Below are 44,432 nucleotides of genomic sequence, written 5' to 3' on the forward strand. Positions count from 1 at the left end.
ACAAATTGTTCAAAGCCTTTATCATAAAAAACTACGGTAAATGTCGAACCTTTGCCAGGCTCTGATTCAACAGTTACTTTACCACCATGTTGCTTAATTAAAGATGATACTATCGCTAAACCTAGACCGGATTCTCCCGTGCCCATTCGTGCTCTAGACGGATCAGCCTTGAAGAAACGTTCAAAGATATACTTAATTTGATCTTTGCTCATTCCAATACCATTATCTTTAACTGACAGCACAGTCGCATGTACCATGCGTTCTCCTTTAATTTCGATCTTGCCATCATGGGTAAACTGAATGGCATTTTGAACCAAGTTGACCATTACTTGAGTGAAACGATCACGATCAGCATAGATTGGCAAATCATCAGGAGCTATTACTTCCAGCTCATCATTGGCCTTTTCAGCATTTTGACTAAGCTGAGATTTCAGATCTTGCAAAATTGGTGTGGCATTGAAGTTGGTCTTAATCAAATTGATTTGATTATTGCGAATCTTTTCGTAATCCAGATTTTCATTAACCAGACGAATTAAACGCTTAGTTTCTCTCTGCATCAAAGCAATCGATTTTGGTTTAGATTCTTCTGGAATCGCATCATATTGCAAGCCTTCTAAAATGCCGTTAATCGTAGTTAGCGGCGTTCTCATTTCATGAGCCGCATCTGCCATAAATTGATCTCGCCGTTTTTCTTGCGCCTTAACTTCCTCATTGGACCGTTTTAAAGCTTGAACCATCTTATTGAAGTTCTCTGCTAACTGGTCAATTTCATCGCTATCTTTATGTTGAATCTGCACATTAAAGTTACCAGAAGCAACCTTTTGTGTTGCCCGAGAGAGCCGCTTGATTCGTTTGGTTGAATAATATGAAATAATAAAACTTAAGATCAAACCAACTGCCACGGTCATTAATAATGCTCTCAGCAAATTACGTTTAGCCATGTAAATTGGTCGTTCAACATGAGTAACTCGTGAACTAATCCAAGCTACACCTACTAAGTTTTTACCATTCATCCAAGGAACAAGCACACCAGTATATGCATCCTTAGTGGACCTAATAGGTGATTGTTCATTATGATTATTTTGAATACGAATTTCTTGGCCTGTCTTTAACGTAGCAAAAACGTTCTTGGACAGTTGAACTTTGGCATTAACCTTAGGATAGATTTGCTCGTTTTTATCATTAAAAATACGCAAATGAACATCTTCACCATGCAACACAAACTCTAATTGATTTAAGAAATTATTATTAAGCAGTGCCGTGCCATTTTTTCCATCAGCTTCAGCCAAATCACCTAGCGATTCTGCATAGCCTTCCATTCGCTGATAATTTTGCATATACGCTTGATTACGCGCATAACCAATTTCGGAATAACCAATAATCGAAATAGTCGTTATGATTATCAGTAAGAAACCTAGCATGTTTTGATAAATTAATTTCATTATTTTGCCTGTGAATCATCAAATTTATAACCGACGCCCCAAACAGTTCGGATCACTTTAGCTCCAACCTTTTCGAGCTTTTGACGCAACTTCTTAATGTGGGCATCTACGGTTCTTTCCTCACCGTAATATTCATAGCCCCACACCAATTCCAAAAGCTGATCACGCGAAAAGACTTGCTTAGGCTTTTGTGCCATCGTATAAAGCAAGTCAAATTCTTTAGGTGTTAAATCGGTCACAGGCTGAGCGTCAAATAAGACTTCACGTCTACTCTTTGAAATCTTTAAGTGCTCAGTTTCAATATCATAGTCTTGCTTCTTTTCTTGCGGAAGTGCAGGCTTTTCCTCCATCATTACTCGACGATGAAGAGCCTTAATTCTAGCAATTAAAGCAATTGGACTAAAAGGCTTAGTGACATACTCGTCGGCTCCGATACCTAAACCGAGTACTTGATCTGATTCACTGCCTCTTGCAGTAAGCATGATAATTGGAACAGTAGGAGAAATTGCTCTTACTTCCTTGGCCACTTGAATTCCGTCTTTTTTAGGCAAATTCAAGTCTAGCGTAATCAAATCATACTTATCCGCATTTTCTTTAAACATATCGACGGCTTCGACACCGTCGACAGCAATATCTTGTTCCCAGCCTTCTTTTTTGAAAAACATTCCCATCATTTCAGCGACGGAATTGTCATCTTCAACCATTAATATTTTCAAACTCATTATCGATCCCTAAATCCCTTTGTTCTTTGACGTTTCACTTTATCGGGATCGACATAGTCAGGTGGCAATTCGTGTCGTTTAAGCAGAAACTTTTTCAAGCTTTTTTCTGTATAAACAATTGGCAACAAGATAAACAAATAAAAAGTTAATAACCAAATGAGAAAATAGCGATCCCAATTCAAAAAGTGAATAATTAAACCAATCACAACTTGAATCAAGCCAAAGAGAATACAATATAAACTCGCCCTTCTTTGGGCAAATTTAAAGCTCTCTTTATTGACTTGCGCCAGATAAGATAAATAACCATAAATTCGATTAGGTCTTTTAGCTGGCGAAATCAGCCAAAGTATCCCAATCACCATCATAATTAAGCCACAAGCGACATAGATCACAAATTCTCACTCCTAATTCTGATAAATTAAAACGGTTATTCCTCACCAGGTGCAGACATAACTATTCTCATTTTACCAGTGAATGTGAATTTCTTCATCTCATTTGGAATAATTAAATTAGTTCCCATCTTTAAATCATATGATTTACCGTCAGCTTCAAGTTTACCTTCACCCTTGATTACTGAAACTAACAAGTATGGGTGATCGTTTAAACCGGTCTTCCAAGTACCGTCAAGATCAATTTGCCATAAGTAGAAGTGTGGTGAAACTGGTGGTTCTACCAAAGTCTTGATTTCTGCGTCTTGATCCTTGTTAGTTTTTACATCAAGTTTTGGATCAACATGTGGTACAGTCGTGACATCAATTGACTTTTGGGTATGAAGTTCACGCTTCTTGCCAGTCTTCTTATCAACACGATCATAGTCATACAAACGGTAAGTTACATCACTTGATTGTTGGGTTTCAATTACCAAGCATCCCTTAGTCAAAGCGTGAATAGTACCTGCTGGAACGTAGAAGAAGTCGCCAGCTTTTACTGGAACCTTTCTAAGCAACTTGTCCCATTCACCTTTGTGAATCATGTCTGCTAATTCTTCACGCGTCTTTGCATGGTGACCGTAAATAATGTAGGCACCTGGATCAGCTTGCATGACATACCAACTTTCAGTTTTACCTGAGTCGTTTTCTACCTTGCGAGCATAATCATCATCTGGGTGTACTTGAACTGATAAGTTATCGTTGGCATCCAAGAATTTTACCAAAAGTGGAAATTCCTTAGCTTTAGGATTGCCAAAAAGTTCTGGGTGCTTCAAGTAAACATCTCTAAGTGACATACCCTTAAGTGGGCCTTCAGTTACAGTAGAAGCATCGTCCTTGTAGCCAGAAATAATCCAAGCTTCACCGACTTTTCCATCTGGAATATCATAGTTGAAAATATCTTTTAATTTACGTCCGCCCCAAATCTTAGGTCTAAAGTACGGGTTTAAAAATAATGGTTCCATCTAAATCACCTCATATAAAGTATATACTTTAAGGCAAAAGAAATGAAACCCTTTTCTCAATTATATATCTACTTTTTTCTTTACATGTAAAGCCATTTGCTATACTTACTAATTCCTGTGGCTAAACGGTCCATCCCATCTTTAACCATTTCTAGTGGACAAGCCAAATTAATCCGGATAAAGTCATGACCATCACCGCGATAAATACTACCGGCAGAAACAATCAAACCAGTTTCTTCTCTAATAAAGTTAACTAGTTTTTCTGAGTTATCAGTTATTTCATGTACATCAATCCACATTAAGTAAGTAGCGGTACCTGAAATCACCTTTGCAGTTGGGATTTTAGCCTGAATAAATTCAGCTGCATAATCAAAATTATCATTTAATTGTGCTTTCAATCCCTTCAGCCAGTCATGGCCTTGTTCATAAGCAGCAATGGTTGCGGGAATAGCTAACAGATTAGGTTCAGCTACTTCATCGCTATTTAAGCCGCGGCTCACCATTTCACGCAAATTTTCGTCTGGAACAATTGCAGTAGCGGCATGAAGAGCAGCCACATTAAAGGTCTTACTTGGTGAAACAAGTGAGATCACGCTCTGCTTAGCTGGAACCTCAACTGAAAATGCTGGTGTATAATCAGGGCCCTTTCTAACTAAATCGCCGTGAATTTCATCTGAGAGCAAAGTTACGTGATGCTTGTGACACAAATCTGCGATTCTTTGTACTTCTTCTGCCGTCCAAACCTTGCCCACTGGATTATGAGGATTGCAGAAAATCATTAAGGTAGTCAAAGGCTCAGCTAACTTTTGTTCTAAGTCTTGCCAATCGACTGCATATTTTTCACCGTCGAATTGCAAATCACCTGATAAAACGTGACGTCCATTATTCAAAATGGAATTATAAAAAATATTGTAAACAGGTTCTTGTACTAAGACATTGTCACCGATGTGTGAAATACGACGAACAATTGAAGAAATTGCTGGTACAACACCTGTAGTAAAAATCATCCATTCATTTTTTGGACGATGGTTGTGTTCAGTTTCATACCAATCAGCTACTGCATTAAAGTAATCATCTTTAGGAAATTCATAGCCAAATGCACCCAAAGCAATTTTTTCTTTCATCGCAGCAGTTATTTCCGGTGCAGTCTTAAAGTCCATGTCTGCGATCCACATTGGTAATTCGCCTGGCTTAACATCCCACTTTACAGAATCAGTATGCGTTCTGTCTGGAGCATTTACAAAATCATATTGCATATTATCACCAGTCCTTTGGTTCTTGATTCATATCTGATTGATCAACCTTTTTACCAATTTTTGGACAATCAATAATCGTCTTTGCAGGATCAATCTTGTTAGGATCCATGATTAAAGTACCGATTTCAGGAGCGACAAGCTTACCTGAAATTGGATTCTTTACACTATCAATTTTGGCATCCAGTTCCACATCCATGTTAGAAACTTTTTCGAAAGCCAAATCTGTATGGATGAGTGAACTATTTTTGATTTCAAGTTGATCAATATAATTTAATCCTTGATCACTTTCAATTTTACAATTAATGAACTTAATATTGTTAGTATTCCAAGCTAAATATTCACCATCAATAATTGAATCATAAATTGTAACGTTCTTACAGTTCCAAAACGCATCTTTAGATACAAAAGTTGAATTATGAACTTCAATATTTTCGGCACCGTCAAAGACGTAGTTGCCAATTACACTTACATTGTCAAGGTAAATATTTTTACTATCTTTACCAAAATAATCACCGTTGATTTGAGAATTAGTAATTCTAATATCGTCACAAATCCACATTGTTTCTTCAGCATCAGCAAAATGAACATTATCTAAAGTGATATGGCTAGCTCTTCTGAACAACTTTGGTGCTTGCAACGCACTGTTTTTAATTGAAATATTTTTAGTGTACCAAATACCACTTCTAGACATTGTTTCGAAAGTTGTATTTTCTACATTGACATTTTCATCGTACCAAAGAGGATATTTCCACTTAAAAATTGAATTTTTTAAAGTAATATTTGTTGCTTCTTTTAATGGTGATTCACCTTCACCAAAAGTTATACCTTCTAAGTTGGCGTCATTTAAGCCGTAAAGGATTCTTTCCCCTTCAAAATATCTATTCTTAATTCCTCTCATTATTTTTCTCCGTGTATTTAATATGCTTAATTTCGCTTTTAACTATGATAATTGTACAAGCCCTTGCCAATAATGTTTAATACTTATTTTTAGCATTAGTAAATAACTAAAAGTTATAGTAAAAAAATAATAAAAAAGCTTTGCTAGGATACTTTCCTAACAAAGCTTTCTTCTTATCTATGGAGATGAGGGGGATTGAACCCCTGTCCAAACGCATCTCGTCACTGACCTCTACGATCATAGTTATATTACTTGAACTTCACTAGTCCAAAACGCCATATAACAGGGCTAGTATGGACTAGCTAACCTGCTAAGACTCTTTTCAACTATTCAGGTGAGGTAGTTAAACGTAACTCGCTAAGTTGATACTCAGTGTCAGCCACGAGTAAACCGACAAAGAGCAACGCATGCGCTAAATTAAGCAGCTAATGCGTAAGAATTTTTGTTATTTGCAGTTATATTTAACTGTAACGTTTTTACGTAGACGTAACCTACGAACCGCAGTCAATGCGGGTCTACGCCTGTCGAATCCCAAAACATCCCCTTGAGACTCTACTATTGTAGCATAGACCTACACAATGTGCGAACAAAAAGGCTTAATTAATGTGAGTTAAACGAACAACGTCACGTTCAATCATTAATTCTTCATTGGTTGGAATAACCATTACTTTAACCTTAGAATCGGGCTTAGTAATAAAGCCTTCACTGATTTTATTGTTAGCTTCGTAATCTGGATCTACACCCATGTACTTAAATGCATCCATTACAGCCTCGCGTACGCCCATGTCGTGTTCACCAATACCGGCGGTAAAGATAATTCCATCTACACCACCCATTTCAGCAATGTATGAACCAACATAGCGAACAATACGGTTAATAAAGATGTTTCTAGCTAACTTAGCACGGTCGCTATCGCTTTCTCTAACGTCACGCATGTCTGGTGAAATACCAGAAAGACCTAACAAACCAGATTTATGGTTCAACATATAGATCATTTCATCCATTGATTTATGTTCAACATGCATTAAGTGTTGGATAAGAGATGGATCAATATCACCTGAACGCGTAGCCATAGTAATACCAGCAAGTGGACTAAAGCCCATTGAAGTATCATATGATTTTGCATCCTTAACAGCAGTGATTGAAGCACCTGAACCCAAGTGACATACAATTAATTTTAAATCTTTAAGATCTTTGCCCATCATATCTGCGGCACGTGGGGCAACATAGCGAACTGAAGTACCATGTGCACCATACTTACGTACGCCGTATTTTTCATAATATTCGTATGGAAGAGAATATAAGTAATGTACTGGATCAAGAGCACGGTGATAAGTTGTATCAAAGACAGCAACTTGAGGAACGTTTGGCAATACATTCATAAATGCTTCAATGCCGCGACCTTCTGCTGGGTTATGAAGTGGAGCATAATCTTCCAATTCATAAATTTCGTGAAGGTTTTCCTTAGTAATGATAGTTGAATCTTTAAAGAATTCACCACCATTAACTACACGGTGACCAACACCAACAATTTCATTTAAATCTTCAACAACATTAAATTGCTTCAAGAATTTAAGCAATAAACTAACTGCAGCTTCTTGATCTGGAATTTCTGTTTTTTCAACATGCTTTGTTCCATCAGCCAATTTAATTTCAAATGAAGCATAATCAAGGCCTACACGATCGGCCATTCCTTTTGCAATCACTTTTTCATCTGGCAAAGAAAATAGCTTGTACTTGAAAGATGAACTACCAGAGTTGATTGCCAAAACTTTTTCCATAAAAATAAATTCCTCTACTTTCAATAAAGTTACGTGCTTTACGAATTAATGATTGATTTTAGTATACCACTCGTCCAATTTCACATTAAATTGAATCAAAGATTGTTCTTTCTTCAATGAATCCAACTTGGTCAACAAAACTTCACTAGGTTTAGCTTCTGAACCATGATTTTGGAAGACAAGAATAGACTTTTGATTAAATTTATTTCTGAACATATCATCAGGCAATTCTACGATCGCCTTCAAATATACCTTTTTGGTGAGCCATGGCATAAAGTCCGCACCAATCTTACCGGACAAAATTGACTTAGGAACAACTAAGAAAGCATAACCATCTGACTTAAGATTCTTGATAATTTGTTCAATCAATAATAAATGAGCAAATGAGTGACCCTTTTTAGCATGATTTTCAAAGTTCTTAGCGTTCTCATCAATTGGGTAATAGCCAATTGGCAAATCGCTGACAATCGCATCAGCATTAGGACACATCCAAGGCATTAAAGCATCTTGACAGTAGAGCTCAATATCAATGTCATTTAAGTGAGCAGCAACGTCCGTTAAGTTCAACATTTCTTCGTCGTTATCAATTCCAACTAATTGATAGTTGTCTTTGGAATGATTTAAAGCCTTCAATTGAGAAATTATTGAGAAGAGCATGTTCCCTGTACCAACTGCTGGATCTACGATTTCCATCTCTTCATCTTTAAGCAACTTATGCATCAGCATTGCTACAACAGTAGAAATAGCTGGTGGCGTTGGCATTTGGTTAGCATCTAAGCCATCGTCATTAACTGCCTTTAAGGTCAAAAAAGTAAATACTTGTGCCTTATCTTTTTGACTGATGTGATCATAATCAATTGCTTGATACTTCTTGCTTAATTCTTCGACGGTCTTTTCATCGGGTGCACCGTTTTCGACTTTTATCTTGCCTTGTTCTAAATTGTCAAATGTTTCAACCAATGCTTCTGTAAATGAAACATTCAATGCATTTTGCAAAGTTTGTACGCAATCTAAAAATTGATTAAAAAGTTTTTCAAAATTTTCCATCTAGTAGCCCTCCATTACCTTTAATATTTTAAAGAAAGGCAAGTTGAGGTGCAAGAAAAGTCATTTAATTAGATAGATATTTAATAAGTAAGATATTGTTTTCCATGCTGGTTTGATAGATATCCTGATACATTTTAATAAACAATAATGTCGTGATTAATACTAAGATGCTGCTAAATAGCGCGCTTCCTTTTACCTTGGTCTTCTTTTTTATTCTTTCTAACATTCCTATCCTCATCTGGTTCTTCATCAAGTTGAAAGACTAAATCAGATTCTCCCTTGTTGTACTCATTAATGCGAATGATAATCTTATCTTTTCTAGTAATAAATTTGGCACTCTGGACATTAAAAATTAACGGCATGTAACCACCACCGTTAGATTTGGAAACTTTTAAAACGCGTTTTGACAAATAATATTCAATCTTGTATTCTACTTCACTTTTATCTTTATTTACTTTGACGAATGTTGCACTTTTAGCTTTTCCTTCATTTACTAACGGATAAACCATCTTAGTATCTTCATCGTGCATGTAGCGATCTAATTGTACATACGCATAAGCAACTTCATTCATATGTTGATTTTCACTCAGGTTAGCCTTTTTAACGCTTAATAATAAATTCTGCAAAATGAATAAGACTAGCATGGTCACAAATAAGGAAAAGATTGCTTCAGCAAGCACAAAGCCTTTAGTCTTCAACTGCGAATTCTTGTTTTGCATCCCGATCATAAACATAGTTATGCCCTGCCTTTTCATAAATTCGATCGTGAACCGTAACTTGATTTAGATTGCTTTCTTGTAAAACATGGTAGGCATAAGCGCGATCTGTTTTTAGCTCAATCTCTCTTCCGTTCTCTTGACTTTCGGCAACCATCAAATACATACAGCTTACGGCAACAGTAGCAATAATCAGTGCAACAATACTTTCCGCCATTAAGAATCCTTTTACTTTCCTCATTTTGGCACCCGTCCCCATAGCATTTGGTACTTTATTTTCTTTTCCATCCCATATCCCGTGAAGGTCACAGTACCAGGTGATGAATAGCCGTGTTTATCAAAATGAAAATTTCTAAGTCCTGATATTTCCATGTTTTCATCGATATCAACTTTTTTGTTACTTGTTCTCCCGCTGAGCCTCAAGTAATGTTCACTTTGTGAAAAAATAATTACTACGCCCTCTCCCGTGATTGTGCTAACTCTTGAAGCTTGATCGATTGCAGTAGTAACTTCTTTAACGGTATTATCGAAAATCAGACGTTCTTGGTACTTTTTCAGTTGCAAAGTTCCGATTAGTAATATGCCACAGCAGATACCTAAGGTGATTATTGTTTCGATTAAGGAAAAAGCGGGTAAATTATTGCGGTTTATTAACATTTTCTACGGTTATATTATTTTTCTTTGCTTTTTTTACCTGATCTGAAGTTAAATAGTGATCACCTTCTAAGTCTTCTAAACTTATGTTTTTCTTTTCTGGATGATCATCCTTATACAACTCTACTTGCGTCAAAATCGTATTTCTAAACGCATCCATAGACTTGTCTTCCGCCTTCTGCTTTTGTCCAATCAAATTTGGTACAATGAGCAAAATCAAAATTACGATAATGGCAATCACCACAACCATTTCAATCAAAGTAAAGCCTTCTTGTCGGCGGCTCTTTGCTAAAATATTCAACAAATATTGTTTCAATCTTTTCTTCATTTCTATCCTCCTAAATCCCCTGCATCATCGAATACATCGGTAACAACAATTTCAAATACATCCCAATAATGCAGACGCCAATCAAAATAAAACAAATTGGTTGTACATTCACGACCAGCTTCTCTACTTTTCCTGTTAAATCAATAAACAGACTGCGTCCCAAAACCAAGCATCTCTGACTCAAGCTCTTTCTTTCCGATCCCGTCTGCAACATGATCAACAAACTATTAGGCAAGAATTCTTCCTGCTTAATGATCTCTTCCAAGTTCTTCCCTTCAGCTAGTTGACTGCCAATCTTCTGACCCAAAGCCTGCTGCAATGATCCCTCTTCTTGTTCTGAAGCATATTCACACATTCGCTGCAATGAAAATCCACTAGCCAAAAGCATCCCGATATCATAGACCAACAAATAATTCACATATAGCTTAATAACTGGTCCAATAATCGGATACTTCACCAGCTTCTTCATCGAGTCATAATCTTGCTTATTCAGCAAAGTTACGATCTTGGCTAAAAAATAAATTCCTACTAAAACTAGACCTATCAATACCAGCATTACTAGATCCCCAGAATGTTCACTAGTATCGCTAAACTGCGTAGAAATAAACGATTGCATGAACACCAGCAAAACCACCATCATAATTGCTAAAACAAACGGATATGACAGTTCCGATCGCAATTTCTTAACTTGTTCTTGTTTTAAGCGATTTAAAGTTGCCAGCTGATTCAGGCATTCCGTTAGATTTCCCTGCTGCAAGGCCAAATTAACCTGGGTCACCGTTGTCTTAGAAAAGCCCAGTTTCACTAATTCGCTACTAAAATTAGCCCCCTCTTTCATCCGCATTGCTAATTTTCCCATTAGTTCTTTTCTCTTAGGCCACAGAGCCGGCATTAATTCAATTGAGCTAATCAGTGAAAAACCATTATCCAAACTGTGCTTTAAATAATCTAAAAAAGCCAACTGTTCCTCGCCATTCAACTTATCCTTGTTGGAATTGCCAATATACCTCATCACTAATTTCTCCTCCCTTCTGCAATAGGTGCATATTCTTTTGCCAATCAATGAATTCTCCGCGGATTTCCTGCTCCATCGCTTCTTTCAAAACCTCACCACTTGCAATATCAATCAAACATTTTGTCTGCTCATGGCTAGGCATTAAACGTTGATATGAAACTGCGGTTAAACAGTTTGCCAGTTCATCTTTTCTAATGCCCAGTCCTTCTAATCTGGATACCGTTTGCAGCGTACTTTTAGCGTGAACAGTTGCAAACACTAAGTGCCCACTTAAGGCCGCATCCACTGCTAGACGCGCCGTCCCAGCATCCCGGATTTCACCAATAATCAAGATATCCGGACGGTGCCGCAACGCTGCCTTAAGCAGGCTCTGATAGTCAATCCCGGCTTCATTATTGACCTGTGATTGCAAAAAAGTGGCTTCATGAACTTCAACTGGATCTTCAATCGTCATCACGACCTTATTCTCGCTCATTTCTTTAGCAACTTCGTACATCGTAGTAGTCTTTCCAGAACCTGTCGGGCCACTCGTAATGATCAATCCCCTGCGCAAAGCTAAACTCTTTATTTTTTCCAATTGTTCGTCCATAAAATACTGACTATGATCAATACCATAAATAATTCTGACTACTAATGATTCTTGATCGGAAAAATCACCCAAACTAGACAGTCTCAAATAGTACTCTTGCTCATCTGCAGTAAAAGTCATCGCGCCAACTTGCGGACGACGATGTTCTGCAATATCCATTTGAGCACTGTATTTAAAGAAGTTGATAATCTCTTGTCCCTCATTTATTGGAAAAGATTTTTGTCTTTCAACGCCCCTAATTGTTCTGAATTCGACCACTGTCTCTTCTCTTTTCGGAAAAAAGAAAATATCACTGACTTTATTTGCCACAGCAGAAACAAGCAATTCATTGATAATCTTTTTAGTTTTCATAAAAAACCTCCTTTTTCACCTCACACTATTTATTACGCAAAAAAAGGCGATTTTTTTCTGAGAAAAATAAAAAAATTTACAAATAGCTAAAAACATTGATTTAAAGCCATTTGTAAATTAAGCTAATATTAAATTAGGGCACAAAAAATAGCTTAGTCATCATGACCAAGCTATTTTTATTTTAATTAGTCTTCATCAGCTGCAGCAGTGTAGACATTTTGAACATCGTCGTTGTCTTCCAAAGCATCAACTAAGTGTTCAAATTGTTCCTTCTTATCTGCTGGAACAGGAGTGGTATTTTGTGGAATCATAGTTAATTCGGCATCAGCAAGCTTGTAACCGTCCTTAATAAGAGCGTCACGAACTGCTGCAAATTCCTTAGGATCAGTGTAGATTTCGTATGCGTCATCGCTAGTTTGCAAATCATCGCCACCAGCATCCATAACATCAAGCAACATTTGATCTTCGTCAGCATCAGTAGTTGAACGATCAATTACGATGTAGCCCTTACGGTCAAACATGTATGCAACTGAACCAGTAGCACCAAGTGAACCACCATTACGAGTGAATGCAACCCGAACATCTGAAGCAGTACGGTTCTTGTTATCAGTCAATGCTTCTACAAAGACAGCAACACCACCTGGAGCGTAGCCTTCGTAAGTGATTTCGTCGTAATGTTCTTCTGATCCACCTTCGGCCTTCTTGATCGCACGTTTGATGTTATCCTTAGGCATGTTGTTTGAACGTGCCTTATCAATTACCATACGTAATGTAGGATTCCCATCAGGATCAGGACCACCACTCTTTGCAGCCATGTAAATTTCACGAGATAACTTTTGGAAAACTTTACCTCTCTTTGCGTCTTGCGCATTCTTGCGGCCTTGAATATTGTGCCATTTTGAATGTCCTGACATAAGGATCCTTCTTTCTTTTTTCTAATATTAATTAACGTTATTATCTTAACTCACAGTACTCAAAAATTCAATGGTGTCAAATATTTAAACTGTTTTTTCTTGGCCAGATATTTATTCCTAATAAAGAGGACAAGCATTACCAATAAAATTGCACAAAGAGCACCTAATCCATCAAGCATAACGTCATGGACACTAGGAGTTCGATCGCCCGTTAAAAACTGGTGGTACTCATCAAAAGCAGCTAATGCAATCGTGATAAACCACGTTAAAATCGGTGCCACCCATTTAATCTTAAAAATGCGGCGCATCCCTAAATAACCAAACCCACCTAGCAAGAAATATGATCCAAAGTGCGCAATTTTACGCAAAACAAATTGCGCAAGACCTGCTCGACCATCGACTTGAACATTATGCACGCGTCCGCCATAAGTAAAATTCCAACCGGCTACTATATTCTCTAGCCAACCGAATCGCTTATTCATGACTCCTTCATGAAGTTCCTGCTGCTGGTAAGTCATGGAACTAGAAACAAACAGCATCAAGATGACTAAAAAAGCCAACACTAAAAATATTTTTTCCCATTTGGTAAAGTGAAATTTATCCATTACAACTCTTTCCTATCAATCTTATTTCAATACTGTTTTTACTGTACCAAAAATAATGCTGTTAATTTTATAAGAAAAAATAAATCTTAACAAAAAAGACCTGAATTCATCAGGCTTGCTGTAATTTTTACCAACTAGCTTTCTTAATACCAGGGAGTTGACCTTTATGAGCCAAATCTCTCATGCATTCTCTGCAAAGACCAAACTTGCGATAAACGGAATATGGTCGACCGCAACGTTCACAGCGAGTGTATTCTCTGGTTGAAAATTTTGCTACTTTTCGATTACGAATAATTCGTGATGTTTTTGCCATAAAAAACCTCTATCTATGTTTTCTAACTCTTTCTACAGCAGGCTTCTTCTCTCTAGTTAAGAAGTATAAGCCTACAAAATAATACCGATTGCAATAATTTGTGCGTTCATTAGCATCCTCCCCTTTCACTTTCATTTTTGTGCCTCTTACTTTTTGTTAGTTTTATTATGCGTACTTATATTAAATAAGTAAAGTGTTAAATGCAAAATAGAAAGCGTTTTACACTGGTCCTAATAGTAATTAGTAGGTAAAATTTATAGTTGTAATAGGAGAGGAGTTCGAATGCGCGAAAAATTCAAAAATAAATCGCCAGTAATTTCTTCTGTTATTTAGCGGGAGTAAATAAGTTTTAGATTTAGATATAGAGAAGGATGAAAAATACTTGGACGATTTAACTTCAACAAATAAAATGAAAGCCATCACTTGGCCTGTTTTGACCTTGATGGCACTTTGTACTGTTATCGGCTTGGACGATATCATGTACAACTTCCAAAACCAAGGGATGCCAGTTATCACCTCTTGGATTATCATGTGTTTGCTTTATGTAACACCTTACTCATTAATGGTAGGACAATTAGGTTCTACGTTTAGTGAAGAAGGTGGTGGACTTTCATCATGGGTCCGCGGTACTGACGGAGAATTTTTAGGCTACTTTACTGCTTGGACATACTGGGCAGCCTCAATTCCTTATGCTGTAGACTCCGCTAACGAAATCATTGTTGACCTAGGTTGGGCATTGACCGGTTCAAAGGGATTCCAAGATAAAATTCCTACTACCATGTTTGCTGCTTTGACTTTCGTTGTGTTCATTGTTTTCATTATCGTTGAACACCACTTTGCCAACTCAATGGAATTCCTTTCCAGTATTGGTGGTGGTTTGATGGTCATTATGACTGTCTTGTTTGTTTTCCTTGCCTTTGTTGGTTTGGCAAAATCAGGCGGTCACATGGCTACCCAACCATTTACTTGGCACACAATCATTCCTAAATTCGACTTGCACTACTGGTCAACCGTCGGAATGTTAATCTATGCCATGAACGGGTGTGAACTGGTTGCACCATATGTAACTAAGATGAAGAAACCTAAGTCAGACTTCCCTAAGGCAATGATTACTTTAGCTATCATGACTGCTTTCTTAACTATCCTTGGTTCATTTGCACTTGGTATCTACTTTGACGCATACCACATTCCAAACGACTTGAAGATGAACGGTGCTTACTACGTATTCGACATGGTTGGTAAACAATTCGGTATGGGTAAATTCTTGCTTTACCTCTGGGCTTGGACATCATTATTGTTCAACTGTGCCTTGGTTGCCGTATTGCTTGATGCCATGACTAGAATGCTTATCTCAGACACCGGTGACAAGTACATGCCTAAGTTCTTACGTAAAAAGGATAAGAACGGCTTACCAATTAATGGTTACATCTTAACTGTTGCCCTTTCATCATTCATCATGATTTTAGGTATTTTCTTACCTGACATGAACGATATCTTCAACTGGTTGCTTAATTTGAACTCAATCGTTTCACCAGGTGTAACCTGCTGGATCTTCTACTCATTCATGAGAGTGAGAAAGAACTCTAAGAAATACCCATCAAAATATGTTTACATTAAAAATGATAAACTTGCTTGGCTTGTCGGTCTTGCCTTGTTAGTCGTTACCGCTGTAGCAACTATCCTTGGTTTTGCCCCACAAGACGTTAAGCATGGTAGCGGTCTTTGGTGGTACGAATTGATTATCAACATTGTCGCCGTAATTGTCTTAATCGGTTTGGGTGCCATTTTACCGGGCATCAGACGTCGTGAAGAGGAATACGGTATTGCCTTTGACAGATCGCAATGGATTTGGATGGGAATTATCATTATCGGTTCTATTATTCTTGACGTATGGCTTGGTAGTACCAAGATTCCTATGAGAATCGCAATGATTATTATTGAAGCTATTGTTGCCCTGATTGCTACTTGGCTCGTTGGTCGCAGAAAACCACAAAACGCTACTAAATAATAAATAGAATAGATAAAAAAATCATTAGATCATCTTGATCTAATGATTTTTTATTTTCTAAATATATTTATTCAAAAACTTAGCTACATGAGCTTTATATTCTTGCGGATAAGTTTCAAATGAACGCGCATGTGCTGCTTTTTTAGCAATCCATAATTCCTTAGGACCATTTTTTGCCTGATAATTTTGATAGACCATCTTAGTTGGTACAAAGTTATCCTTACCGCCATGAATAAACAGCATTGGTTGTTTATTCTTCTTGAGTTGGTTAACTGCAGATGCATCCCCTAAATAAAAGCCAAGGTTAGCTTTACTTATCCCGCTTAAGAGATCAACCGCACCACTAGCAACTGCGCTAGGCATATTGTATAAATCTTTCGCTTCATACAAGAATTCAGATTTAACACTCGAATAACCACAGTCTTCAACATAAGCTTTAACTTGTTTAGGCATCTTGATACCACTTGTCATCATAGCAGTCGCGCCACCCATACTTACACCGAAGATCACGATTTTCTGTTTTTTACCCTTTTTAGCTAAGTCCTTTTTAACCCATTTTCGAACGTCGTACTTTTCAGGCCAACCATAACCAATATATTTACCTTGACTTTGACCATGAGCACGAGCATCTGGAATTAAAACATTGTAGCCTAGTTGATGAAACATTGCTGCATATGGTGCCATTATGTCTTTATTGTTGCCAAATCCATGCAATAAGACTGCAGTCTTATTTGAATTCTTTTCTGGAATATAATTGGCATCAAGACGATAATTTGAAGAAGCAGATTTCATATACCAGTGTTCTTTTTTAGCTTTAGCATACCATTTCTTATTTTGTGCTAACGGATCCTTCTTTTGCTTGCTGGAATATTTATTTAACACGCTTTTTTCACCTGGTACAAAAGCAACATTGAAAAAGTATGCTTCTCCTACTCCAATTAAGACGACCAGGACTGCAACAACTATCCCTACTATCCACCAAACTTTTTTATGTTTTCTATTCAAAATGTCAACTCCTATATAAAATAATATAGAATTAATTATACACTTTTGAATTTCATATGGTATATTGGCATTTTTCACAATTATTGCCTATACAAAAAAGAGATAATCAAGTCATCTCTTTTTATTTTAGTTATCTTATTAGTCTAAATCTTCACCGTGAGACTCGATAACCTTCTTGTACCAATAGAATGAATCCTTAGGAATTCTCTTAAGTGAACCATTTCCGTTATCGTCACGGTCTACATAGATAAAGCCATAACGCTTAGACATTTGACCAGTACCTGCAGAAACCAAATCGATACAGCCCCAAGTGGTGTAGCCGATCAAATCAACGCCATCATCAATGGCCTTTTGCATTGCTTCAATGTGTTGGCGCAAGTAATCAATCCGGTAATCATCACGGATCTTGCCATCAGCAGTCACTTTATCAACAGCACCCAAACCATTTTCAACTACCATTACTGGAATTTCGTAACGATCGTAAATAACTTCAAGGTAGTATTGTAAACCAGTTGGGTCAGTTGCCCAGCCCCATTCTGAATATTTCAAGTATGGGTTCTTGGCGCCAGCTGCGAAGTTGCCGCCTACCTTGTCCTTTACTTCATGAGTAGTTACAACGTTGGACATGTAGTAAGAGAAAGTGTACATATCAACTTTACCTTCCGCCAAGTCCTTACGGTCTTGATCAGTAATATCAAGGTGAACATTATGTTCATCCCAAAGACGTTTAGCAAAAGTTGGATATTTACCTTTACATTGAACATCACCACAGTAGAAGATGTTCTTTTCCCAATCATGACGGCACTTCAAGACATCTTGAGGATCTGGAGTCAATGGGTAATCAACGATACCACAGATCATATTACCTACTACATAGTTTGGATCGATTTCATGGGCTGCCTTAACTGCACGAGCACTCGCAACAAATTGGTAGTGCAATTTTTGATATGCATGTTGGTAGGCTTCATCAGAATCGTTCTTGTTGCCAAACATGTCTAGCATCATTACTGCAGTATTAATTTCATTGAATGTTAGCCAGTATTTGACTAAGCCCTTGTATTCTTTAAACAAAGCCTTAGCGTACTTGACATACATGTCGATCATCTTACGATCTTGCCAGTCATGATACTTTTCACTCAAATAAAGCGGATCTTCATAGTGAGAAATAGTAACTAAAGGTTCAATATCGTATTTCTTGCATTCTTCAAAGACGCGGCGGTAAAAGTCTAACCCTGCTTGATTTGGCTTTTCTTCATCACCCTTTGGAAAGATTCTTGTCCAGGCAATCGAAAGACGGAATGTCTTAAAGCCCATTTCAGCGAACATCTTAATGTCTTCTTTGTAGTGGTGGTAAAAATCAATCGCTACGTGGTTAGGGTAATATTCGTTAGGATCAATGGCACCAACAGCACCTTCTGGTAGACCAGCACCAGGAAGGCCTGGGATCTTGCCAAGTTTACCATTTAACTTATAAGTCAACATTCTAGGATGATCTAAACTACCGGCAGTCGTAATGTCTGTTACAGATAAGCCCTTACCGTCTTCATCGTAGGCACCTTCGATTTGGTTAGCAGCAGTTGCACCGCCCCATAAAAAGTTCTTTGGAAATGACATACTTACACTCTTTTCTATCTTTTTATCTATTTATTACTCAACACTTATCTTATCTGAAAGCGATTACTTTTGCAAAAAGTTGTTAATTCAATTGAACTTGACCATTTACAGAGACAGCTGCATCTGCTACTTCAGGAGCTTTAAGTTCAAGGATAGCTTGACCAACCTTTACATCGCCTTGAGCAATTTGCTTAATAGCGTCAAAGTCCTTTGAGTTAGTAACTACCATAGGAGTTGTTACAGGATAGCCAGCTTTTTTTAATCAAATCAATATCAAACTTAACTAATGGTTCGCCGTCTTTAACTTCTTGATCTTTCTTAACTAAAGTATCAAAACCTTTACCTTGAAGGTTAACTGTATCCATCCCAATATGCATTAGGATTTCTACACCGGTCTTAGTCTTCATACCGATTGCATGACCAGTTTCAAAGGTCATAATAATCTTACCGTCTGCAGGTGCATGAAGTACACCATCAGTTGGTTCAATAGCAACACCTTTGTCCATTGCGCCACTTGAAAATACATCATCTTTAACTTCTGAAAGTGGCATAATTTTACCATTTTCTGGACTAACTAAAGTTGAGGTAGCAACTTCTGGAGTTGCCTTTAAAGTTTCATTTACTTTTTCTTTTTCGCTTTGCTTTTTATCATATTCTGCGTCAACTGATTTCTTACCAAAGATCATTTGTAATGTGAAACCAACGATAAATGCAACTACACCGGCAATAATTACACCGATAATTTGAGTCATTGAACCACCCTTAGGGTTAATGTAGGCAGGAATTGCGAAGAATCCCATTGAAGGTAAAATATATAAAACTGAGTGGAAAGCACCAATGATTGCACCAGAAACCGCACCACCAATACAACTTAAAACAAATGGACGTTTTCTTGGTAAGGTAATACCATAAATAGCTGGTTCAGTTACACCAAAGAGGCCTGAGAAGAATGCACCAGTAGCAGTTTCCTTAAGTTTCTTGTCTTTGGTTTGTTTAATGATTGCTAAAACAACACCAATTTGTGCGTAGCAGACCATGCAGGTCATCTACCTGAAAAGCCACCTTCTTTTAATACAGCATCATAAACATCGCAACTTCATTTCCGATAACCACTTGATATTGCCCACCAGCTTTAACAACTGTTACAACACCATCAGTGTTCTTTAAGGCATCATCGTCAGCTTTTTTTCATCTTTTAATTTAAAACGTAAACGTGTAGCACAGTGCACTACGCCATTAACATTATCTTTACCACCAACATCTTTAATGATGGTTTTAGCTAATTGATCATAGTTCTTAGCCATGACTCTTTCTCCTCAAAATAAAAACCCAAGCTACTTAAAAACTAGAGAACACAAATAGTGTTCAACGTCTTTCAGTAACTTGGGTTCATGCCTAATTCTCTTAGTAACATAGCCCATCTTCGAATGTAAGTAAGTCACAATTCGTTCTGCCGTATCGTAGGCTTTATTATATTTGATCTTCATAAACGATAATAATGAAGGATCTAGCTTTTGATTTGGATTCGGTTAATTTCTAAGCAACCTAACTAATAGTATCCGTAAGTGTGTGATAAAACGGCTATAGTTAAAAGAATTCGTATCTAGAGTAAGTTTATATTGGAACTGAATAATACTAATAATGCCGCTGATCAAATTAGTGATCTGCATTGTTTCCTGGACTTGCACATCGTCAGAGGCTGCGTTAACTAAGTGATATGTCATAAATGTCGTTTCACTTTTAGCGATTTAACGTTGAGCTCTCTGTTGATTAACGCGATTACTTTTTTGAAATTGCATATTCCTTGGGAAACAAATTCTTAACCTCCCAGTTATTATTTGCTGGGTCGATATCAATATGATCATTAATTCTGGTTACAGCAAAATCAATATGATCGGCTAAGGCTAAGTATTGATAATCAGAAAATTTAGCTTGTAGAAGCGGTTCAACTAGCTTCACAATTTGATTAGTTACATCAATTGTTTGGGCTGTAAACTCCTTAACTTGTTCTACTTCATTTGACTGCTCAGTTGTCACAAAACAGCGTTCAATTTTCGATTGATCAACATCTTGACCTTTTTTAAGACCAAAACCAATTCCTTTACCTAGAACTATCTTTTCTGTGCCATCATCCTCTACTAAAGCAGCACTATTATTAAATGCTTTTAGAAATTTCATCACGAATCACCCTTAATCATCTGAGCTATAAAAAAAGCTACTACAAATAAGATTATACCCTAAACGTATACTATCTTACTGTAGTAGCTTAGACCTGATCGAATCAGTAATCCGCTCACTTACAGTTATTATAATAGCCAATTTTGTAAGCGGTATCAACAATATTTTGTTAAAAAAGCAAAATGACGTAAAATTAAATAAAAAGAAGTGAGGGACAATAATGAAATTCGTACTAGCACCCGATTCATTCAAGGAAAGCATGACAGCTAAAGAAGTTTGTCAGGCAATGGAAAATGGCATTAGAAAAGTATTGCCAGACGCAAAAATTATTTCGGTTCCCATGTCTGACGGCGGTGAAGGCACAATGGATTCTCTAATTGATGCCACTAACGGTCAAAAATATGCGGTTAAAGTTACCGAACCATTAGGTACACCAGTAACAGCTCATTATGGCATTTTGGGTGATCAAAAGACTGCAATCATTGAAATGGCAGAAGCCAGTGGCCTTTCCTATGTGCCACAGGATAAGAGAACTCCTGCAACTATTAAAAAAACTACTACTTTTGGTACCGGTGAATTAATCAATGCTGCTTTAAAGCACGATGTTACGCGAGTCATCATTGGCCTTGGCGGCAGTAGTACTAATGATGGTGGTAGCGGCATGGCCCAAGCAATTGGTGTTAAATTCTTTGACCATAATGATCACGAAATTACTCAAAAATTAGGTGGCGGCGATTTAAAACAAATTACCAGAATTGACACGATAGATATTAACCCCAAAATCAAAAAGACTAAGTTTTTGCTTGCTAGCGATGTAACCAATCCTCTGACAGGAACGAATGGTGCCTCTTATGTCTTCGGTCCCCAAAAAGGTGCGGACCAAGCAACAGCTAAAGAGTTGGATGAAAATTTAAGTCACTACGCAAAAATTATTGGTCAAAATATAGCACAAACTCCTGGTAGCGGTGCAGCTGGCGGTTTGGGTGCCGGTCTGTTGGCTTTTACTCATGCCAAAATCTATCCTGGCGTTAAGCTAGTTGCCAATGAAGTACACCTAGCTGAAAAAATAAAAGAAGCCGACTATGTTTTTACAGGTGAAGGCGGAACTGATTTCCAAACTCAATTCGGTAAAACACCATACGGTGTGGCTCAAATTGCTAAAAAATATGACGTCCCAGTTATCTCACTTGCTGGTTATATTGGTAAAGGAATTGATCATCTCTATGACAAAGGATTCACCGCTATCTTTGGTATTTTGGCCAAGGCCGAAAATATTGATCAAGCTTTAAAAGATGGGCCGCAAAATGTTGAACGTACTACCGAAAATGTCGTTCGTTTGATCGCCAAAAAATAAAAGGATGAGCAAAGCTCATCCCTTTATTTATCCTCCTTTAGCTTTTTGATTAATCCTTCGCATCCCTTATAAATCTCTTGATATGCCGTATCAAAATCATTGGTGTACCAAGGATCATCAACATCGTCATATGAACCAGCGAATTCCAATAGCTTATGCTCTTTTCTTTGCGCATCCCCACCGGTAATTCGATTCATATCAGCGAAGTTTTCTTCATCCATACAAATTAAATATTCATATTCATCGTAATCTTTTGCTGTCATTTGACTGGCACGATGGCCACGGTCATAAGGCATTCTATTCTTTTCAAGTTCTCGTTGAGCACGTGGATCAATTCCTCTACCCAATGCATCTTTTGTCGTCGCCTTTGATTCAGCAACATACTGATCTTCTAACCCATTTTGCTTGATTAGATATTGCATAATTGCCTCTGCCATAGGTGAACGACAGATATTGCCATGACAAACAAAGAGAATTTTTTTCATTTCTTAACTTTCACTTCTTTCGTTACTTTTAAAAGAATCGGCCATAATATGGTAGTTGCTAAACCAACTATCAAACCAATCCAAACGCCTTGAGACAAGGTTACTCTAAGACCGCTATATACGTTAGCCTGCAGTACAGTTGTAATATCATTTGCGGCAATCCACAGGGCCATAAATGAACCAACTGATGCTATTGCGAGTGGAACCGACGCCGACGCACGACCAAAAGCAATTAGAATCGCTGCCAAAAGGAACAATAATGCAACCACGAAGATTGAATACTCATAAATAGAAATTGCGTGATAGACTTCGTCGGATTTTTCCTTTAATTTATGGTTGATTTGCTTGACCATATATTCATTAATTATTTCTTCCAGCTTGGTTTTACTAGATAAATTAAGATCTTTAGGCGTCAGTTTGCCTTGTTCATTATATTTTTCGCATGCTCGATATAAGTCTGCATAAGACATTTCTACCTGATATTTTTTAGGCAGTTGCTTTAACAGCGTTTGCTCTAATCCAGACACCTCTAAGAACCTAACCCCATCTTTTAAATTAGGATTATCTGAATCAGCTACGACTCGATTTATGACTGCTTTTCCCATCGCTTGCGTATCATCAATTTTTAAACTGATTACGCTCGTTAACAACAAGAAAAAGGAAACTGCTGTACAGATTACCATAAGTACACGCAAAATAATCTTTTTCATATTCTTCATCTAATGTTCTTTTCTAACATTTAAAAAATAAATTTATCAATTGCATAGGCTATACCAGCTTCATTATTACTCTTGGTAACGAAATCCGCTTTTTCCTTAATTTCATCAATTGCGTTGCCCATGGCAACCTTCTTAAAATCAGGATTCTTAAACATGGACATATCATTGCCCTGGTCACCAAAAATCATGACTTCATCATCTTTAATGCCCAATTTTTGTGCTAATTGATGAACGCCTCGACCCTTTGAGGCTTCACGCTTATTGATCTCTAAAATCATTGGATCACTACGTGCAACATTATAATCCTTTAGCCACTCAGGAATATTCTGTTCCAATCTATCTAATTTATTTTTTGGTCCAGTATATTCAGCCTTAATAAACTGAAAATCTGCTGGAACTTCATCAAAATCCTTAACCACAAAAGGCGCTCCACTGACAGCAGACATTTTAGCCATTTTAGTAGATAATCGTCTGTCTAGCGTCCAATAATCATGTTCCTTCATAAAATGAAGGTTCACGCCTGGATTTTGCTTTTGCAGCTGAATAAACTTTCTAAATTCATCATAATCGAATTGATGACTAATTAAGACATTACCCGAAATAGATTGAACTAAGCCACCATTATAGAGTACCGCATAGTTGTCATCGCCATTTATCGCTAGTTCTCCCATGTAAGGAATAACTCCAGGCAGCGGTCTACCAGATGCAGGTACAACCTTTATTCCAGCTTCATCCGCTTTTTTTAAGGCCTGTTTGGTCTCTTCGCCAATCTGATTATTTGATTGTAAAAGAGTGCCATCCATGTCGACCGCAATTAATTTAATCATTTTATACCTGCTTCTGTTTACAATACAAACTTCTTAATCGCCTTAGCAATACCATTATGATCGTTATCATCAGTCACATAATCTGCTTTTTCTTTAATATCACTAATTGCATTGCCCATCGCAATTTTCATGAAGTTAGGATTTTCAAACATCGACAAATCGTTGCCTTGATCGCCAAATACCATGACATCTTTTTGGTTAACTTTAAGACGTGAGGCTAGGTCCATTAATGCATTACCTTTGGAAGCACCCAATGCATTTAATTCGATAATACTATCAAAACTACGTACGATATCATAAGAATCAAATGCCCATGATGGCAAGCTGTTCCATAATTTATCCACTTGGTCGCTACCTTCAACAGAAGTGAAGCCCACTTTATTGAAAGTAAAATCTTGTGGAATTTCTTTGCGCTCTCTAACCTTAAGTACGTTATTAGTCAAAGCCGCATTGATTTGCATTTGGACAGATAAATCACGGTCGCAGGTTAAGAAATACTTGGTAGTTTCAAAATGTACATCAACATGACTTAAACGTTGGAAACGAAGCATATTATTAAAGTCTTGATAGTCAAGTTCTTGACTCATTAATACACGACCGGAAAGACTTTGAACCACTGCTCCGTTAAACACGATGGCATACTGATCATCACCAGATAATCCTAATTGCTGTGTAAATGGCAAAGTACCTGAAAGAGGTCTACCAGTGGCCAAGACAACTTTAATGCCATTTTCAGAGGCAACTCGCAAAACTCTTTCTGTCTCAGGCAAAATAAGATTTCCACTTGATAATAAAGTTCCGTCTAGATCAACCGCGATTATTTTAATTGCCATTTCTATTCCCCCTCGACCTTTTAAAAATCACACATCTTTAATTATACAAAAAGCCGTGAGCTAACTCACGACTTTTTATTCACAGGTATTTTGTTTAATTATTTAGTACCCATTTCTTTTTCAACAACCTTAACGATACGGTTTACGTATTCATCGGTTTCTTCTTGAGTTGGGCCTTCTGCCATAACTCTAAGAAGAGCTTGAGTACCTGAAGGACGAACAAGTACACGACCATTGCCGTCCATGTCTTTTTCTACTTCAGCAATTACATCAAGGATTGGTTGGTGCTTCTTCCAATTCTTCTTGTCAGTAACCGGAACGTTTACTAAGCATTGTGGGTAGTCCTTGAAGTCTTTCAAAAGTTCGCTCAATGACTTGCCAGTCTTCTTCATTACTAGCATCAAGTGAAGACCAGTAAGCATACCATCACCGGTGTTGTGGTAGTCGCTCATAATAACGTGACCTGATTGTTCACCACCAAGGTTGTAACCATGTGCACGCATTTCTTCTGAAACGTAACGGTCACCAACTTGGGTACGAACATTCTTAAGCCCTTCCTTTTCAAGAGCCTTAGTAAATCCAAGGTTACTCATTACAGTAGTAACGATAGTATCCTTCTTAAGACGACCGTGTTCAGCTAAGTATGAACCGATTACGTACATAATGTGGTCACCGTCAACTTCGTTACCATTTTCGTCGACAGCGATACAACGGTCGGCATCACCGTCAAAGGCTAAACCAAGTTGTGCACCTTGCTTAACAACTTCTTTTTGCAAGTTTTCGGTGTGAGTAGCACCACAGTGGTCGTTAATGTTCAAACCATTTGGATGAGTGTAAATAGTAGTAAAGTCAACGCCACAGTCAGCAAACAATCTTGAAATAAGAGCACTTGAAGCACCGTTGGCACCATCAATAACAACCTTAATGCCGCCTAAGTCTTCTGGAATAGTGTTTTCAATAAATTGTAAGTACTTAGCACTACCTTCGTGGAAGTCAGTAACAGTACCTAAACCTTCAGCAGATGGACGAGGAAGTTTGTCTTCTTTAGCATCGATTAATTTTTCTATTTCGCCTTCCATTTCATCTGAAAGCTTCAAACCATCGCTCCCAAAGAACTTAATACCGTTGTCTTCAACTGGGTTGTGAGAAGCAGAAATTTGCACACCAGCATCTGCACCTTGTGCACGAACCAAGTATGAAAGACCTGGAGTGGTAATTACGCCAACTTCAAGAACTTCAATACCTACTGAAAGAAGACCTGAAATAAGTGCGTATTCAAGCATTTGACCAGAAATACGAGTATCGCGAGAAACTAATACCTTAGCTTGTTCACCATCTTTTTTGTTCTTGGTTAAAACGTAACCACCGTCACGACCTAATTTAAAGGCCATTTCTGGAGTCAAGCCTTGATTTGCTACGCCACGAACACCATCAGTTCCAAAATATTTTAACATCTAATAAACAACCTTTCTTGCTATTTTATTAATTGCTTGAGTTTTTAACCTTAATGGATATTTGTACTTCCGCAGGATCAGCTCTTGCAACTCCCTTAGGCAATACCAAAGGATAATTTCTTACAGTTGACGAATCAATACCCTTTAAATCGACGTCCACATTTAGCTGATTGATTTTCGCTAAAACGGATTTTTGTCCATATAAAGTTACCTGATCTCTTTTAGCCGTTACGGAATAGACCTTATTATTCTTTTCATTCTTAGGTCTTAGATTCAATTTAACAGTTTTCTTAGATAGTGAAACAGGAAGTTTTGCAGTTGCAGTCGAAGGAGTAATGACCGCATTTAATTGTCTTCCCTTATTATCTTCAGCAACCAAAATCACTTGTCTTTCATAAGTGTGATTAATACCATTAGGAAGCGGAAGCTTAGCAACAATTTGATCAATTTGGTTTACTTCGCCCTTAGCACCGGTTACCTCCACTTTTTGTGGATCAACTGTGGGCTTGCCAATATTATATCCATTTGCAACAGCATTTTTATTATACTCTATTTGAACTGGCATGGTACGGGATTTTCTTTGTTCAATATCCACATTAACCGTTGCCGGATTAATCGTATATGATAATTGACTATTAAGTCCAGTAACTTGCACCTTAACGGTCTGCTTGCCTATTTTTCTATGAGTCAAATCGATGTAGGCTCTGAAACTCTGCGTGTTAACCGTTGAAGTAACTAATGCATTAGATCCTTCCAAAGTGATCTTCACTTTTTCTGGATAGCCAACAACATAATACTTGTCTGTATCAATTGAAACTTGCAAAGGTACACTGATTGTTTGAGTTTCATTGGCTGTTTCCCTTGTTTTTCTCGGTTCGCCTTGCGTTACAAAACCAGTTTGCGTTGAGTCAATATAAATTACCAATAAAATTGCAAATAGTAGTGAGACCACTTTAATAAACCAACGGTTATTCCAAAAATCTTTCATCGGTCTGCACCCCATTTCCAAACTTTGTTAATTACACGCTTGTACCAAGGAATCTTCTTTTCTTCCTTAGGAACCAATTGCGCATTGAGGTACTTCAGATATTCATCTCGTGAAAGGTCTAAAAGAAAACGACCATTCTTAGTAATAGTTACGCCACCAGTTTCTTCAGAAACAACGATAGTAACAGCGTCCGTTACTTCTGAAATCCCGACGGCAGCCCTGTGTCTTGTTCCCAATCGCTTAGGAATCATACTGTTGTCGGACAAAGGCAAATAGGCAGCAGCTACGGCGATGCGATTATTGTTGATAATTACCGCACCATCATGCAGAGGAGTATTTGGAATGAAAATATTGATTAATAATTCTCCCGTAATATCTGCATCCAGCTTAATCCCGGTTTCAATATAATCATCCAATCCTGTGTCCTGTTGAATTGTGATCAAAGCACCAATTCTTCTTTTGGACATATATTGAATGGCTTTATCCAATTCTTTGACCATTCTTACTGATTGATCATGTGGACTTTCGCCTCGTCCATTAAAAATTGGAGTTCGACCTAAACGCTCCAGCCCTCTACGAATTTCAGGCTGGAAGATGACAATAATTCCGATTACCGCCCACGAAACAATCTGATCGACGATATAGGTTACGGCACGCAGCTGGAGTAATCCTGCTACAATTCTAACGATGAAAATGAAAGCAATACCTTTAGCTAGTTGCACTGCCTTGGTACCGCGAATCATCATAATCAAGCGGTATACCAAATACCAAATGATTAATACATCTAACGCTATCGACAGGTTGTTCCATGTAAATAGATTAGAAACATCAAAATGCATTGAAAACTCCTTTCTTCTTTAATTATAACTAACCTCTTTTATCGTGCATACATTTTAAATTCTAAAAATAGATCATTATATTCTTGCATCTTTTTTGGACCTAAATCTTTAAAGACTTGCAAGTGACGCAACGTAGTTTGATCAGGGTAAAATTGACGATCTTCTCTAATATACTTAGGCAACAATTTTTGAGCAGCTACGTTTGGAGTGGCATAGCCAACATACTTGGCATTTTGTGCTGCATTCTTTGGCTCTAGCATGAAGTTAATAAACTCATAAGCGGCCTTTTTATTTTTAGCCGTTTTAGGAACAACGAAGTTATCAAACCACAAATTTGATCCCTCTTTTGGCACTACATAATGCAAATGGTGATTGCTTTCCATCATTTCGTGCGCTTCCCCTGACCAGGTAACACCAATTGCAGCCTCATTTTGGATCATGTACATTCGCATTTCATCCGAAATAATCGCCTTAATATTAGGACCTAATCCGTCCAATTTAGTTTGGGCTAAATTCAGTTTCATGCTGCTAGTCGTATTCATTGAATAGCCTAATGATACTAGTGACATACCCATTGCATCCCTAGCTGAATCAACTAGCAAGATCTGATGACGATATTTCTTTGACCAAAGATCATTCCAAGTTTTAATTGCACCTTTTTTGACAAATTTATCATTGTAGACGATTCCTAAAGTACCCCAGAAATATGGTACTGAATAGTCATTTTCTGCATCAAATGATTTATGCAAAAAGTTTTTGCCAATATATTTCATATTAGGAATTTTTTGCTTATCTAATCGATCAAGCAAGTGAGCTTTACGCATCTTGGTAACCATATATTCAGATGGAATGGTCAAATCGTATGCGGTACCACCTTGTTTAATCTTAGTGTACATCGCTTCGTTAGAATCAAATGTTTCATAAACCACATGATAACCAGATTGCTTCTCAAATTTCTTGATCAGCTTAGGGTCTAGATAATCACCCCAATTATAAATGATTAAGCTTTGGCCTTTTCCTCCGGCAGCCGGTTTTTCTAAGTGATGAGCCAGACCAGCAAGACCTAAGCAAACTAAGAGAATTGAAATGATTGCAATGAAAATCTTTTTCATTTGACCAATCCTCCTATCACTCTATGATTCTTGCGTCTGCTCTTTTTAGTGGTGATAAAGTAATAAGTTCCTACCAAAAGTAATACGAATAAAAACATCACCGTACTTAAAGCATTGATTTCTAGATCGATCCCTTGGCGCGCTCTTGAATAAATTTCTACAGACAAAGTTGAAAAGCCGTTACCAGTAACAAAGAACGTTACCGCAAAGTCGTCTAGCGAATATGTCAATGCCATGAACATGCCTGAAAAAATTCCTGGCATAATTGCCGGAATGAGCACGTTGCTAAATACCTGCCAGGAGTTGGCACCTAAATCTCGTGCCGCATCAATTAAAGAGGTATCCATTTCATTAAGTCGCGGCAGAACCATCAACACTACAATTGGAATTGAAAACGCAATGTGACTGAGCAAAACTGAGCCAAAGTTTAAGCCAATACCCAGTGCAGTGAAGAAGATCAAAAAGCTGGCACCAATAATTACATCTGGCGATACCATCAACACATTATTTAATGCTAAAATAGTTTTTCTGTGTGCTTCTTTTCTCATACCATTAATCGCAATTGCACCAAAAGTACCAATGATCGTTGCAATTAAACTAGAAAGAAGTGCTAACAAAATTGTTTCCAAAAAGATAGCCAACAAACGATTATCTTGAAAAAGCGTTTGATAATGAGCAAAAGTAAAATGCTCAAATTTATTCATGTTCTTTCCACTAGAAAAAGAAAAGTAGATCAAATAAAAGATAGGAACATAGAGCAAAACTAGTGTCAAAGATAGGTAGACTCTAGCAATTAAATGTCTGTTTCTCATAAGTCAACCTTCTTTCTTCTAGCTTTTCTACTGGTAATGAGCATGGCAATTACCATCAATACAATCAAAATTACGCCAATCGTCGCACCCATATTCCAGTTCATGGTGGTCATGAAATACTCTTCAATTGCCGTACCTAAGGTAATAACACGGTTACCACCGATTAATCTGGTGAGCATGAACAAAGATAGCGATGGGATAAAAATCGCCTGAACACCGCTTTCTACGCCTGGACGAGATAGTGGCCACAATACGTATGTAAATGTTTGCCAACGACTGGCACCCAAATCTTCTGAGGCTTGAATAACGGCCGGATCAATCTCTTTAATCGCATTAAAAATTGGCAAAATCATAAATGGAATTTCAATGTAGGTTGCTACAAAAATAAAAGCAAAATCCGTAAAGAGAATATTTACCGGTCCAATCCCAAACAACTGTAGAAATTTATTAACTAGGCCGTTGTTACCTAAAATTCCAATAAACGCATATGCCTTAAGAAGCAAATTAATCCAAGTTGGCAAAATGATCAGCAGCAGCCATAACTGTTGATTTTTCATTTTGGTTAAAAAATATGCCGCTGGATAAGATATTAGTAAAGTAATCAAAGTTATCAACAACGCATACCAGAACGAATTAAGCATCATGCGCAAAAAGGTACTATTCCTAAAGAATGCGGCATAATTATTCAAAGTAAAACTTCTGTTGCTATCCGTGAATGAATACCATAAGATCAACAGAATTGGCAAAATAACAAACAGGATGATCCACATCAGATAAGGAATCAAGAATAGAGCTTTCCTAGTCTTCATTTTCATCCCCCTCGTATTTCTCAATTCTGGCATCAAAGTCTGCTTGGCTTTCATTGAGACGCATTACATGGATATCTTCTGGATCAAAGAATAAGCCTATTCTTTGTCCCAGTTTTACGCCATTAGTTGAATGAATCAGCCATTCGTTTTCATCAGCATCAATTGCCTTAATTTCGAAGTGATCCCCTAAAAACAATTGCGTTTGTGCAGTAACTACAATCTTGCCCTTTTCAGGATCAACGATATCTAAGTCTTCTGGTCGAATTACGACCTCCACTTTTTCATTAGGCTTGATCCCACCATCTGCACATTTAAATTTATTATTGGCAAATTCTACTTCATAGTCTTTGATCATCCGACCAGATAAAATATTTGAATCCCCAATAAAACGAGCGACAAAATCATTAACCGGTTCATCATAAATAGCTACAGGACTACCACTTTGCTGAATTTCGCCATCATTTAAGACAAAAATTTCATCACTCATCGAAAGAGCCTCTTCTTGATCGTGCGTAACAAAAATGAAGGTAATACCCAGCTTCTTTTGAATCGCTCTTAACTCAAACTGCATATCCTTACGCAATCTTTTATCTAAAGCAGATAATGATTCATCAAGTAAAAGCACCTTAGGTTCATTGACTATTGCCCGCGCAATGGCTACACGCTGCTGCTGACCACCACTAAGTTCAGAAATTTCACGGTTTGCGTAACCGTCCAGCCGTACCATATGCAGAGCATCTTTGACAGCCGGTTTAATTTCATTCATCGGCTTCTTTTTTATTTTTAAACCAAAGGCAACGTTCTCAAAAACATTTAAATGCGGAAAAAGCGCGTAATTCTGAAAGACGGTGTTGATGTGCCGTTTTGCCGCATCAAGATTAGTAATGTCTTTCCCATCAAAATAAACTTTTCCGTCAGTCGGTTGAGTAAATCCGGCAATAATCCGTAAGATAGTGGATTTGCCTGACCCGCTGGGACCAAGTAATGAATAAAACTTACCTGATTCAATTGTTAAATTTATATCCTTAAGTGCAACAAAACCATCGTCATATTGTTTGGTAATATGCTTTAACTTAATAATATCCATTTCCATCCCCATAAAAAATAGCTACAAGCTTTGCAGCCTGTAGCTTGTCTCGTAATCTATTCTATTTTTCCTTACCGATAATACGAACTTCGGTATGTAAATCTATATCGAACTTTTCTTTAATTGTCTTTTGAATAAGGTGAATTAAATTAAGGTAATCCGTTGCAGTGGCGCCACCCTTATTGACAATAAATCCGGCATGCTTAGTTGAGTCTTGCGCACCACCAATTTGTTTACCTTGCAGTCCTGCTTTAATAATCATTGGACCTACGAAGTGTCCTGTTGGACGCTTAAATACGCTACCACATGAAGGATATTCGAGTGGCTGCTTATATTGACGCAAGGCATTCAAATAATGCATGTGGTCCAAGATCTCGAGCTTGTCGCCTGGCTTCAAACTAAAGGTTGCACTTAAAACGATATCGCCATTATCTTGCACCAATGAATGACGGTATGAAAATTCCATTTCCTCATTAGAGTATGTTTTTAATTCGCCATCGCGCGTTAAAACCTTAACGCTCTCTACAACTTCTTGCATTTCACCGCCATAGGCACCAGCATTCATGAACACACCGCCGCCAATGCTGCCAGGAATTCCTGCCGCAAATTCCATGCCACTTAAACCATGATGAGCTGCTGTAAATGCTGTATCGATAATTCTTGCACCAGCATCAGCAGTTACCTTATTACCTTTTACTTCAATCTTTTTTAAGTCAGTTAAAATTATAACTAAGCCATCAATTCCGCCATCGCGAATGATCAAATTCGAGGCATTACCAATAATTGTTAATGGAATTTTATTTTCACGAGTAACTTTTACTAATTTTTCCACTTCTTCGGTACTTTTAGGAAAGGCTAAATATTCAGCCGCACCACCAGTTTTGGTAAAAGTATATCTACTTAATGGAATTTGCTCTTTAATATCAATTCCTTGCTCTTTTAAATCAAGTAATTCCACAATTTTGCCTCCTAGTTTTGTTTCTTGTTTTATTTTACCGCATAAAAGGCCTAGCTTCATCATTAAAAATGTTATACTTTTTCAAAAGGAGAATCTTATGAACTTTATTGCAATGGACTTCGAAACAGCTAACCATTATCCTGAAAGTGCCTGCTCACTCGCCTTAGTTATGGTTAGAAATACTGAAATCGTTGACCGTTTTTACACGGTAATTAATCCACAAATGCCGTTTGATGCACGTAACATTCAAGTACACCAAATTACAGCGGAGGATGTTAAAAATGCCCCAACTATGGCTGAAGTTTGGCCTAAAATCAAAGGACTATATCAACCCGGCATGCTCGTGGCAGCTCACAATGCTAGATTTGATACTAATGTCATGCGCCAAAGTTTGGCTCGCTATAATATTTCTGAGCCGCATTATTTAGTAATCGATACTTTGGCAACTAGCAAAAAATTTGAACCGGAATTACCTAACCATAAATTAGATACGGTATCTGACGCACTTGATGTTGAATTATGGCATCACCATAACGCTCTAAGTGACAGCGAAGCCTGTGCAGGTATTTTGATTAATCAAGAAAAGCAATTCGGCGATGAAGCTATCAAGAATTTAATTTATCAAATTTAGAAAGAAGCATTTCATGATTATAAAAAATACGATTTATGGTGATAAAACTGGATTACTTGATCCTAAAGTTAAAGCAAGGCTAGATCCTAATCATCTTTATAGTGAAAAGAATATTGAACATCCCGTTACGTTAGACAACCTGGACTTCAAGTCTATGCGTGGTGGCTATCCTGAAATTAAAACTGATAATTTAAGAGTTGCAGAAAATGATATTTTAATTCCATTAGATAATCATGCTATTCCTGCTCGAATTTACACACCTGAAAGAACTAATGGCAAATGTCTAATTTTTGTTCATGGCGAGGGCTTTTATGCTGGAACACTTGATAGTTTCAATCCTCGATGTAGATATTTAGCAGATGCAGGTGACTTTATCATTGTTTCATGAGCATATCGGTTAGCTCCAGAAACTCCATTTCCAGGTGCCTATCTTGATATTAAAAATTCGATTGATTGGATTATGACTCACCAAAATAAAATTGGTTTTAATGATACACAAATTTATATGACCGGCGATAGTGCTGGTGGTGAGCTTTACGCTGCCTGCGGTTTAACAGACAACAAGCATCAAATTCGTCATCTTTTTCCAATGTATGCAGCTATAGATATTACTGACACTAGCAAGACAATTTATCATTGGCAATATTCTGATTATGACATGGATCCCACCGATGAACCTTTTATTCACGCTCGTCTAAACAAATTTATTTATGTTAATAATGTCATTCGTTTGCTTTATCCTGGCATTGAGAATGTCGAAAATCCTTTAATCAGTCCTGTTTATTCGCATGACTTTAGCAAATTTCTAGATATTACTATTATCGAAGCAAAATTTGACTATTATTTACAAAGTATGCCTAAAAATTACGTCAGGCCGGTAAAAATGTAGAAGAAGTCTTCTACAAAGGAATGGATCACGGTTTTCTTGATCGTTCAGGTTCATGTAATCAAAGTGAGGATTTATTACAATTAATCGCAAGCGAAATAAATAATAACTAATTTATTACACAAAAAGATCTTGAACAAGTAACACTAATACTTATTCAAGATCTTTTTTAGCAATCCTATTATCTATTATATTCTGCTAATGCGTCTTTAACCCATTCTTTGTTACGCTTACCATGGGCATTGAATTCAACCACACGCTTGGTTGAGTCCCAACTATCATCAACTCTGGTAATCGTCAATTGCAAAAATTCATCTGGCAAATCATTCATTACCAATTGTGGCCATTCAATGACTACCAAGCCAGGTTCTGCTAAGTAACCTTCCAAATCGATTGAAGATAAATCATCATTTTCCAAACGGTAAAAGTCCATATGAAAAAGCGGCATCTTAGCTTCACGGTATTCACGGACAATGGTAAAAGTTGGGCTTTTTACTGGGCGATGAATCCCAAGCTCACGTCCCAATCCTTGAGTCATAGTAGTTTTACCAGCTCCTAAATCACCATTTAGCAATAACAAATCATGTGGTTTAGCAGTTTTGGCCAAAGAAGCACCTAATTTTTGCATATCCTCAGCAGAATTAATCTCTAATTTTGTCATTAATTTTCATCCTTTGCTAGAGCTTGAGCTGCGGTAACAATTGCCAAGTCATAGATATCTTGTTCACTGCAGCCACGAGACAAGTCATTTACTGGAGCAGCAAGTCCTTGTAAAATTGGGCCAACAGCAGTAAAGCCACCAAGACGTTGAACCATCTTATAGGCAATGTTACCTGATTGAAGTTCTGGGAAAACAAAGACATTTGCATGACCAGCAACCTTTGAACCTGGAGCCTTCTTTTCACCAACAGCAGGAACAAATGCGGCATCAAATTGTAATTCACCATCACCAGGGATTTCTGGGTGATCTTTTTGGAACATGGCAGCTGCATCATGAACCTTATCTACCATTGGGCCTTCGGCGGAACCTTTAGTTGAAAAGCTTAAAAAGGCAACCTTAGGATCAATATCTGCCATCTTAGCGGTCAATGCTGATTGATAGCCAATTTCAGCTAAAGTTTCTTCATCAGGATTGATATTAATTGCACAGTCGGCAAAGATATATCTTTCATCGCCTTTTTCCATAACGAAGGCTCCTGATACTCTGTGCATCCCCTTAGCAGCGTGAATAAGTTGTAAAGCAGGTAAAACAGTGTTAGCAGTTGAATGAGCCGCACCTGATACCATCCCATCAGCTAGGCCCATTTTTACCAGCATAGTGCCAAAGTAATTGCCTTTTGCCAACTTGGCTTTAGCTTCAGCAATGCTGGTATCCTTTCTTCTAGCCTTAACAAAAGCTTCAGCCATTTCGTCTAAATCAGCGTAATTGTTTTGATCATAAATCTTTACGCCTTCAATATCTAAATTGTTGTCTGCAGCTAACTTTTCAACATCTTCTTTTTTACCAATTAAAATTGGTTCGATAATGCCATCTTTATTCAAATTTGATACTGCAGTTAAAACTCTAAGATCGTCACTTTCTGGAAAAACGATTCTCTTTTTTTCTGGTGCTGCTTCAACTTGTTTTTTAAATAATGAAAATACGCTCATTTTAATACCTCTTTTATGCTATGTCTGATTTACTTACAGTTTTTGGCAATTGCCAATCAATCGGTGTCTCACCAAATTTAACTAATGCCGCATTACAACGTGAAAATGGTCTTGAGCCAAAGAATCCACGATCAGCCGAAAATGGACTCGGATGAGATGATTTTATAATAAAGTTCTTACTTTGATCAATTAATGGGATTTTGTTTTGCGCAAATCTGCCCCATAAGATGAAAACCACCTTGCCACGTTCACTTAACGCCTTAATTGCCGTATCTGTGACATCTTCCCAGCCTTTACCTTGATGGCCATTTGCGTGTCCATATGGTACGGTCAAAACGGCATTCAAAAGCAATACGCCTTGATCTGCCCATTTTTTCAAATAACCATGGTTAACTGGCTGTGCACCAACATCATCATAAAGTTCTTTATAGATGTTTTTAAGTGATGGCGGAAGTGGTGTACCTGGCATGACAGAAAAACTCATCCCATTTGCCTGTCCAGGATTATGGTATGGATCTTGTCCCAAAATGACTACCTTTGTTTTAGCAAAGGGAGTTAATTTGAAAGCTGTGAATATATGATACATGTCAGGATAAATTTGCTTAGTAGAGTATTCTTCTCTTAGAAAGTTATGAAGTTCGTGATATTTCTCACTTGCAAAGACTGGATCTAATACTTGATCCCAATCATTGCCAATTAATTCTTTAGCCAAGTCTTACACCCTCTTTTCTAATCCTCTTTATGGTATCATTAATTTAACAGTAATTGGGAGGAAATTTATGATCAAATTAGTTGCTTGCGATTTAGATGGTACTCTTTTTAATTCAAATATGACCGTTTCAGAAGCAAATGCTCAAGCTGTGAAAAATGCACAAAATAATGGAATTGAATTTCTGATTGCGACGGGTCGCGCCCCACGTGAATCACGTTCTATTTTAAGAGATGCAAATTTGCATACTGGCTTTATCAACCTAAATGGTGCTCTAGTATTTAACGAAGCAGGTCAATTAATGGTCAAACACAGTATCCCTACTCAGAAGGCCATCCAAATTGTTAACCTCCTTCATAAGGCTGGATTTTACTTTGAAGTCGTTACCGAAAATCAAGTTTATAGTGAAAACTTAGAGCAACGAATTACTAATGTAGCGCACTTGATGGTTGATTTAAATCCTCTTCTCGACTTCCGTCAAGCCGTCGCAATTTCTGCCGGTAATAAAACAATTATGAATATGAAGCAGGTTCCTAGTTTTACGGAATTGCTGGCTGATCCCGAAATCGAAGTGATGAAATTTATTGCTTTTGATTCACGCGGACACGAAGCTTTTGCCGATGTAAAAAAAGAAATCGCCGAATTAGGCGACCTAGTTATTACCTCTAGCTCATCTTCAAATATTGAAATTAATGCGGACGAGGCACAAAAGGGGCTGGCATTGCTGGATTATGCCAAATTGAAAAATATTAAAAAAGACGAAATCGCCGCTATTGGAGATAATCTAAACGATGAAAGCATGATTCGCGCAGCAGGTGTCGGCGTAGCAATGGGCAATGCGATTCCTTTAATAAAAGACATCGCTCAAGTTACCACCAAGAATAATAATGAAGATGGGGTAGCCTATATTCTTAATCAATTTATTAAAGATAATCAACAAAAATAGAGGTGAAAAATATGTTGTTTTGGTTAGAGCTTAATCAAGAAAAGGATTACGGCCAAATACCTGTCATTGCTTCTAATGGTCAGGTTAAATTCTTTATTCAAGGCAACCTAGATAATCCCAATCATACTCTTTATTTGAATGATATAAATAATAAGGAAGTGGGCCGTCTTTTTTCTGACGGTGCTGGTCTGATAGCTTCTTTTACCATTGATGTGGTAAACCACTCTCTTGTTGGCGTAAAAAAATTAAACACTCCTAGCACCAATATTTTTTATCTCACTCAGCTTAACTACGTCGTAACTGGTAGTATCAAACATGGTACTTATACCTTTAGATCTGGTATCAAAAAGGTAGCCAATGTTAAAACCATGATGGGTGATAAAGGTGTTGTATTGACGTGCGAAATTAATAAGCCAGAGGATGTTCCCTTTATCCTCTTAACCTCTATTTTATTTACTCAATGGCATGTCACGCCACTTAAACTTCCAACCTTCCCACCAATTAATCAAAAGTTCGAAATTAATCCTAATTAACACAAAAAAGCAGTTATAAAAATTTTTCATAACTGCTTCTCTAGAAAGTGATATAGATGTATCTTCTGCCATGAAGTTTGTATTTATTAAGTAATAAGGAATTAATAGGCAGAGACTGAATATTCAGAAGTTATAATCCGTTCAATCATAACTTCCAACTCTTCTTATACTTGGTCCTGGCCAAAATACAAGTGCTAAAGCGTTATTATTTGTCATTAAAATCGTTTACATTTCTATATTGATTGCTATTTTCACCATGATAAGCCGTTATTTAAAGGTGCAAAAAAATAGCTTCTGCATTGGCAGAAGCTATTTTATTTATGATCAAAATTAGTCTTGGTAGTTTACCAATTCTAAGTATGATTCAGGCTTAAGTGAAGCACCACCAACTAAGCCACCGTCAATGTCAGGCTTTGACATTAATTCCTTAACGTTAGCTGGCTTTACAGAACCACCGTATTGAATACGAACGTTTTCTGCAGTTTCTTCGTTGTACAAGTCCTTTACAGTTTCACGAATAGTCTTGCACATTTCTTCAGCTTGGTCTGATGAAGCAGTCTTGCCAGTACCAATAGCCCAGATTGGTTCATAAGCAATTACAAGTGAAGATACTTGTTCAGCAGTAAGACCATCTAAAGCAGCCTTAATTTGAGCAACTACCCAGTCTTCTTGCTTGTTAGCTTCACGAGTTTCAAGTGATTCACCACAGCAAATAATTGGCTTCAAGCCATTAGCAAAGATTGCCTTGGCCTTCTTGTTAATGTCTTCATCAGTTTCGTGGAAGTAGCCACGACGTTCTGAGTGACCAATAATTACGTAGTCCATACCCATTTCTTTGAGGACCTTAGGTGAAGTTTCACCAGTGTAAGCACCTTCGTCTTCAAAGTAGCAGTTTTCTGCACCGATGTGCAAGTTTGAACCCTTAGCAGCTTTTCTCAAAGCATCAAGGTCAACTGCAGGTGCACAAATAAGTGATTCTACCTTACTTGGATCTGGTAACTTGTCCTTAACTGCGTCAACGAACTCAGTAGTTTGTTCTGGGTTCATGTGTAATTTCCAGTTACCAGCAATAATTGGTGTACGACTCATTAGTCTATTATCTCCTTAACTTAAATTACTTGTCTGAAATACATGCAATACCTGGTAATTCGTTACCTTCAAGGTATTGAAGTGAAGCACCACCACCGGTTGAGATGTGGGTAATCTTGTCAGCAACTCCAGACTTCTTAACAGCAGAAGTTGAGTCACCACCACCAATAATAGTAGTAGCATCAGTTAAGTTAGCTAAGGCATCAGCAATTGCGTAAGTACCCTTAGCGAAGTTAGGCATTTCGAAAGCACCCATAGGACCGTTCCAAACAACAGTCTTAGCGTCCTTAAGAATTTCAGTGAACTTTTCAACAGTCTTAGGACCGATGTCAAGACCCATCATGTTGTCAGGAATATCGTCACCAACAACTTCACGTGAAGCATCGTTTGAGAATTCAGTTGCAGCTACGTTGTCAACTGGAAGAACGATCTTGCCGTCAGCTTCTTTCAAAAGTTCCTTAGCAAGTTCAACTCTGTCCTTTTCAAACAATGACTTACCAATCTTGTGGCCTTGAGCTGCTAAGAAGGTGTAAGCCATACCACCACCGATTAAAATGTGGTCTGACTTAGGAATCAAGTTCTTAATAACAGCGATCTTGTCTGAAACCTTAGCACCACCAAGGATAGTTACGAATGGGTGAACTGGGTTTTCAACAGCGTTACCTAAGAATTTGATTTCCTTTTCCATCAAGAAACCAGCAGCAACTGGCTTGCCGTCTTTCTTCATAGCAGTAGCAATACCAACGTTTGAAGCGTGGCTTCTGTGTGCAGTACCAAAGGCATCGTTTACAAACATGTCGCCAAGGCTTGCCCAGTATTCGCCAAGCTTAGGATCGTTACCTGATTCACGCTTACCAAAGTCATTGTCAATATCTTGGAATCTAGTGTTTTCAAGAACAACAACATCGCCATCTTTCATAGCGTTGATTGCGTCTTCAACTTCTTTACCTTCGTTTGATGGTACAAAAGTTACAGGCTTCTTAAGAAGTTCGCTTAAACGTTCAGCAACTGGCTTTAATGATAATTCTTTCTTGTCAGCATCTGACTTTACACGGCCCAAGTGACTCAAAAGAATTGCTTTACCACCGTGTTCGATGATGTACTTAATAGTTGGAAGTGCAGCAACGATACGGTTGTCATCACCAATAACACCATCTTTAATAGGAACATTAAAGTCTACACGCATTAAGACTTTCTTGCCATTAACATCAAGATCGTCAACGATTAATTTAGCCATTATAATCCTCCGATTATTTTGATATTTTTCCTTCAAAAAAAGGCGGAAGGAAGAATCTCCCTCCGCCTTCTCAATTACCACTTAACCTATAATCAGTTAAATTTAATTAATGATTAAAGAGTAGCAAAGTGTAATAAAGTACGAACCATTTGGCAAGTGAATGAGTATTCGTTGTCGTACCAAGCAACAGTCTTAACTAATTGCTTGTCACCTGCAGTAGTTACCATAGTTTGAGTTGGGTCAAAGATTGAACCAGCAGTCATGTTGATAACGTCGCTTGAAACGATGTGGTCACCATTGTATGCAAATGATGGGCTTTCGTACTTCTTCATAGCTTCGTTAACTTCGTCAGCAGTAACCTTCTTCTTCAAGATTGATACCAATTCAGTTTCTGAACCGTCTGGAACTGGAACACGTTGTGCGTGACCGTTCATCTTACCGTTCAAGTTAGGCAATACCAAGCCGATAGCCTTTGCTGAACCAGTAGTATGAGGAATAATGTTTTCAGCAGCAGCACGAGCGTCTTGTTCCTTACCACTACGTGAAGGACCATCCAAAGTCATTTGAGTACCAGTGTATGCGTGGATGGTAGTCATAGTAGCAACTTCGATACCGAATTCCTTGTCCAAAGCGTTAGCCATTGGTGCAAGTGAGTTAGTAGTACATGAAGCAGCTGAAACGATCTTGTCGTCAGCAGTCAAAGTGTTTTCGTTTACTGAGTAAACGATAGTCTTCAAGTCGTTACCTGCTGGAGCTGAGATCAATACACGCTTAGCACCTGCGTCAAGGTGAGCTTGTGACTTAGCCTTGCTAGTGTAGAAACCAGTACATTCAAGAACAAAGTCAACACCGTCATTCTTAACCCAAGGAATGTTTTGTGCTTGTGGTTCAGCGTAAACACGGTACTTCTTACCGTCAACTACGATTGAGTCATCAGTTGATGAAACTTCGTGGTTGAAAGTACCATGAGTAGTGTCGTACTTAAGCAAGTAAGCAAGCATTGCTGGAGTAGTCAAGTCGTTAATAGCAACAACTTCGATGTCCTTAGTCTTTTCGCCAAGGTCCATAATACGACGGAATGCTAAACGACCGATACGGCCGAAACCGTTAATACCAATTTTAACTGTCATAACCTAAAGTCCTCCTTAAGAACTATAAACAACATTTATTTTAAACGGGATTTTTATTTCCCCTTTAAAATCATATTTGAGGCACCTTCATCAGTAATTAACCAGGTTTGATGTGGTGCATTAGGCATATAAGCTTTGATTGCTTCAGCCTTGCGACTACCGCAAGCAAAGGCAAATATGTGGGGTATTTTGTATAGGTTCTCAAACTGCAATCCAACCTGGGTGATACGGTCGACAACCTTGCCATTTTCATCGAAGAAACACCCGAAACATTCGGTGACGGCCTTCTTTTCACGAAGTCTAGAGAGCTTAATTGAATCATAGCCTCTACGCTGTGCCATTTCTTGGGCTAACCCAATACCATGAATCACAGCATCACTTTGTGAAATATCTTGCAGGACATCTGCAATCGAAGATTCACGTATAAGCGATTTATACGCATCTGCTGAAACTTGCTCAGGCAAATATAAAGTCTTATAAGTACCTGAAGTCTTAGCAGCCATCTCTTGAACGATTGTATTACTTTGCGTTTCAACATTCTCGCCCAAGGCTCCGCGACCTGGAACAAATTCCAGTTGACGGTTATTAGCTAAATCTGGAGATAAATACTTCGCAGATTTTGCTAAAGCCGCTCCACCTAGAATTGTAACTATTGAATGTCCTAAAGGCAAGAGTAAATTCAAAGCTGAACTTAACTTTTCACCCATCTCTTCATACACACGATCTTGTAGATCAGCGTTACCAGGGACAATCAGAGTTCTATCAATTCCTAATTTCTTAGCAAGAGCTACCTCTGTTTCTCCGGCATTAAAGAGGCGGTCAATCAATGGTCCTGCATCTTTCAATGTTTTCTCGCCCTTTTCGGTTAAAAACATTCCAAAACTTTTAATTTCAATCAAGCCTAACTGATTCAAATATTCCGTTTCGGTTCTAATGTTTCTTTCCGAAAGCCCTAAATGTTGAGCTACGCTACGGCGACCAATTGGCGCATGTAACGCGATCTGCTCAAGGACAAGATACCTTTGTCGAAGAATCTTTAAGACGTCGGGAACGAGCGCTTCGAGCAAAGAAAAGTCCGAATCCATCGTTCCCTCCTTTCCCTGGGACGAATTGCGACCATGCCTGTGTCGATTTCTGTCCCAGAATACTTAAAAATATAAGAGAAACGTACATCCAACATCCATACATTTCCCAATCGACACTGTTAGTATAACAATGTATTTTTCGTAATTCAAGAAAAAGATGTGCGAATTTAAAAATGTTACAAGTTAAGTGAAATCATTTTTCTTTGCTATCTTTTTTTGTTATACTGATAGAGTCATACGGGTCCTTAGTGTAATGGATCGCACGTAAGATTCCGGTTCTTAAAATCTGGGTTCGACTCCCAGGGGACCCATCTTAGGAAATAAAAGAGCGATGAATTATTTCGATAGTTCATCGCTCTTTTTTCTTTTCTCCCATAAAAATAAAGTAAATATAAAAATATCGTAAATTGCAATAATAAATTGAACACTTATGCTGTTTGATAGATACGATTCAATTCCTTTTCAAAGATTTCATCTGGGGTATGATATGCTAAGATCTTTCTCGGCAGTGAATTGCACCAGGTTTCAATGTTAATGATGTCTTGAAGATGTCGTTCCAGTGCTCGCTGTATTGTTTTTGAAGCGTTCTAAAAGCATGCATGACACTGGCAGCGGTCTTATCGGGAATCCGCAAGATTAAAAACTCACGACTCATTCGCTCAGACAAAGTCAGCAGTACTTGATCATCTCTAGTCTCATGTCCTAAAACCAGGTCGCATTCCCAATGGCCGAACTCTTTTCGATCGTTGATCTCTTGTGGACGTTCTTCAATGCTTCGGCCAAGCTTTCTCTTATTTTTGCGGATGCGATGAATTTTAGTGTTGCGTTTTAACTTTTCGGGCAAATCACAGTTTCTGCTATCCATTAATCCTTGATCGACATAGTTATACAGGGTTCTAGTACAAACCGTTTGATTACTAGAAAATTCTCCTATAGCCAAACTGCGATTGGCACATACATCAAGCGACCAGTCGTCTTCAGAGAAATGCTTGTTAACATATTCGATAAAATCAGATTTTTTCAAGAAGTCTGATTTGCGGCCACAATGGTATCGATTAGCCTGATAAACGCTTTGACCGTGATCAGCCTTGTACCGGCTCTGTTTGCCATGATAAAGAGAAACAGTACCGCGTTTGACTTCATAGCTGATGGTAGACGGGAAACAACCAAGTTCACGTGCAATAGCTCTAAGAGAGAAGCCGTCTTTAATACGAGTTTGGATAATAACCCGCTCTTCGAATGATAAGTGTTTGCCTTTAATGCGCTGATTCATGGTAAAACATAAAGAGTCCATTTGTGACCTCCAATAGAAGTTTTTGTGGTTATTAACGTTCTATCAAACAGGCCCAGATGGGCTTTTATTTTTTACAAAGTGTTCAATTTAATTTTACAATCGGCCAATATCCAATATAAAAATATATAAGATCATT

General features: G+C 37.8%; 46 protein-coding genes, 1 tRNA gene, 1 other RNA gene and 2 pseudogenes (1 of these 50 only partly in view). 8 read left to right on the forward strand and 42 right to left on the reverse strand.

Going from position 1 to position 44,432, the window contains the following annotated elements:
- The 18 genes from WS44_RS01360 to WS44_RS09770 all read right to left on the reverse strand — a co-directional run.
- Positions 1-1,442 carry the 5' portion of a HAMP domain-containing sensor histidine kinase gene (locus WS44_RS01360; RefSeq protein ID WP_046432644.1) on the reverse strand. Its footprint begins 10 nt before the window's first position, so the window shows 1,442 of its 1,452 coding nt (coding positions 1-1,442); the start codon lies at positions 1,440-1,442; its stop codon lies beyond the left edge, outside the window.
- A complete protein-coding gene (locus WS44_RS01365) occupies positions 1,442-2,164 on the reverse strand; it encodes a response regulator transcription factor (protein ID WP_046432647.1) in 723 nt (240 codons plus the stop codon). Before WS44_RS01365 ends, WS44_RS01360 begins: the two co-directional genes overlap by 1 nt.
- Positions 2,164-2,556: an SdpI family protein gene (locus tag WS44_RS01370; RefSeq protein WP_013437569.1), complete on the reverse strand. Its 393-nt coding sequence runs from the start codon at positions 2,554-2,556 to the stop codon at positions 2,164-2,166. Before WS44_RS01370 ends, WS44_RS01365 begins: the two co-directional genes overlap by 1 nt.
- Before the next feature lie 35 nt (positions 2,557-2,591).
- Positions 2,592-3,557 (reverse strand): mannose-6-phosphate isomerase, class I, encoded by a 966-nt coding sequence (manA, locus tag WS44_RS01375; RefSeq protein WP_022087673.1) that lies wholly within the window; start codon positions 3,555-3,557, stop codon positions 2,592-2,594.
- 80 nt (positions 3,558-3,637) lie between these two features.
- Complete coding sequence (locus WS44_RS01380; RefSeq protein WP_014565708.1) at positions 3,638-4,813, reverse strand: MalY/PatB family protein; 1,176 nt, start codon at positions 4,811-4,813, stop codon at positions 3,638-3,640.
- A 4-nt stretch (positions 4,814-4,817) separates the two neighbouring features.
- Positions 4,818-5,711, reverse strand: a complete 894-nt coding sequence (locus WS44_RS01385) for a DUF3737 family protein (RefSeq protein WP_014565707.1) — start codon at positions 5,709-5,711, stop codon at positions 4,818-4,820.
- A 177-nt stretch (positions 5,712-5,888) separates the two neighbouring features.
- Positions 5,889-6,255: a transfer-messenger RNA gene (ssrA, locus tag WS44_RS09765) on the reverse strand.
- A 52-nt stretch (positions 6,256-6,307) separates the two neighbouring features.
- On the reverse strand, positions 6,308-7,492 hold the full coding sequence (locus tag WS44_RS01390; RefSeq protein WP_013641701.1) for an acetate kinase: 1,185 nt from the start codon (positions 7,490-7,492) through the stop codon (positions 6,308-6,310).
- Between the two features lie 45 nt (positions 7,493-7,537).
- A complete protein-coding gene (locus WS44_RS01395; RefSeq protein WP_013641700.1) occupies positions 7,538-8,539 on the reverse strand; it encodes a class I SAM-dependent methyltransferase in 1,002 nt (333 codons plus the stop codon).
- Between the two features lie 173 nt (positions 8,540-8,712).
- Positions 8,713-9,237: a ComGF family competence protein gene (locus tag WS44_RS01400; RefSeq protein WP_013641699.1), complete on the reverse strand. Its 525-nt coding sequence runs from the start codon at positions 9,235-9,237 to the stop codon at positions 8,713-8,715.
- On the reverse strand, positions 9,227-9,496 hold the full coding sequence (locus WS44_RS01405; RefSeq protein WP_180936702.1) for a type II secretion system protein: 270 nt from the start codon (positions 9,494-9,496) through the stop codon (positions 9,227-9,229). Before WS44_RS01405 ends, WS44_RS01400 begins: the two co-directional genes overlap by 11 nt.
- The gene (locus WS44_RS01410; protein WP_014565694.1) at positions 9,493-9,912 is read right to left on the reverse strand and encodes a hypothetical protein; all 420 of its coding nucleotides are present in this window, start codon (positions 9,910-9,912) and stop codon (positions 9,493-9,495) included. The genes WS44_RS01405 and WS44_RS01410 overlap by 4 nt, the downstream gene beginning before the upstream one ends.
- A complete protein-coding gene (comGC, locus tag WS44_RS01415) occupies positions 9,893-10,237 on the reverse strand; it encodes a competence type IV pilus major pilin ComGC (protein ID WP_013437541.1) in 345 nt (114 codons plus the stop codon). Before comGC ends, WS44_RS01410 begins: the two co-directional genes overlap by 20 nt.
- Positions 10,238-10,247: 10 nt before the next feature.
- Positions 10,248-11,249, reverse strand: a complete 1,002-nt coding sequence (locus WS44_RS01420) for a type II secretion system F family protein (RefSeq protein WP_014565693.1) — start codon at positions 11,247-11,249, stop codon at positions 10,248-10,250.
- Positions 11,218-12,192 (reverse strand): competence type IV pilus ATPase ComGA, encoded by a 975-nt coding sequence (gene comGA, locus WS44_RS01425; protein ID WP_014565692.1) that lies wholly within the window; start codon positions 12,190-12,192, stop codon positions 11,218-11,220. Before comGA ends, WS44_RS01420 begins: the two co-directional genes overlap by 32 nt.
- 185 nt (positions 12,193-12,377) lie before the next feature.
- Positions 12,378-13,106, reverse strand: a complete 729-nt coding sequence (locus WS44_RS01430; RefSeq protein ID WP_013437538.1) for a YebC/PmpR family DNA-binding transcriptional regulator — start codon at positions 13,104-13,106, stop codon at positions 12,378-12,380.
- 59 nt (positions 13,107-13,165) lie between these two features.
- The gene (locus WS44_RS01435) at positions 13,166-13,711 is read right to left on the reverse strand and encodes a VanZ family protein (protein ID WP_046432655.1); all 546 of its coding nucleotides are present in this window, start codon (positions 13,709-13,711) and stop codon (positions 13,166-13,168) included.
- A 127-nt stretch (positions 13,712-13,838) separates the two neighbouring features.
- Positions 13,839-14,024, reverse strand: a complete 186-nt coding sequence (locus tag WS44_RS09770) for a type Z 30S ribosomal protein S14 (RefSeq protein ID WP_013437536.1) — start codon at positions 14,022-14,024, stop codon at positions 13,839-13,841.
- A gap of 382 nt (positions 14,025-14,406) precedes the next feature.
- Here WS44_RS09770 and WS44_RS01440 point away from each other — a divergent pair, with 382 nt between their 5' ends.
- Positions 14,407-16,032 (forward strand): amino acid permease, encoded by a 1,626-nt coding sequence (locus WS44_RS01440; protein ID WP_013437534.1) that lies wholly within the window; start codon positions 14,407-14,409, stop codon positions 16,030-16,032.
- Positions 16,033-16,089: 57 nt separating this feature from the next.
- On the opposite strand, the gene WS44_RS01445 is transcribed toward WS44_RS01440, so the two are convergent.
- The 4 genes and pseudogenes from WS44_RS01445 to WS44_RS09785 form a co-directional block, all read right to left on the reverse strand.
- Complete coding sequence (locus WS44_RS01445) at positions 16,090-17,037, reverse strand: alpha/beta hydrolase (protein ID WP_014565691.1); 948 nt, start codon at positions 17,035-17,037, stop codon at positions 16,090-16,092.
- Positions 17,038-17,175: 138 nt separating this feature from the next.
- Positions 17,176-18,651 (reverse strand): family 1 glycosylhydrolase, encoded by a 1,476-nt coding sequence (locus WS44_RS01450; protein ID WP_046432658.1) that lies wholly within the window; start codon positions 18,649-18,651, stop codon positions 17,176-17,178.
- Between the two features lie 82 nt (positions 18,652-18,733).
- Positions 18,734-19,955 (reverse strand): annotated as a pseudogene (locus WS44_RS01460) (glucose PTS transporter subunit IIA).
- A 475-nt stretch (positions 19,956-20,430) separates the two neighbouring features.
- Positions 20,431-20,829 (reverse strand): CAT RNA binding domain-containing protein, encoded by a 399-nt coding sequence (locus WS44_RS09785; RefSeq protein ID WP_013641691.1) that lies wholly within the window; start codon positions 20,827-20,829, stop codon positions 20,431-20,433.
- A gap of 220 nt (positions 20,830-21,049) precedes the next feature.
- Between WS44_RS09785 and WS44_RS01470 the strand changes: the two genes are divergently transcribed.
- Complete coding sequence (locus WS44_RS01470) at positions 21,050-22,183, forward strand: glycerate kinase (RefSeq protein WP_013641690.1); 1,134 nt, start codon at positions 21,050-21,052, stop codon at positions 22,181-22,183.
- 23 nt (positions 22,184-22,206) lie between these two features.
- Here WS44_RS01470 and WS44_RS01475 read toward each other — a convergent pair whose 3' ends face one another.
- From WS44_RS01475 to murB, 12 genes are all read right to left on the reverse strand, one after another.
- On the reverse strand, positions 22,207-22,668 hold the full coding sequence (locus WS44_RS01475; protein ID WP_046432663.1) for a low molecular weight protein-tyrosine-phosphatase: 462 nt from the start codon (positions 22,666-22,668) through the stop codon (positions 22,207-22,209).
- A complete protein-coding gene (locus WS44_RS01480) occupies positions 22,665-23,387 on the reverse strand; it encodes a hypothetical protein (RefSeq protein WP_046432667.1) in 723 nt (240 codons plus the stop codon). Before WS44_RS01480 ends, WS44_RS01475 begins: the two co-directional genes overlap by 4 nt.
- A gap of 20 nt (positions 23,388-23,407) precedes the next feature.
- Positions 23,408-24,214: a Cof-type HAD-IIB family hydrolase gene (locus tag WS44_RS01485; RefSeq protein ID WP_046432670.1), complete on the reverse strand. Its 807-nt coding sequence runs from the start codon at positions 24,212-24,214 to the stop codon at positions 23,408-23,410.
- Positions 24,215-24,231: 17 nt separating this feature from the next.
- Positions 24,232-25,047, reverse strand: coding sequence for a Cof-type HAD-IIB family hydrolase (locus tag WS44_RS01490; protein ID WP_013437524.1), 816 nt, complete (start codon positions 25,045-25,047; stop codon positions 24,232-24,234).
- A gap of 98 nt (positions 25,048-25,145) precedes the next feature.
- The gene (gene glmM / locus WS44_RS01495) at positions 25,146-26,501 is read right to left on the reverse strand and encodes a phosphoglucosamine mutase (protein ID WP_046432674.1); all 1,356 of its coding nucleotides are present in this window, start codon (positions 26,499-26,501) and stop codon (positions 25,146-25,148) included.
- Positions 26,502-26,529: 28 nt separating this feature from the next.
- The gene (locus tag WS44_RS01500; protein WP_013437522.1) at positions 26,530-27,489 is read right to left on the reverse strand and encodes a CdaR family protein; all 960 of its coding nucleotides are present in this window, start codon (positions 27,487-27,489) and stop codon (positions 26,530-26,532) included.
- Positions 27,486-28,328: a diadenylate cyclase CdaA gene (gene cdaA / locus WS44_RS01505; protein ID WP_013437521.1), complete on the reverse strand. Its 843-nt coding sequence runs from the start codon at positions 28,326-28,328 to the stop codon at positions 27,486-27,488. Before cdaA ends, WS44_RS01500 begins: the two co-directional genes overlap by 4 nt.
- Positions 28,329-28,366: 38 nt before the next feature.
- On the reverse strand, positions 28,367-29,440 hold the full coding sequence (locus WS44_RS01510) for an ABC transporter substrate-binding protein (RefSeq protein ID WP_013437520.1): 1,074 nt from the start codon (positions 29,438-29,440) through the stop codon (positions 28,367-28,369).
- Positions 29,437-30,252, reverse strand: coding sequence for an ABC transporter permease (locus WS44_RS01515; protein WP_013437519.1), 816 nt, complete (start codon positions 30,250-30,252; stop codon positions 29,437-29,439). The genes WS44_RS01510 and WS44_RS01515 overlap by 4 nt, the downstream gene beginning before the upstream one ends.
- Complete coding sequence (locus WS44_RS01520; RefSeq protein WP_013437518.1) at positions 30,249-31,061, reverse strand: ABC transporter permease; 813 nt, start codon at positions 31,059-31,061, stop codon at positions 30,249-30,251. The genes WS44_RS01515 and WS44_RS01520 overlap by 4 nt, the downstream gene beginning before the upstream one ends.
- The gene (locus WS44_RS01525) at positions 31,051-32,148 is read right to left on the reverse strand and encodes an ABC transporter ATP-binding protein (protein ID WP_013641683.1); all 1,098 of its coding nucleotides are present in this window, start codon (positions 32,146-32,148) and stop codon (positions 31,051-31,053) included. Before WS44_RS01525 ends, WS44_RS01520 begins: the two co-directional genes overlap by 11 nt.
- A 61-nt stretch (positions 32,149-32,209) precedes the next feature.
- On the reverse strand, positions 32,210-33,106 hold the full coding sequence (gene murB / locus WS44_RS01530) for a UDP-N-acetylmuramate dehydrogenase (protein WP_013641682.1): 897 nt from the start codon (positions 33,104-33,106) through the stop codon (positions 32,210-32,212).
- Between the two features lie 97 nt (positions 33,107-33,203).
- On the opposite strand from murB, the gene WS44_RS01535 reads away from it, so the two are divergent.
- From WS44_RS01535 to WS44_RS09795, 3 genes are read left to right on the forward strand one after another with little or no spacing between them, the layout of a single operon-like run.
- Positions 33,204-33,737 carry a 3'-5' exonuclease gene (locus WS44_RS01535; protein ID WP_013641681.1) on the forward strand — a complete coding sequence of 178 codons (534 nt, stop codon included), beginning with the start codon at positions 33,204-33,206 and terminating at the stop codon, positions 33,735-33,737.
- Between the two features lie 13 nt (positions 33,738-33,750).
- Positions 33,751-34,125, forward strand: coding sequence for a hypothetical protein (locus WS44_RS09790; RefSeq protein WP_014565684.1), 375 nt, complete (start codon positions 33,751-33,753; stop codon positions 34,123-34,125).
- A 60-nt stretch (positions 34,126-34,185) separates the two neighbouring features.
- Complete coding sequence (locus WS44_RS09795) at positions 34,186-34,626, forward strand: alpha/beta hydrolase fold domain-containing protein (RefSeq protein ID WP_236945333.1); 441 nt, start codon at positions 34,186-34,188, stop codon at positions 34,624-34,626.
- A gap of 178 nt (positions 34,627-34,804) precedes the next feature.
- Here the strand turns inward: WS44_RS09795 and tsaE are convergent, their stop codons facing one another.
- From tsaE to WS44_RS01555, 3 genes are read right to left on the reverse strand one after another with little or no spacing between them, the layout of a single operon-like run.
- On the reverse strand, positions 34,805-35,284 hold the full coding sequence (gene tsaE, locus WS44_RS01545) for a tRNA (adenosine(37)-N6)-threonylcarbamoyltransferase complex ATPase subunit type 1 TsaE (protein WP_013437511.1): 480 nt from the start codon (positions 35,282-35,284) through the stop codon (positions 34,805-34,807).
- A complete protein-coding gene (gene pta / locus WS44_RS01550) occupies positions 35,284-36,273 on the reverse strand; it encodes a phosphate acetyltransferase (RefSeq protein WP_014565682.1) in 990 nt (329 codons plus the stop codon). Before pta ends, tsaE begins: the two co-directional genes overlap by 1 nt.
- Before the next feature lie 13 nt (positions 36,274-36,286).
- Complete coding sequence (locus WS44_RS01555) at positions 36,287-36,985, reverse strand: uracil-DNA glycosylase (RefSeq protein ID WP_013641676.1); 699 nt, start codon at positions 36,983-36,985, stop codon at positions 36,287-36,289.
- Between the two features lie 67 nt (positions 36,986-37,052).
- Between WS44_RS01555 and WS44_RS01560 the strand changes: the two genes are divergently transcribed.
- On the forward strand, positions 37,053-37,928 hold the full coding sequence (locus WS44_RS01560; protein ID WP_046432679.1) for a Cof-type HAD-IIB family hydrolase: 876 nt from the start codon (positions 37,053-37,055) through the stop codon (positions 37,926-37,928).
- Positions 37,929-37,939: 11 nt separating this feature from the next.
- Entirely contained in the window at positions 37,940-38,461 is a 522-nt protein-coding gene (locus tag WS44_RS01565) for a hypothetical protein (protein WP_013437507.1), read from the forward strand.
- Between the two features lie 330 nt (positions 38,462-38,791).
- On the opposite strand, the gene tpiA is transcribed toward WS44_RS01565, so the two are convergent.
- From tpiA to WS44_RS01585, 4 genes are all read right to left on the reverse strand, one after another.
- A complete protein-coding gene (gene tpiA, locus WS44_RS01570) occupies positions 38,792-39,550 on the reverse strand; it encodes a triose-phosphate isomerase (RefSeq protein WP_013437505.1) in 759 nt (252 codons plus the stop codon).
- Positions 39,551-39,575: 25 nt separating this feature from the next.
- Positions 39,576-40,787, reverse strand: a complete 1,212-nt coding sequence (locus WS44_RS01575) for a phosphoglycerate kinase (protein WP_013641672.1) — start codon at positions 40,785-40,787, stop codon at positions 39,576-39,578.
- Positions 40,788-40,900: 113 nt separating this feature from the next.
- Positions 40,901-41,917 carry a type I glyceraldehyde-3-phosphate dehydrogenase gene (gap, locus tag WS44_RS01580; protein ID WP_013437503.1) on the reverse strand — a complete coding sequence of 339 codons (1,017 nt, stop codon included), beginning with the start codon at positions 41,915-41,917 and terminating at the stop codon, positions 40,901-40,903.
- Between the two features lie 53 nt (positions 41,918-41,970).
- Positions 41,971-43,002 carry a sugar-binding domain-containing protein gene (locus WS44_RS01585; RefSeq protein ID WP_013641671.1) on the reverse strand — a complete coding sequence of 344 codons (1,032 nt, stop codon included), beginning with the start codon at positions 43,000-43,002 and terminating at the stop codon, positions 41,971-41,973.
- A gap of 239 nt (positions 43,003-43,241) precedes the next feature.
- Between WS44_RS01585 and WS44_RS01590 the strand changes: the two genes are divergently transcribed.
- A tRNA-Arg gene (locus WS44_RS01590) sits at positions 43,242-43,313 on the forward strand.
- A gap of 117 nt (positions 43,314-43,430) precedes the next feature.
- On the opposite strand, the pseudogene WS44_RS01595 reads toward WS44_RS01590, so the two are convergent.
- A pseudogene (locus WS44_RS01595) lies at positions 43,431-44,296 on the reverse strand (IS30 family transposase).
- Between the last annotated feature and the right edge of the window lie 136 nt (positions 44,297-44,432).

The sequence above is a fragment of the Lactobacillus sp. N54.MGS-719 genome (assembly GCF_000980505.1).
GTDB classification, from domain to species: Bacteria; Bacillota; Bacilli; order Lactobacillales; family Lactobacillaceae; genus Lactobacillus; species Lactobacillus amylovorus.

Bases quoted from the DNA above. Each gene is read 5' to 3' on its own strand.
- WS44_RS01395 (WP_013641700.1), bottom strand. From the start codon at position 8,539: ATGGAAAATTTTGAAAAACTTTTTAATCAATTTTTAGATTGCGTACAA.
- WS44_RS01405 (WP_180936702.1), bottom strand. From the start codon at position 9,496: ATGAGGAAAGTAAAAGGATTCTTAATGGCGGAAAGTATTGTTGCACTG.
- WS44_RS01475 (WP_046432663.1), bottom strand. From the start codon at position 22,668: ATGAAAAAAATTCTCTTTGTTTGTCATGGCAATATCTGTCGTTCACCT.
- WS44_RS01380 (WP_014565708.1), bottom strand. From the start codon at position 4,813: ATGCAATATGATTTTGTAAATGCTCCAGACAGAACGCATACTGATTCT.
- WS44_RS01520 (WP_013437518.1), bottom strand. From the start codon at position 31,061: ATGAAGACTAGGAAAGCTCTATTCTTGATTCCTTATCTGATGTGGATC.
- WS44_RS01480 (WP_046432667.1), bottom strand. From the start codon at position 23,387: ATGAAGAATATGAAAAAGATTATTTTGCGTGTACTTATGGTAATCTGT.
- WS44_RS09770 (WP_013437536.1), bottom strand. From the start codon at position 14,024: ATGGCAAAAACATCACGAATTATTCGTAATCGAAAAGTAGCAAAATTT.
- WS44_RS01470 (WP_013641690.1), top strand. From the start codon at position 21,050: ATGAAATTCGTACTAGCACCCGATTCATTCAAGGAAAGCATGACAGCT.
- WS44_RS01510 (WP_013437520.1), bottom strand. From the start codon at position 29,440: ATGAAAAAGATTTTCATTGCAATCATTTCAATTCTCTTAGTTTGCTTA.
- cdaA (WP_013437521.1), bottom strand. From the start codon at position 28,328: ATGCATTTTGATGTTTCTAATCTATTTACATGGAACAACCTGTCGATA.
- WS44_RS01525 (WP_013641683.1), bottom strand. From the start codon at position 32,148: ATGGATATTATTAAGTTAAAGCATATTACCAAACAATATGACGATGGT.
- WS44_RS01390 (WP_013641701.1), bottom strand. From the start codon at position 7,492: ATGGAAAAAGTTTTGGCAATCAACTCTGGTAGTTCATCTTTCAAGTAC.
- WS44_RS01385 (WP_014565707.1), bottom strand. From the start codon at position 5,711: ATGAGAGGAATTAAGAATAGATATTTTGAAGGGGAAAGAATCCTTTAC.
- tsaE (WP_013437511.1), bottom strand. From the start codon at position 35,284: ATGACAAAATTAGAGATTAATTCTGCTGAGGATATGCAAAAATTAGGT.
- WS44_RS01410 (WP_014565694.1), bottom strand. From the start codon at position 9,912: ATGTTAATAAACCGCAATAATTTACCCGCTTTTTCCTTAATCGAAACA.
- WS44_RS09785 (WP_013641691.1), bottom strand. From the start codon at position 20,829: ATGAAATTTCTAAAAGCATTTAATAATAGTGCTGCTTTAGTAGAGGAT.
- WS44_RS01490 (WP_013437524.1), bottom strand. From the start codon at position 25,047: ATGGCAATTAAAATAATCGCGGTTGATCTAGACGGAACTTTATTATCA.
- comGA (WP_014565692.1), bottom strand. From the start codon at position 12,192: ATGAAAACTAAAAAGATTATCAATGAATTGCTTGTTTCTGCTGTGGCA.
- gap (WP_013437503.1), bottom strand. From the start codon at position 41,917: ATGACAGTTAAAATTGGTATTAACGGTTTCGGCCGTATCGGTCGTTTA.
- WS44_RS01500 (WP_013437522.1), bottom strand. From the start codon at position 27,489: ATGAAAGATTTTTGGAATAACCGTTGGTTTATTAAAGTGGTCTCACTA.
- tpiA (WP_013437505.1), bottom strand. From the start codon at position 39,550: ATGAGTCGTACACCAATTATTGCTGGTAACTGGAAATTACACATGAAC.
- comGC (WP_013437541.1), bottom strand. From the start codon at position 10,237: ATGAAGAAAAGATTGAAACAATATTTGTTGAATATTTTAGCAAAGAGC.
- WS44_RS01585 (WP_013641671.1), bottom strand. From the start codon at position 43,002: ATGGATTCGGACTTTTCTTTGCTCGAAGCGCTCGTTCCCGACGTCTTA.
- WS44_RS01365 (WP_046432647.1), bottom strand. From the start codon at position 2,164: ATGAGTTTGAAAATATTAATGGTTGAAGATGACAATTCCGTCGCTGAA.
- WS44_RS01420 (WP_014565693.1), bottom strand. From the start codon at position 11,249: ATGAGGTATATTGGCAATTCCAACAAGGATAAGTTGAATGGCGAGGAA.
- WS44_RS01565 (WP_013437507.1), top strand. From the start codon at position 37,940: ATGTTGTTTTGGTTAGAGCTTAATCAAGAAAAGGATTACGGCCAAATA.
- WS44_RS01575 (WP_013641672.1), bottom strand. From the start codon at position 40,787: ATGGCTAAATTAATCGTTGACGATCTTGATGTTAATGGCAAGAAAGTC.
- pta (WP_014565682.1), bottom strand. From the start codon at position 36,273: ATGAGCGTATTTTCATTATTTAAAAAACAAGTTGAAGCAGCACCAGAA.
- WS44_RS01435 (WP_046432655.1), bottom strand. From the start codon at position 13,711: ATGGATAAATTTCACTTTACCAAATGGGAAAAAATATTTTTAGTGTTG.
- manA (WP_022087673.1), bottom strand. From the start codon at position 3,557: ATGGAACCATTATTTTTAAACCCGTACTTTAGACCTAAGATTTGGGGC.
- glmM (WP_046432674.1), bottom strand. From the start codon at position 26,501: ATGTTAAAATATTTTGGAACTGATGGTGTTCGTGGCGTAGCAAATCAA.
- WS44_RS01560 (WP_046432679.1), top strand. From the start codon at position 37,053: ATGATCAAATTAGTTGCTTGCGATTTAGATGGTACTCTTTTTAATTCA.
- WS44_RS01485 (WP_046432670.1), bottom strand. From the start codon at position 24,214: ATGATTAAATTAATTGCGGTCGACATGGATGGCACTCTTTTACAATCA.
- WS44_RS09790 (WP_014565684.1), top strand. From the start codon at position 33,751: ATGATTATAAAAAATACGATTTATGGTGATAAAACTGGATTACTTGAT.
- WS44_RS01450 (WP_046432658.1), bottom strand. From the start codon at position 18,651: ATGTCATTTCCAAAGAACTTTTTATGGGGCGGTGCAACTGCTGCTAAC.
- WS44_RS01430 (WP_013437538.1), bottom strand. From the start codon at position 13,106: ATGTCAGGACATTCAAAATGGCACAATATTCAAGGCCGCAAGAATGCG.
- WS44_RS01535 (WP_013641681.1), top strand. From the start codon at position 33,204: ATGAACTTTATTGCAATGGACTTCGAAACAGCTAACCATTATCCTGAA.
- WS44_RS01515 (WP_013437519.1), bottom strand. From the start codon at position 30,252: ATGAGAAACAGACATTTAATTGCTAGAGTCTACCTATCTTTGACACTA.